The 55,366-nt window shown below is 70.2% G+C and carries 54 protein-coding genes, 1 tRNA gene and 1 pseudogene (1 of these 56 cut by a window edge); 23 read left to right on the top strand and 33 right to left on the bottom strand.

Translation table 11 applies throughout. From position 1 onward, the window contains the following. The 9 genes from FKV25_RS15355 to FKV25_RS15315 form a co-directional block, all read right to left on the bottom strand. A protein-coding gene (locus FKV25_RS15355; protein ID WP_141519659.1) for a haloacid dehalogenase-like hydrolase crosses the window boundary here: on the bottom strand, positions 1–260 show its start. 475 nt of this gene lie to the left of the window's left edge; only the first 260 of its 735 coding nucleotides appear in the window; the start codon lies at positions 258–260; its stop codon lies beyond the left edge, outside the window. Further along, complete coding sequence (trpC, locus tag FKV25_RS15350) at positions 257–1,048, bottom strand: indole-3-glycerol phosphate synthase TrpC (RefSeq protein ID WP_141519658.1); 792 nt, start codon at positions 1,046–1,048, stop codon at positions 257–259. Before trpC ends, FKV25_RS15355 begins: the two co-directional genes overlap by 4 nt. A gap of 60 nt (positions 1,049–1,108) precedes the next feature. After that, positions 1,109–2,152 (bottom strand): anthranilate phosphoribosyltransferase, encoded by a 1,044-nt coding sequence (gene trpD, locus FKV25_RS15345; RefSeq protein WP_141519657.1) that lies wholly within the window; start codon positions 2,150–2,152, stop codon positions 1,109–1,111. Positions 2,153–2,219: 67 nt separating this feature from the next. After that, complete coding sequence (locus tag FKV25_RS15340) at positions 2,220–2,810, bottom strand: anthranilate synthase component II (protein WP_141519656.1); 591 nt, start codon at positions 2,808–2,810, stop codon at positions 2,220–2,222. Positions 2,811–3,150: 340 nt separating this feature from the next. Next, positions 3,151–3,855: a hypothetical protein gene (locus FKV25_RS15335; protein ID WP_141519655.1), complete on the bottom strand. Its 705-nt coding sequence runs from the start codon at positions 3,853–3,855 to the stop codon at positions 3,151–3,153. 211 nt (positions 3,856–4,066) lie between these two features. Next, on the bottom strand, positions 4,067–5,581 hold the full coding sequence (gene trpE, locus FKV25_RS15330; protein ID WP_246072119.1) for an anthranilate synthase component I: 1,515 nt from the start codon (positions 5,579–5,581) through the stop codon (positions 4,067–4,069). Positions 5,582–5,742: 161 nt separating this feature from the next. Beyond that, positions 5,743–6,774: a lipid kinase YegS gene (gene yegS / locus FKV25_RS15325; protein ID WP_141519653.1), complete on the bottom strand. Its 1,032-nt coding sequence runs from the start codon at positions 6,772–6,774 to the stop codon at positions 5,743–5,745. A gap of 371 nt (positions 6,775–7,145) precedes the next feature. After that, on the bottom strand, positions 7,146–7,817 hold the full coding sequence (gene rpe / locus FKV25_RS15320) for a ribulose-phosphate 3-epimerase (protein ID WP_141519652.1): 672 nt from the start codon (positions 7,815–7,817) through the stop codon (positions 7,146–7,148). A 125-nt stretch (positions 7,818–7,942) separates the two neighbouring features. Next, the gene (locus FKV25_RS15315) at positions 7,943–8,278 is read right to left on the bottom strand and encodes a J domain-containing protein (protein ID WP_141519651.1); all 336 of its coding nucleotides are present in this window, start codon (positions 8,276–8,278) and stop codon (positions 7,943–7,945) included. A gap of 234 nt (positions 8,279–8,512) precedes the next feature. Between FKV25_RS15315 and FKV25_RS15310 the strand changes: the two genes are divergently transcribed. The 3 genes from FKV25_RS15310 to FKV25_RS15300 all read left to right on the top strand — a co-directional run bounded on the left by FKV25_RS15310 (position 8,513) and on the right by FKV25_RS15300 (position 11,247). Continuing rightward, the gene (locus FKV25_RS15310; protein ID WP_141519677.1) at positions 8,513–9,445 is read left to right on the top strand and encodes a phosphoribosylaminoimidazolesuccinocarboxamide synthase; all 933 of its coding nucleotides are present in this window, start codon (positions 8,513–8,515) and stop codon (positions 9,443–9,445) included. A gap of 118 nt (positions 9,446–9,563) precedes the next feature. Beyond that, positions 9,564–10,076 (top strand): Mpo1 family 2-hydroxy fatty acid dioxygenase, encoded by a 513-nt coding sequence (locus FKV25_RS15305; RefSeq protein WP_141519650.1) that lies wholly within the window; start codon positions 9,564–9,566, stop codon positions 10,074–10,076. Between the two features lie 256 nt (positions 10,077–10,332). Next, a complete protein-coding gene (locus tag FKV25_RS15300; protein WP_170218666.1) occupies positions 10,333–11,247 on the top strand; it encodes a DMT family transporter in 915 nt (304 codons plus the stop codon). Positions 11,248–11,251: 4 nt separating this feature from the next. On the opposite strand, the gene FKV25_RS15295 is transcribed toward FKV25_RS15300, so the two are convergent. Further along, entirely contained in the window at positions 11,252–12,139 is an 888-nt protein-coding gene (locus tag FKV25_RS15295) for an NAD-dependent epimerase/dehydratase family protein (protein WP_141519648.1), read from the bottom strand. Between the two features lie 337 nt (positions 12,140–12,476). On the opposite strand from FKV25_RS15295, the gene FKV25_RS15290 reads away from it, so the two are divergent. The 9 genes from FKV25_RS15290 (at position 12,477) to FKV25_RS15250 (ending at position 21,562) form a co-directional block, all read left to right on the top strand. Next, on the top strand, positions 12,477–15,269 hold the full coding sequence (locus FKV25_RS15290) for a monovalent cation/H+ antiporter subunit A (protein ID WP_141519647.1): 2,793 nt from the start codon (positions 12,477–12,479) through the stop codon (positions 15,267–15,269). Next, positions 15,269–15,616, top strand: a complete 348-nt coding sequence (locus tag FKV25_RS15285; RefSeq protein WP_141519646.1) for a Na+/H+ antiporter subunit C — start codon at positions 15,269–15,271, stop codon at positions 15,614–15,616. The genes FKV25_RS15290 and FKV25_RS15285 overlap by 1 nt, the downstream gene beginning before the upstream one ends. Next, positions 15,613–17,172 carry a monovalent cation/H+ antiporter subunit D gene (locus FKV25_RS15280; RefSeq protein ID WP_281286254.1) on the top strand — a complete coding sequence of 520 codons (1,560 nt, stop codon included), beginning with the start codon at positions 15,613–15,615 and terminating at the stop codon, positions 17,170–17,172. Before FKV25_RS15285 ends, FKV25_RS15280 begins: the two co-directional genes overlap by 4 nt. After that, positions 17,169–17,654, top strand: a complete 486-nt coding sequence (locus FKV25_RS15275) for a Na+/H+ antiporter subunit E (RefSeq protein WP_141519645.1) — start codon at positions 17,169–17,171, stop codon at positions 17,652–17,654. The genes FKV25_RS15280 and FKV25_RS15275 overlap by 4 nt, the downstream gene beginning before the upstream one ends. Then, on the top strand, positions 17,651–17,998 hold the full coding sequence (locus tag FKV25_RS15270) for a K+/H+ antiporter subunit F (RefSeq protein ID WP_425462643.1): 348 nt from the start codon (positions 17,651–17,653) through the stop codon (positions 17,996–17,998). The genes FKV25_RS15275 and FKV25_RS15270 overlap by 4 nt, the downstream gene beginning before the upstream one ends. Next, positions 17,995–18,336, top strand: coding sequence for a Na+/H+ antiporter subunit G (locus FKV25_RS15265; RefSeq protein WP_141519644.1), 342 nt, complete (start codon positions 17,995–17,997; stop codon positions 18,334–18,336). The genes FKV25_RS15270 and FKV25_RS15265 overlap by 4 nt, the downstream gene beginning before the upstream one ends. Positions 18,337–18,486: 150 nt before the next feature. Beyond that, positions 18,487–19,053, top strand: a complete 567-nt coding sequence (locus FKV25_RS15260) for an ATP-dependent zinc protease family protein (protein WP_141519643.1) — start codon at positions 18,487–18,489, stop codon at positions 19,051–19,053. Continuing rightward, positions 19,050–20,579 (top strand): inactive transglutaminase family protein, encoded by a 1,530-nt coding sequence (locus tag FKV25_RS15255; protein WP_141519642.1) that lies wholly within the window; start codon positions 19,050–19,052, stop codon positions 20,577–20,579. The genes FKV25_RS15260 and FKV25_RS15255 overlap by 4 nt, the downstream gene beginning before the upstream one ends. After that, on the top strand, positions 20,576–21,562 hold the full coding sequence (locus FKV25_RS15250; protein ID WP_141519641.1) for an alpha-L-glutamate ligase-like protein: 987 nt from the start codon (positions 20,576–20,578) through the stop codon (positions 21,560–21,562). The genes FKV25_RS15255 and FKV25_RS15250 overlap by 4 nt, the downstream gene beginning before the upstream one ends. Here FKV25_RS15250 and FKV25_RS15245 read toward each other — a convergent pair. Both FKV25_RS15245 and FKV25_RS15240 read right to left on the bottom strand, forming a co-directional pair. Continuing rightward, positions 21,553–22,506, bottom strand: coding sequence for a calcium/sodium antiporter (locus FKV25_RS15245; RefSeq protein WP_141519640.1), 954 nt, complete (start codon positions 22,504–22,506; stop codon positions 21,553–21,555). The two genes, FKV25_RS15250 and FKV25_RS15245, sit on opposite strands and share 10 nt — an antisense overlap. A gap of 54 nt (positions 22,507–22,560) precedes the next feature. Continuing rightward, positions 22,561–23,244 carry a lectin gene (locus tag FKV25_RS15240; protein WP_246072118.1) on the bottom strand — a complete coding sequence of 228 codons (684 nt, stop codon included), beginning with the start codon at positions 23,242–23,244 and terminating at the stop codon, positions 22,561–22,563. A gap of 205 nt (positions 23,245–23,449) precedes the next feature. On the opposite strand from FKV25_RS15240, the gene FKV25_RS15235 reads away from it, so the two are divergent. Beyond that, positions 23,450–24,049, top strand: coding sequence for a hypothetical protein (locus FKV25_RS15235; protein WP_141519639.1), 600 nt, complete (start codon positions 23,450–23,452; stop codon positions 24,047–24,049). Positions 24,050–24,065: 16 nt separating this feature from the next. On the opposite strand, the gene hmgA is transcribed toward FKV25_RS15235, so the two are convergent. From hmgA to hppD, 3 genes are all read right to left on the bottom strand, one after another. After that, the gene (gene hmgA / locus FKV25_RS15230) at positions 24,066–25,367 is read right to left on the bottom strand and encodes a homogentisate 1,2-dioxygenase (RefSeq protein ID WP_141519638.1); all 1,302 of its coding nucleotides are present in this window, start codon (positions 25,365–25,367) and stop codon (positions 24,066–24,068) included. 169 nt (positions 25,368–25,536) lie between these two features. After that, complete coding sequence (locus FKV25_RS15225) at positions 25,537–25,902, bottom strand: DUF559 domain-containing protein (RefSeq protein ID WP_141519637.1); 366 nt, start codon at positions 25,900–25,902, stop codon at positions 25,537–25,539. 66 nt (positions 25,903–25,968) lie between these two features. Further along, the gene (hppD, locus tag FKV25_RS15220) at positions 25,969–27,054 is read right to left on the bottom strand and encodes a 4-hydroxyphenylpyruvate dioxygenase (protein WP_141519636.1); all 1,086 of its coding nucleotides are present in this window, start codon (positions 27,052–27,054) and stop codon (positions 25,969–25,971) included. Between the two features lie 186 nt (positions 27,055–27,240). Here hppD and FKV25_RS15215 point away from each other — a divergent pair, with 186 nt between their 5' ends. Further along, positions 27,241–27,735 (top strand): MarR family winged helix-turn-helix transcriptional regulator, encoded by a 495-nt coding sequence (locus FKV25_RS15215; RefSeq protein ID WP_141519635.1) that lies wholly within the window; start codon positions 27,241–27,243, stop codon positions 27,733–27,735. Between the two features lie 136 nt (positions 27,736–27,871). Here FKV25_RS15215 and FKV25_RS15210 read toward each other — a convergent pair whose 3' ends face one another. The 3 genes from FKV25_RS15210 to FKV25_RS15200 all read right to left on the bottom strand — a co-directional run bounded on the left by FKV25_RS15210 (position 27,872) and on the right by FKV25_RS15200 (position 32,176). Then, positions 27,872–29,458, bottom strand: a complete 1,587-nt coding sequence (locus FKV25_RS15210; RefSeq protein ID WP_141519634.1) for a peptide MFS transporter — start codon at positions 29,456–29,458, stop codon at positions 27,872–27,874. A 170-nt stretch (positions 29,459–29,628) separates the two neighbouring features. Beyond that, positions 29,629–31,212, bottom strand: coding sequence for an AbgT family transporter (locus FKV25_RS15205; protein WP_211345462.1), 1,584 nt, complete (start codon positions 31,210–31,212; stop codon positions 29,629–29,631). A 79-nt stretch (positions 31,213–31,291) separates the two neighbouring features. Then, a complete protein-coding gene (locus tag FKV25_RS15200) occupies positions 31,292–32,176 on the bottom strand; it encodes a tryptophan 2,3-dioxygenase (RefSeq protein ID WP_141519633.1) in 885 nt (294 codons plus the stop codon). A gap of 187 nt (positions 32,177–32,363) precedes the next feature. Here FKV25_RS15200 and FKV25_RS15195 point away from each other — a divergent pair, with 187 nt between their 5' ends. The 6 genes from FKV25_RS15195 (at position 32,364) to FKV25_RS15170 (ending at position 41,108) form a co-directional block, all read left to right on the top strand. Further along, the gene (locus tag FKV25_RS15195; protein ID WP_170218665.1) at positions 32,364–35,612 is read left to right on the top strand and encodes a lamin tail domain-containing protein; all 3,249 of its coding nucleotides are present in this window, start codon (positions 32,364–32,366) and stop codon (positions 35,610–35,612) included. A gap of 126 nt (positions 35,613–35,738) precedes the next feature. Next, complete coding sequence (locus FKV25_RS15190; protein WP_211345461.1) at positions 35,739–36,863, top strand: saccharopine dehydrogenase family protein; 1,125 nt, start codon at positions 35,739–35,741, stop codon at positions 36,861–36,863. A gap of 154 nt (positions 36,864–37,017) precedes the next feature. Next, a complete protein-coding gene (gene pdhA / locus FKV25_RS15185; protein WP_141519630.1) occupies positions 37,018–38,106 on the top strand; it encodes a pyruvate dehydrogenase (acetyl-transferring) E1 component subunit alpha in 1,089 nt (362 codons plus the stop codon). Next, complete coding sequence (locus FKV25_RS15180) at positions 38,103–39,137, top strand: alpha-ketoacid dehydrogenase subunit beta (RefSeq protein ID WP_141519629.1); 1,035 nt, start codon at positions 38,103–38,105, stop codon at positions 39,135–39,137. The genes pdhA and FKV25_RS15180 overlap by 4 nt, the downstream gene beginning before the upstream one ends. Before the next feature lie 22 nt (positions 39,138–39,159). After that, positions 39,160–40,578, top strand: coding sequence for a dihydrolipoamide acetyltransferase family protein (locus FKV25_RS15175; protein ID WP_141519628.1), 1,419 nt, complete (start codon positions 39,160–39,162; stop codon positions 40,576–40,578). A 143-nt stretch (positions 40,579–40,721) separates the two neighbouring features. After that, positions 40,722–41,108, top strand: a complete 387-nt coding sequence (locus FKV25_RS15170) for a VOC family protein (RefSeq protein WP_141519627.1) — start codon at positions 40,722–40,724, stop codon at positions 41,106–41,108. A gap of 19 nt (positions 41,109–41,127) precedes the next feature. Here FKV25_RS15170 and FKV25_RS15165 read toward each other — a convergent pair whose 3' ends face one another. The 4 genes and pseudogenes from FKV25_RS15165 to FKV25_RS15150 all read right to left on the bottom strand — a co-directional run. Next, on the bottom strand, positions 41,128–42,273 hold the full coding sequence (locus FKV25_RS15165; RefSeq protein ID WP_141519626.1) for a GGDEF domain-containing protein: 1,146 nt from the start codon (positions 42,271–42,273) through the stop codon (positions 41,128–41,130). Between the two features lie 106 nt (positions 42,274–42,379). Then, a complete protein-coding gene (locus FKV25_RS15160; RefSeq protein ID WP_141519625.1) occupies positions 42,380–43,318 on the bottom strand; it encodes an MBL fold metallo-hydrolase in 939 nt (312 codons plus the stop codon). A gap of 90 nt (positions 43,319–43,408) precedes the next feature. Continuing rightward, positions 43,409–43,726 carry a hypothetical protein gene (locus FKV25_RS15155; protein WP_141519624.1) on the bottom strand — a complete coding sequence of 106 codons (318 nt, stop codon included), beginning with the start codon at positions 43,724–43,726 and terminating at the stop codon, positions 43,409–43,411. 134 nt (positions 43,727–43,860) lie between these two features. Next, positions 43,861–45,072 (bottom strand): annotated as a pseudogene (locus FKV25_RS15150) (tryptophan--tRNA ligase); the annotation flags it as partial. Positions 45,073–45,191: 119 nt separating this feature from the next. Here FKV25_RS15150 and FKV25_RS15145 point away from each other — a divergent pair. Beyond that, entirely contained in the window at positions 45,192–46,016 is an 825-nt protein-coding gene (locus FKV25_RS15145) for a hypothetical protein (protein WP_141519622.1), read from the top strand. Positions 46,017–46,162: 146 nt separating this feature from the next. On the opposite strand, the gene FKV25_RS15140 is transcribed toward FKV25_RS15145, so the two are convergent. From FKV25_RS15140 to birA, 8 genes are all read right to left on the bottom strand, one after another. Further along, complete coding sequence (locus FKV25_RS15140; protein WP_141519621.1) at positions 46,163–46,363, bottom strand: CsbD family protein; 201 nt, start codon at positions 46,361–46,363, stop codon at positions 46,163–46,165. A gap of 383 nt (positions 46,364–46,746) precedes the next feature. Further along, complete coding sequence (locus FKV25_RS16325) at positions 46,747–46,887, bottom strand: hypothetical protein (RefSeq protein WP_170218664.1); 141 nt, start codon at positions 46,885–46,887, stop codon at positions 46,747–46,749. A 387-nt stretch (positions 46,888–47,274) separates the two neighbouring features. After that, positions 47,275–47,427 carry an entericidin A/B family lipoprotein gene (locus tag FKV25_RS15130; protein WP_141519619.1) on the bottom strand — a complete coding sequence of 51 codons (153 nt, stop codon included), beginning with the start codon at positions 47,425–47,427 and terminating at the stop codon, positions 47,275–47,277. 141 nt (positions 47,428–47,568) lie between these two features. Next, entirely contained in the window at positions 47,569–48,492 is a 924-nt protein-coding gene (gene rocF / locus FKV25_RS15125; RefSeq protein WP_141519618.1) for an arginase, read from the bottom strand. Between the two features lie 34 nt (positions 48,493–48,526). After that, positions 48,527–48,602, bottom strand: a tRNA-Thr gene (locus tag FKV25_RS15120). Between the two features lie 68 nt (positions 48,603–48,670). Next, on the bottom strand, positions 48,671–49,330 hold the full coding sequence (locus FKV25_RS15115; RefSeq protein WP_141519617.1) for an SPOR domain-containing protein: 660 nt from the start codon (positions 49,328–49,330) through the stop codon (positions 48,671–48,673). Between the two features lie 9 nt (positions 49,331–49,339). Continuing rightward, positions 49,340–50,113 (bottom strand): type III pantothenate kinase, encoded by a 774-nt coding sequence (locus tag FKV25_RS15110; RefSeq protein ID WP_246072117.1) that lies wholly within the window; start codon positions 50,111–50,113, stop codon positions 49,340–49,342. Further along, on the bottom strand, positions 50,110–51,111 hold the full coding sequence (gene birA / locus FKV25_RS15105; protein ID WP_170218670.1) for a bifunctional biotin--[acetyl-CoA-carboxylase] ligase/biotin operon repressor BirA: 1,002 nt from the start codon (positions 51,109–51,111) through the stop codon (positions 50,110–50,112). The genes FKV25_RS15110 and birA overlap by 4 nt, the downstream gene beginning before the upstream one ends. Before the next feature lie 161 nt (positions 51,112–51,272). Between birA and FKV25_RS15100 the strand changes: the two genes are divergently transcribed. Together FKV25_RS15100 and FKV25_RS15095 are read left to right on the top strand one after the other, a co-directional pair. Further along, complete coding sequence (locus tag FKV25_RS15100) at positions 51,273–51,548, top strand: hypothetical protein (protein WP_141519615.1); 276 nt, start codon at positions 51,273–51,275, stop codon at positions 51,546–51,548. 15 nt (positions 51,549–51,563) lie between these two features. Further along, positions 51,564–52,322: a M90 family metallopeptidase gene (locus FKV25_RS15095; RefSeq protein ID WP_425462641.1), complete on the top strand. Its 759-nt coding sequence runs from the start codon at positions 51,564–51,566 to the stop codon at positions 52,320–52,322. A 441-nt stretch (positions 52,323–52,763) separates the two neighbouring features. Here the strand turns inward: FKV25_RS15095 and FKV25_RS15085 are convergent, their stop codons facing one another. From FKV25_RS15085 to FKV25_RS15075, 3 genes are all read right to left on the bottom strand, one after another. Continuing rightward, positions 52,764–54,158 carry an ATP-binding protein gene (locus tag FKV25_RS15085; RefSeq protein WP_141519613.1) on the bottom strand — a complete coding sequence of 465 codons (1,395 nt, stop codon included), beginning with the start codon at positions 54,156–54,158 and terminating at the stop codon, positions 52,764–52,766. Between the two features lie 177 nt (positions 54,159–54,335). Further along, positions 54,336–55,019 (bottom strand): response regulator transcription factor, encoded by a 684-nt coding sequence (locus FKV25_RS15080; protein WP_141519612.1) that lies wholly within the window; start codon positions 55,017–55,019, stop codon positions 54,336–54,338. A gap of 77 nt (positions 55,020–55,096) precedes the next feature. Next, positions 55,097–55,366: PepSY domain-containing protein (locus tag FKV25_RS15075; protein ID WP_246072116.1), on the bottom strand; the 270-nt coding region annotated here is incomplete at its 5' end.

The raw sequence follows: 55,366 nt of genomic DNA, 5'->3' as shown, positions 1-55,366 counted from the left end.
CCGCGCCCGTGCAGTCCGAACACCGAGCCCACCCAGACGAAGCCGGAGATGCCGAAGCGGCGGGTCGGCAGGAAGGCCACCAGCGGCCCGTACACCGGCGCGATCAGCAGGGCCAGGAGCACGCGCCACCAGGCGCGCCCGATCATCCAGCGGAACAGGTGGCTGCCGGAGTCGCCGTCGTACAGGGTGTGGTCGAAGTCGAACACCACCAGCGGCGCACCGGGCGCCGCCTGCGGGAAGCGCGGGCCGGCGACGCTCATGGCGCGAACAGGCGCTTGAGGGCGGCGCCCGGGTCCGGTTCGCGCATGAAGCTCTCCCCGACCAGGAAGGCGCCGATGCCGGCCTCGCGCATGCGGGCCACGTCGGCGGGCGTGGCGATGCCGCTCTCGGTGACCAGGGTGCGGTCCGGCGGCACGGCCTGCCTGAGCGCGAGGGTGGTCTCGAGCGACACTTCGAACGTGCGCAGGTTGCGGTTGTTGACCCCGATCAGTTCGCAGTCGGTCTGCAGCGCACGCTCGAGCTCGTCGATGTCGTGCACCTCGACCAGGACGTCCATGCCCAGCGAGTGCGCCAGGTGCGCCATCTCGATCATCGGTCCGTCCTCGAGCGCGGCGACGATCAGCAGGATCGCATCGGCGCCGATCATCCGCGCTTCGTAGACCTGGTAGGGGTCGACGGTGAAGTCCTTGCGCAGCACGGGCAGGCTGCAGGCGTCGCGCGCCTCGCCCAGGTACAGGTTGCTGCCCTGGAAGAAATCGACGTCGGTGAGCACCGACAGGCAGGCGGCGCCACCGGCTTCGTAACTGCGCGCGATGTCGGCCGGCCGGAAGTCGGGGCGGATCAGGCCCTTGGACGGGCTGGCCTTCTTGACCTCGGCGATCACCGCGGCCTCGCCCGCGTCGCGCTTGTGGTGGATGGCCTGCACGAAGCCACGCGCCGGCGGCATGGCCTCGGCACGGGCCCGGACCATCTCCAGCGGACGCATCCGGCTGCGCTGTTCGATCTCCACGGCCTTGCGCGCGAGGATGGTGTTGAGGATGTCGCTCATGAGTGCTGCTTGGCTTCCGTTGGGGCCGCCGGCCGCGTGGCCGGCGCGTGGACACAGGGGTCAGGCGGGCGGCAGGCCGCCCAGCGCGCGGGTGAGGGCAACGAATTCGTCCAGCTTCGCCCGCGCCGCGCCGGAGGCCATGGCCTCGCGCGCCCGGGCGATGCCGTCGGCGATGGAATCGGCCACGCCCGCCACGTAGAGCGCGGCGCCGGCGTTCATCGCGACGATCTCCAGCGGCAGGCCGGGGCCGCCCGACAGGACATCCAGGACGATCTGCCTGGACTCCAGCGCGTCGCCGACCTGCAGGTTGCGGGTCGCCGCCATGGCGATGCCGTAGTCCTCGGGATGGACCTCGTACTCGCGCACCTCGCCATCGCGCAGCTCGCCGACCAGGGTCGCCGCGCCCAGGGACAACTCGTCCAGGCCGTCGCGGCCCCAGACGACCAGCGCGCGCTTGGCGCCCAGCTTGCGCAGCACGCGCACCTGGATGCCGACGAGGTCGGGATGGAATACGCCCATCAGGATGCTCGGGGCGCCGGCCGGGTTGGTCAGCGGCCCAAGGATGTTGAACAGCGTGCGCACGCCCATCTCGCGGCGCACCGGCGCGACCACCTTCATCGCCGGGTGGTGGACCGGGGCGAACATGAAGCCGATGCCGCAGGTGTCGATGCACTGCGCGACCTGGGCGGGCTGCAGCTCGATGCAGGCGCCCAGGGCCTCGAGCACGTCGGCGCTGCCGGATTTCGACGACACGCTGCGGTTGCCGTGCTTGGCGACCCGCGCGCCGGCGGCGGCGACCACGAACATGCTGGCGGTGGAGATGTTGAAGGTGTGGGCGCCATCGCCGCCGGTGCCGACGATGTCGACCAGTTGCGAGCGGTCGCTCACTTCGACCGGCAGGGCGAACTCGCGCAGCACGGTGGCCGCGCCCGCGATCTCGCCGACGGTCTCCTTCTTCACCCGCAGGCCGGTCAGGATGGCCGCGGTCATCGTCGGGCTGATCTCGCCACGCATGATCTGCCGCATCAGCTCGACCATCTCGTCGTGGAAGATCTCGCGATGTTCGATGGTGCGTTGCAGGGCTTCCTGCGCATTGATCGGCATGGCCGACTCCTTGTTCGCGTGCGGATGGCGCTCGGCGCCGCGCGTAATGGTAGACGAGCGGCCCGGCTCAGGCCCGCCCCGGCTGCTCCAGGAAATTCTTGAGCATGGCGTGCCCGTGCTCGGTCAGGATCGACTCGGGATGGAACTGCACGCCCTCGACCGGGTGTTCGCGGTGGCGCAGGCCCATGATCTCGTCGAAACCGCCGGCCGCGTCCTCGGTCCACGCGGTGACTTCCAGGCAGTCGGGCAGGCTTTCGCGCCGGACCACCAGCGAGTGGTAGCGGGTGGCCTCGAAGGCGTCGGGCAGGCCGCCGAAGACGCCGCCACCGGCATGGCGGATCGGCGAGGTCTTGCCGTGCATGATCTGGCGCGCGCGGACCACTTCGCCGCCATAGGCCTGGCCCAGGCTCTGGTGGCCGAGGCAGACGCCGAAGATCGGCGTGGTGGCGCCCAGGCGTTCGATGACGGCCACCGACACCCCGGCCTCGTTCGGCGTGCAGGGACCGGGCGATATGACGATCCGCGAGGGCGCCAGGGCCTCGATGGCGGCCACGTCGAGCTCGTCGTTGCGCACCACCTTCACCTCGGCGCCCAGCGTCTGCAGGTACTGCACGAGGTTCCAGGTGAAGCTGTCGTAGTTGTCGATCATCAGCAGCATCGGCGCGCGCTCGTTGCGGGCCGGGCTCCGGCCCGGCTTTCGGGGAATGGAGGGACGATCGCCGCGGGGCGGCGGGATCCGGGGCAGGACCGGGAGAGCCCCGGCGGCGGGGCGGATCGGATCGATGGGGTCACGCGGGGAGTCTCGGGGGCGGTGGGTCGGGACGGTGGAGCGTCAGCGCCACCATCGCCAGGCCGTGCCACCCACGCGCGCGCCGCCCCCGGCCGGGGGGTGGGCGATGTATCGATGTGCGACGCGCGTGAGCATGGGCCCACTGTACCGGCTGCGCGGGCGCCGCGCGACCCCGGGCAATGGCTCCGGGGCACGCGGCCCGGTGGGCTCAGGCGGTGCCGGTGTTCCCGCGCCGCAGGGGCACGGGCGCGGTGGCGATGCGCTTCTTCAGCTCGTCCATCGATCCTGGCATGACCACCAGGTAGGCCATCAGCTGCTCGGCCAGTTCCAGCAGCAGGTCGGCACTGACCTTGTCGATCGCCGCCTCGTCCTCGAACTGGCGACCGAAGGTGCCACTGGAGTCGAGCAGGGGCGAGATGTCCTGGAGCGGTCGCTTCAGGTCGAGGTCGTCCGGCAGCGCTTCCAGTTGCCTTGCCAGCGGCAGGTCGCGGCGTTCCTCGCCCAGCAACTGCACGGCCAGGCCCGCCAGCAGGTGGCGGATCATGAGCGCCGAGGCGCCCCATTCGGCGTGGTTGTAGAGCTTGAGCGCCGAATCGTAGGTGCGTGCCAGCGGGCCGGACAGGTCCTGCAGGTAGGCCACGCCGGGCATCGGGTCGCGCCGGGCCGATCCGGGATGGCAGAACAGCCCGCCCTCGCGGATCGCGCCGTCCTCGTTCAGCAGTTGCACGAACAGCACGCGCTCCTCGCAGCGCGAGCACACCATCTCGCTGGCGGCGACCTGCTGGCCGTGCTCCTGCCAGCTGCGGGCCTCCAGCACCGACTGCTTGAAACAGTGCGGGCAGGTCAGCTCGACGGTGCGCGGAAACGTGTTGGAAAAGCGCGACTGGACATAACGATCTTCGACAGGCTGCATCGCATTCCCCTCCTGCTTCGTTTCCGGATATGGCGGGCGATCGTGCGCCCCGCGCGACCAATGAACACCGTCCCTCGTGAAGGCAACGTCTGGGATTGATAAACGCGGACACGCGGTCGGCGTGACGGCGGCAGCGGCACGAGCGGCGCCCCGCCACGACGTGCGTCGCAGCCGGCGCCGAGAAGCGCCCGGGCGTGCGGGCGGCAGGCGTTCAGAGGCCGCGCGCGGCCTCGTCGACGGCCCGGAACAGGGCACGTCCCTTGTTCATCGTCTCTTCCCACTCCTTCTGCGGATCGGAGTCGTGGACGATGCCCGCGCCGGCCTGCACGTGCAGGCGGCCGTCCTGGATGACCGCGGTGCGGATGGCGATGGCGGTGTCCGCGTCGCCATGCCAGCCGATGTAGCCCACCGCACCGGAATAGATGTTGCGCCTGATCGGCTCCATCTCGCGGATGATCTCCAGGGCGCGGATCTTGGGCGCGCCGCTGACCGTGCCCGCCGGGAACGTCGCGCGCAGCACATCGGCGTAGCTCATGCCCTGTTTCAGGGTGCCCGTGACTTCGCTGACGATGTGCATCACGTGGCTGTAGCGCTCGATGGTGAACTGCTCGCCCATCCGCACCGTGCCCGGCTCAGAGACACGGCCGGTGTCGTTGCGTCCCAGGTCGATCAGCATCAGGTGTTCGGCGCGCTCCTTGGGGTCGGCCAGCAGCTCGGCTTCCAGGGCGAGGTCGTGTTCGGGCGTGTCGCCACGCGGTCGCGTACCCGCGATCGGGCGCACGGTCACCTCGCCCCTGCCCTGCTCGTCGTGTTGCAGGCGCACGAGGATTTCCGGCGAGGACCCGACCACCTGCATGTCGCCGACGTCGAGGAAATACATGTAGGGCGACGGGTTCAAGGCCCGCAGCGCGCGATAGACGTCGACCGGTCGGGCCTTGAACGGCACCGACATGCGCTGGCTCAGCACGACCTGGAAGATGTCGCCGGCGCGGATGTAGGCCTTGGAGCGCTCGACCGCCTCGACGAAACCCTCGCGGGTGAAGCCGGACACGAAGTCCGCTTCATCCAGGCCATTGGGGTCGAGGGTCTCCGGGTAGCTGGTGCCGCCATGGCGCAGGCGGTGCACCAGCTGGTCCAGCCGTCGCGTGGCACGGGCGTGGGCCTGCGGCTCGCGCGGGTCGGCATGGACGATCAGGTAGAGGCGGCCGCGCAGGTTGTCGAAGACCGCGAGTTCCTCGCTGAGCATCAGCAGGATGTCGGGCGTGCCCAGTTCGTCGGGCTTGTCGCCGCCGGCCAGGCGCGGCTCGATGTAGGCGATGCACTCGAAACCGAACCAGCCGACCAGGCCGCCGGTGAAGCCCGGCAGGCCCTCGATGCGCGGTACCGAATGCTCCGTGCGCAGGCGCTCGACCTCGGCGAAGGGATCGTCGACGTGGCGGTGCTCGACCAGCTCGCCATGCTCGGTGACGTAGAGCGTATGGCCGGCGAAGGCGTACACGCGGCGCGCCGGGAGGCCGATGATCGAGTAACGGCCGAAACGTTCGCCGCCCTCGACCGACTCGAACAGGTAGGTATGCGGGCCGTCGGCGAGCTTGAGGTAGACCGACAACGGGGTGTCGAGGTCGGAGAAGACCTCGCGCACGACCGGGATCCGGGTATGGCCTTCAGCGGCGAGCTGCTGGAAGTGTTCGAGCGACTGGGCGGCGGTATGGGCTGGACGATTCACGCGGCGGTTCCTTGGGGTGCGGCAGGGCGAGGGCAACGGTGGGCGAGCTTGCGCTTGTCCACCATCGCCAACCCGTGTCGCCACGGCCGGCATTCGTGATCGCCCCGACAGTCATTGCCGCTACTTTAGCCGATCCGCGGCAGCCGCCGCCCGCGCACGGCTCAGGCCGGCAGCAGGCCGCCCGCCATCGGCGCTCCGGGCCCCGGGTCGGTCGCGGCGCCGGGGTTGCCGGGTACCCCGAGCAGGGGACAGCCTGGCGGCAGGTGCATGCGCAGGCGGCCGCCGACGCAATCGACCCTGAAGCGTCGCGATTCGACGGGCTCCCCATCCAGGTTGAGGACCAGGCGCGAATCGCTTTCCAGATGGACCCACGGCAGCCGCTCGCGCAGCGCGATGCGGTCGAGCGCGCCTTCGCGGCCCTCCGTCAGCAGGGTGGCGACGGTTTCGCCGACCTCGCCGTCGAGGGGCGGGATCAAGGTCAGGTCGAGGCGTCCGTCGTCGACCACGGCTTCGGGGCACAGCTGTTGCCCGCCGCCGGCCTGTCGCCCGTTGCCCAGGCCGAGCGCGATGAACTCGCCCTGCCACTGGAAGCCGGGCCCTTCGATGCGGGCGGCCACCGGTTCGATCCGCCCCAGGCGGGCAATGCCGGTGACCAGGTAGGCCAGCCCGCCGAGCACCTTCTTCAGGCCTTCGTCGGTTTCCACCGTCACCTGCGTGCCGAAACCGCCACTGGCAAGGTTGGCGCACCAGTGGACCGCCTCGTCGGATTCGATGCGCAGCAGGTCCATGGCCTGCGCGCGCGTGTCCAGGACCAGGCGCAGGGCCGCCTCGGGGGTGTCGGGGAGTCCGGCGGCGGTGGCGAAGTCGTTGGCGGTGCCCAGCGGTAGCAGGGCCAGGGCCGGCAACGCCTCGGCGGGACGCTCGTGCCGGGCCAGCGCGGCGGCGATGGCGCTGAGCGTACCGTCGCCGCCCCCGGCGACCACCACGTCGACACCATCGTGGAGCGCTTCGTCGACATAGCGCTCGGCATCGCCGCTTTCCCAGGTCACGCGCACGCCCAGGTCGACGCCGGCATCGCGCAGCGCCTGGACGGCTGCGCGCACGTCCTCGTCGCCGGCGGCCTTGCCATTGAGCACGAGGTGCCAGCGCGGCGCGGCGCGGGGCGATGCAGCGGGCGTTGGGATGGGGTCCATGCCGCGAGGCTAGCCAAGCGGCCCGCGCGTCGCCGTGAAGCCGCTGTCCCGGACATGAACGGAATGCTTGCGGGCCGCGGCCGACTTGCAGTCGCCACGCCCCTGTCATCACCCGGTCATCGACCGCGCGGAGCATGGGAGTCCATTCTCAAGGACGACGGGCGGAGGCAGGATCGCCTCCAAATCTTCAGTGCTGATGCACGAAAAACCCCGGGATCCGCACGGCGGATCCCGGGGTTCATGCTGCCTGCCAGGCACCACTCACCGTCAGCCCGGCGAACGCTGGGATCCAGCTGTCGTCCTTCACGTTGCCGTCGACATCCGCACCCGGAGTGGCCGGGATGGAAGGCGCCGGCGGTTGCGATGCCTGTTCAGCGCACGCCTGCCACCGCGGCCTTCATGCGACCGATGACGTCAGCGTAGTCGCCGGCGTTGAAGATCGCCGAGCCGGCGACGAAGGTGTCCGCGCCCGCCGCGGCGATCCCGGCGATGTTGTCGACCTTCACGCCGCCGTCGATCTCCAGTCGCACATGGGGCGCGCGCGCATCGATCATCGCGCGCACCGCGCGCAGCTTCTCCAGCGCGGAGGGGATGAACGATTGGCCGCCGAAGCCCGGATTGACCGACATCAGCAGCACCATGTCCAGGTCCTCGAGTACGTAGTCGAGCACTTCCACCGGGGTGGCCGGGTTCAGGACAAGGCCAGCCTGGCAACCCGCGCCCTTGATGAGCTGGATGCTGCGGTGGACGTGGCGGCTCGCCTCGGGATGGAAGCTGATCATGGACGCGCCGGCACTGGCGAAGTCGGGGATGATGCGGTCGACCGGCTCGACCATCAGGTGCACGTCGATCGGCGCGGTGACGCCGTGCTTGCGCAGGGCCTCGCAGACCAGCGGGCCGATGGTCAGGTTGGGGACGTAATGGTTGTCCATGACGTCGAAGTGCACCCAGTCGGCACCGGCCGCGAGCACGTTGTCGACCTCTTCGCCCAGGCGGGCGAAATTGGCGGACAGGATGGACGGGGCGATGACGGTCGACTGCATGCGGGGGCCATGAGGGAATGGAGGGACGCCCTGCACCGGCGGGCGCAGGGGCGGGGCCGACATTCTAATCCCTGGGCCCCCGCGGGACATCGCCCAGGGCTGCTGCACGATCGCCCCGCCCCGCGCTAGCGCTTCCTGCGCAGGGTCTTGATGCGGTCGTAGGCCGCGTTCAGCTCGCGGGCACGCGCTTCGGCGCGCTGGCGCAGTTCGGGCGCGGCGCCCTGCAGGCGATCGGGATGGTACTGGGCGATCAGGCGTCGATAGGCGCGGTCGACCTCGTCATCGCTGGCGTCCTCGCCCAGGTCGAAGACCGCATACGGATTGGCCCGGCGCGAGCGGAACCAGTCGGCATCGAAGGCATGCCCGACCAGCAGGCCGATCAGCGCCCCGAGCAAGGGGTTGAAGCGCAGCAACAAGGCCCCGGCGATGAATCCCAGCAGTTTTCCGTACCAGCGTTTCATGATGCTCCAGGACGGGGGAAGGGCCGTGCGGGCGGCGTCGGCGGCGCCAGCGGGGCGCCCCGCGTCCCATACCGGGACACCCGCCCCGGATCCGCGCGCGCAGTGTACCTGCACCTTGGCCCGGACCGGCGTACACTGGCCGGCCCTGTCGCGTCGGCGCGGGCTTTCCGGCCCCGCCCCGCAAGGGGATGCACGCAGCAGAATCGCACGATCGGGGAATACACGTTGTCCACCATATCGACCCAGAACGTCCTGTCCGAATCCGAACTGCCGGGGCTGCCCCTGCGCCACCGCGGCAAGGTCCGCGACGTATTCGACCTGCCCCGTGCCGCCCTCCCGGACGACGCGCCCGCCGGCGATTACCTGCTGATGGTCGCGACCGACCGGCTCAGCGCCTTTGACGTGGTCCTGCCCGACCCGATCCCCGGAAAGGGCGCGATGCTGTGCCAGATCAGCAACTTCTGGTTCGGCAAGACCGAACACATCGTCCGCAACCACCTCGCCGGCATCGACGTGGCCTCGGTGTTGCCGGCCGGCGTCGACCCGGCGCCCTACTTGCAGCGCGCGGTGGTGGCGCGCCGGCTCAAGCCCGTGCCGATCGAGTGCATCGCACGCGGCTACGTGATCGGCAGCGGCTGGAAGGACTACCAGCGCACCGGCCGCATCAGCGGCATCGCGCTGCCCGACGGCCTGCGCCAGGCCGAGAAACTGGCCGAGCCGATCTTCACCCCGTCCACCAAGGCCGCGGTGGGCGACCACGACGAGAACATCGATTTCGACACGGCGGTGAAGCTGTGCGGCGCCGACCTTGCCGAAGCCGTGCGCGACGCCACGCTGCGCCTGTACCGGTTCGCCGCCGAGCACGCGGCCGAACGCGGCATCCTGCTGGCCGACACCAAGTTCGAGTTCGGCACCGACGCCGACGGTCGCCTGTACGTGATGGACGAGATGCTGACCCCGGACTCGTCGCGCTACTGGCCGGCCGACGAGTACGAGGTAGGCACCAGCCCGCCCAGCTACGACAAACAGATCGTCCGCGACTACCTGGAGACGCTGGACTGGGACAAGACCGCGCCCGGCCCGCGACTGCCGCCTGAAGTGATCGAGCGTACCCGCGCCCGCTACGCCGAGGCGCTGCAGCGCCTGGCCGGACTCAGCGTCGACTGACACCGCTGCCCGCCCCGCGTCGGGGCGGCGACGCTGCACTGCCGCGGGCGTCCCGCGCGCATTGCCGCTATCCTCGGACGCGCCCGCCATACGCCAGCGCATCCCTGCCGGAGTCGCCATGAGTACCGCCCACGACACCCCGCACGACGCCACCGCGCCACGCCGACCGATCGACGTCTGGTTCGCCCACTATTCCGGCGACCACCAGAACACCGCCAACCAGGCGATCCACGTGCTGTGCGTGCCCGCGATCCTGTGGAGCGTGATCGCGCTGCTGTGGTGCATCCCCTCCCCGGGGTCCTGGTTCGGTCCGGGCTTCTGGGCGGGCGCGGCGATGTTCGCCGCCTGGGCGTTCTACTACCGCGCCTCGCGCCCGCTCGGCTTCGGCATGCTGGCGGTGTTCGTGCTGATGGGCTGGCTGACGCGCTGGCTGCACGGCGCCCTGGGCACGACCCAGTTGCTGTACCTGGCCATCGCCGTGTTCGTGGTCGCCTGGATCGGCCAGTTCATCGGCCACAGCAAGCTGTTCGAGGGCAAGCGGCCGAGCTTCCTCACCGACCTGCGCTACCTCCTGATCGGGCCGGTGTGGGTGCTGTCGAAGCTGTACCGCAAGCTGGGATGGTCGTACTGACGCCCTGACCGCGGCGCGCGAGCCGGACGACGCATCGCGCGCCGCGACCTTGCCGGGCATGGCCACTGGCCGGCTCCCGGCCACCGCGCGCTGTCGACCGTCGCCCGCGCATGTTCTACTGGCCGCTCGCGCCACCTCCCGGGCGACGGCAGGACCCGGACGTCGGCCGCCCCACCCCGCATCCCGGATCCGGTCGGGACGGCCCGTGCCGTCCTCCACCGGACCGGCTGCCTCGCCCGCTGCCATCGGACGCCCCATGCCGACCCGCGACCTGTTCCTCGTACTGCTCATCGTCCTGGCCTGGGCGTTCAATTTCCTGACCTCGGCGCTGGCGATGCGCGAGATCCCGCCCTTCCTGTTCACCGCGCTGCGCTTCGCCCTGCTCGCGCTGCCGCTGGTGTTCTTCCTCAAGCGACCCGCCCCCGGCCAGTGGCCACGCCTGGTGGCGACCTGCCTGTGCGTGGGCGTGCTGCATTTCGGGCTGAGCTTCAGCGCGCTCAAGCTCGCTGGCGACCTGTCGTCCACCGCGATCGTCATGCAGAGCTACGTGCCGATGACGGCACTGCTGGCCTGGGCGGTCCTGGGCGAGCGTTTCGGCTGGCGCACCGGCGTGGCGATCGCAATCAGCTTCGGCGGCGTGCTGGTGCTGGGCTTCGACCCGCTGGTGCTCGACCGGCCGATGGCCCTGGCGCTGATGCTGGTCGCGGCCTTCTTCCTGGCGGCCGGTACCGTGCTGATGAAGCCGCTCAAGCAGCTCAATGCCTACAGCATGCAGGGGTGGACGGCGGTGTTCAGCGTGGTGCCGCTGCTGGCGATCAGCCTGTGGCTTGAACCGGGCGCGCTGGCACGATTGCCGGACGCGGGCGCGGTGGCCTGGTTCGGTGCGTTCTATGCCGCCTTCATCTCTTCGCTGCTTGGCCACGGCCTTTACTACGTGCTGGTGCAGCGCTATCCGGTCGCGCAGGTGACCCCGTGGCTGCTGCTGGTCCCGGTGCTGGCGGTCGGCCTGGGCATCGCCTTCTGGGGCGACCGGCCCGGGCCCAAGCTGTGGATCGGCGGTGCGATGGTGCTGGGCGGCGTTCTGGTCATCGCCCTGCGGGTGCTGCAGAAGAGCCGCGCGCCGCGCGACGCGGCCGGCCCGCACGAGATTCCGCCGACGGATACGATCTGAGCCGCTAGGGGGCGGGCGGACGCACGGGCTCGAACATCGCGGCGGTGGGCGCGAAACGGCGTGGCGCGTAGCCGAAGTCCCGCGTCGCCGGCGTCGCGTCGAACACCAGGTCCTCGCGCATCCGCGGCACCGCCGCGCCGAGCCCCCGCGCCATGCCGGCGAGGCGGGCGCCGCCCAGCAGGAGCCCGAACAGGGGCCCGGGCAACTCGATGCATCGCGCCGGCGGCGCCAGGCTGGCCAGCACGCGTGCGACCATCTCGCGATAGGTCACGGTCTCGCCGCCGGGCAGGTCGTAGGCCTGGCCGGCGCACGCGGCCACGTCGCAGCAGGCGACCGCGGCGGCGGCCAGGTCCTCGACATGCACCGGCTGGCGCAGGCCGCGGGCGCCGCTCGGCAAGGGGAACCAGCCCCGTGGACGGGCCAGCGCGGCGATCCGGCTCAGGGTGGCGTCGCGCCCGGCGCCGTAGACCAGGGTGGGCCGCAGGAGGGTCGCCGCGGCACCCCGTTCGCGGGCGCGGGCCAGGACCGTGGCCTCGGCCTCGCGCAGGCGGCGGGCGACGTCGCGCTCGGCGGGCTGGGTGGAGGCGTGCTTGGTCGCCACGCTGGTCGAACCGAAAGCCACGATCCGCGGTATGCGGACGTCGTTGCCCGCGTACCAGCGCGCGAAGGCATCCAGCGGGCCGGCACTGAAGATCGCGTCCAGGCGCTCGGGTTCGAAGCCGGCCGGCAGCGCGGGCATGGCGTCGAGCTCGCCCCGGACCCACGCCACGCCGGCCGGAGCGGCCCGGGGCTCTCGCGACACCGCGACCAGCGCCCAGCCGTCCGCGCGCAACCGGGCCAGCAAGGGCTCGCCGACCTGGCCGCTGCCGCCGAGGATCAGCGCGCGCCGCACGCAGCCCTCCGAAGGTGATCGGCAGCTGAACCGCGAGCGTGCGGCGCGGGGTCTCCGCGCCGCACGCGGGGCCGCCTGCGACGCCCGATCGCAGCGGCGCATATAAGCACGTTCGCGCGCGCGCGAGGCGGGCGCGCAGGCAGGCGAGCGAAGGAGCGCGGGCACGTCATCGCGACAGCATACCGGGGCACCCGGACGCAGCGGTCGCGCCATTGGCTTCGGGTAGAATGGCCAGTCGCGAGCACGGCAGGCCGGCCTCCGGTCCAGCCTGCCCGCCGCCACCTCCCCCACTGCCCACGCGCGGCCCGGTGCCGCGCCGCACCGACACTGGAGCGAGATGCTGCAACTGCTGCTAGCCCTGCCTTTCGTGGCCGCCCTCGGGGTGATGCTCTACCGTTCGGCGTCGCGCAGGACCACCGCATGGCTGGCCGGGCTCGCGCCCCTCGCGGGACTGGGCATCCTCGCCTCGCTGACCCCACGGGTCCTGTCCGGCGAGGTGCCGCAGGCGACCCACCCGTGGATCCCGCAGATCGGGTTGGCCTTCTCGTTGCGGATGGACGGCCTGGCCTGGATGTTCGCCCTGATGGTGCTGGCGATCGGCGCGCTGGTGGTGATGTACGCGCGCTACTACCTGGGCCGGCGCGAGGACGCGCCCAGGTTCTTCGGCTACCTGCTGCTGTTCATGGGCTCGATGCTGGGCATGGTGCTGGCCGGCAACCTGCTGCTGCTGGCGGTGTTCTGGGAGCTGACCTCGATCACCTCCTTCCTGCTGATCGGCTACTGGTCGCACAAGAACGAGGCCCGCGAAGGCGCGCGAATGGCGCTGACGATCACCGGCGCCGGCGGGCTGGCACTGCTCGGCGGCGTGATCCTGATCGGCCAGGTCGTGGGGAGCTTCGAGCTCGACGCGGTGCTTGCCGCCGGCGACGCGATCCGCGCGAGCACCCTCTACCCGGCCATCCTCGGGCTGGTGCTGCTGGGCATCTTCACCAAGAGCGCGCAGTTCCCGTTCCACTTCTGGCTGCCGCACGCGATGGCCGCCCCGACGCCGGTCTCGGCCTACCTGCACTCGGCGACGATGGTGAAGGCCGGCGTGTTCCTGCTGGCCCGGCTGTACCCGGTGCTGTCGGGCACCGACCTGTTCTTCTACGTGGTCAGCGCGGTGGGCGCGGCGACGCTGCTGATCGGCGCGTGGAACGCGATCTTCCAGCACGACCTCAAGGGCCTGCTCGCGTACTCGACGATCTCGCACCTGGGCCTGATCACCCTGCTGTTCGGCCTCTCCACGCCGTTCGCGGTGGTGGCCGGGCTGTTCCACATCCTCAACCACGCGACCTTCAAGGCCTCGCTGTTCATGGCGGCCGGCATCATCGACCACGAGACCGGCACCCGCGACATGCGGCGCCTGGGCAACCTGCGCCGTTACCTGCCGTACACCAGCGCGCTGGCGGTCATCGCGGCGCTGGCGATGGCCGGCATTCCCCTGCTCAACGGGTTCCTGTCGAAGGAAATGTTCTTCGCCCAGGCGCTGGAGCTGGAAACCGGCGGCGCGACGATGCGCATCGCGGTGGCGATAGTGGCCTTCCTCGCCGGCGCGTTCGGCGTGGCCTACAGCCTGCGCTTCGTGCACGACACCTTCTTCGGCGACGGCCCGCGGGCGGTCGAGCGCGAGATCCACGAGCCGCCGCGGTTCATGCGCATCCCGGTTGGCATCCTCGCGATCCTGTGCCTGATGGTGGGCATCGTGCCGGCATGGACGGTGGCGCCGGTGCTGGCGACCGCGGCGCGCGGCGTGCTCGGCGACGCGGTGCCGGCGTACAGCCTGGCGATCTGGCACGGCTTCAACCACCCGCTGATGTTGAGCATCGGCGGCATGATCGCCGGTGGCCTGCTCTACCTGGGCCTGCGCCGCCTGATGGACCTGCACGCCGTGGCCCGCCACGCGATGGGCCGCCACCTGTTCCGCGTCAACACGCGCGCGCTGCTGCTGGGCGCACGCCGGCTGACGTTCCGCATCACCCAGGGCAGCCTGCAGCGCTCGCTGTGGTGGGTGCTCGTGGCGGTGCTGGCGCTGGCCGGGCCGGCGACCTGGCAAGCCCTGGCCGAAGGCGTCGGCCCCAGCCAGCCGATGCCGCCGACCGGCTGGGTGCTGTGGGCGATCCTGATGGCGGCCACGGTTGCCACGGTCGTGCTGCACCGGCAGCGCCTGGTCGCCCTGCTGGTGGTGGGCGCGGTCGGCCTCGCCGTCAGCCTGGTGTTCGTGCTGTTCTCCGCGCCCGACCTCGCCCTGACCCAGTTGCTGGTGGAAATGGTGACCATCGCGCTGATGCTGCTGGCGCTGAACTACCTGCCGCAGGCGTCCGAGCGCAGCAACCATCCGGCCCGCCGCTGGCGTGACGTCGCGATCGCGCTGGTGGTCGGCATCGGCATCGGCGGCCTCGCCTACGCAATGATGACGCGACCGCTGGACACCATCGCCAGCGAACTGCTCGCGCGGTCGCTGCCCGAAGGCTATGGGCGCAACGTGGTCAACGTGATCCTGGTGGACTTCCGCGGCTTCGATACCTTCGGCGAGATCACGGTCTTCGGCATCGCCGGCCTGGTCGTGCATGCCTTGCTGCGGCGGGCGCGCATCGCCCCCGACCGCGTCATGCCGGGGGCGCCGGGTGCGTTGCCGATGCCGTCCAACCTCAGCCACCTGCTCTTCCCACTGGCACTGGCGGTGTCGGCCTACATGTTCCTGCGCGGCCACAACGCGCCCGGCGGCGGCTTCATCGCCGGGCTGGTGCTCGCGGTGCCCCTGCTGCTGCAGTACGTCCTGCTGGGCTCGCAGTACGTCGAGTCGCGCCTGGGCTTCAACTACGTGGCGTGCATCGGCGCCGGCCTGCTGGTCGCCGCCTTCAGCGGCCTGGCCTCGATGCTGCTGGGCTATCCATTCCTCACCAGTGGCCACGTCGAACCCCACCTGCCCCTGCTCGGCCCGATGCCGCTGGCCAGCGCGATGGCCTTCGACACCGGCGTCTACCTGGTCGTGTTCGGCGGCGCGATGCTGATCCTGTCGATGATGGGCACCATCCGGCCGCCGAAGGCCCCCGCGACCCCGCCCCGGAACCCACAGGAGGCCCGCTGATGGAGTTCGCCCTGGCCAGCATGATCGGCCTGCTCACCGCCGGAGGCGTCTACCTGATGCTGCGCGCGCGCAGTTTCGACGTGATCCTCGGACTGACCCTGCTGTCGTACGCGACCAACCTGCTGATCTTTTCGGCCGGCCGCCTGGTCGTGGGCAAGCCCCCGGTCCTGCGCGAAGGCGTCGCGCCGACCCTGGCGCACTACACCGACCCCTTGCCGCAGGCGCTGGTGCTGACCGCCATCGTCATCGCCTTCGCGATGACCGCGGTGACCATCGTGATCGCGATGCGCAGCCGCGCCGACAACGGCAGCGACCATGTCGACGCCGGCGACGAGGGCATGCCGTGATCGACGCCCTGCACGTCCACCTGCCCGTCCTGCCCATCCTGGTGCCGCTGCTGTTCGCCGCGGCCATGCTGCTGTCCGAGCGCCGCGGCATCCTCGTGCAGCGCGCGCTGTCGGCGGCTGGCCTGGCCTGCCTGCTGGCGATCTCGGTCGCACTGGTCGCGGTGGCCGACGAGGGCCGCATCACCGCCTACCTGCTCGGCGACTGGCCGGCGCGCCTGGGCATCGCGCTGGTGGTCGACCGCCTCAACGCCCTGATGGTGCTGACGACCACGCTGCTGGGCGCGGCCTGCCTGCTCCACGCCTGCGGCGGCTGGGATCGGCGCGCGATCCACTTCCACGCACTGTTCCAGTTGCAGCTGGCCGGCCTCAACGGCGCTTTCCTGACCGGCGACCTGTTCAACCTCTTCGTGTTCTTCGAGGTGATGCTGATCGCCTCCTACGGCCTGCTGCTCAGCGGCGGCCGCGGGCCGCGGATGCGGGCCGGCCTGCACTACGTGGTGTTCAACATCACCGCCTCGACGCTGTTCCTGATCGCCCTGGGCCTGCTCTACGGCCTGCTGGGCACGCTCAACATGGCCGAAATGGGCCAGCGCGTGGCCCAGGCCGATCCGGCCAACCTCGCGCTCATCCGTGCGGCGTCCGGGATCCTGTTGGTGGTGTTCTGCGCCAAGGCCGCGCTGGCACCGCTCTACCTGTGGCTGCCCAACGCCTACGCCCGCGCGCCGGCCGCGGTGGCCGCGCTGTTCGCGGTGATGACCAAGGTCGGCATCTACGCGGTGCTGCGCGTCTACACCCTGGTATTCGGTGGCCTGGCCGGGGATACGCCCGCGGCGATGCTGGCCGACTGGGCCTGGGCCTGGCTGCTGCCGGCCGGCGCGGTCACCCTGGTGCTCGCGACCCTCGGCGTGCTGGCCAGTTCCTCGCTGCGGATGCTGGTCGCCTTCCTGGTGATCGCATCGGCGGCGACGCTGTTCATCGCCTTCTCGCTGGGGACCACCGCCACCCTCGCCGCCGGGCTCTACTACCTGGTGCACAGCACCTTCGTCGCCGCGGCCCTGTTCCTGGTCGCGGACCTGATCCGGCGCCAGCGGGGTGCCGCCGGCGACAACCTGGACCGCAATGGCCCGCTGCGTCACAACGCCCTGCTCGGCCTGCTCTTCGCCATCGGGGCGGTGTCGGTCTCCGGCATGCCGCCGCTGTCGGGTTTCATCGGCAAGACGTTGCTGCTCGATGCCGTGCCCGCCGCGTCGATGGCCTGGGTCTGGTCGGTGATCCTGCTGACCGGCCTCTTGACCGTGGTCGCGCTTGCGCGGACCGCCAGCCAGGTGTTCTGGCGCGCCGAGCCCTGGCCGGACACCACACCGGTGCCCGCGCCCCCGGGGCGCGCGCACGTCGCCGCCGCCGTGGTGCTGCTGGGCTACGGCCTCGCGATGACGGTGTGGGCCGCCCCGGTACTGGACTACGCCGAGGCGGCCGCGCGCCAGTTGCAGTCGCCGGCGGACTACGTCGAAGCGGCACGCTCGACACGCCCGCAGCTGCGGGAGCCCTCGCCATGAAGCGGCTGATGCCTTCGATCCCGCTGAGCCTGGCGGTGCTGGTGCTGTGGCTCCTGCTGGTGGCGGACTTCTCCCCCGGCCAGGTCGCGATCGGCGCCATCCTCGGCCTGCTGCTGCCCTGGCTGGCGGGCATGCTGGAGCCCGAGCGCGCGAACTTCGGCCGCACCATCGCGATCCTGCAGCTCACCCGCCGGGTGCTGTGGGACATGCTGCTGTCCAACATCGAGGTCGCGCGCCGCATCCTCGGCCCCGAACGCGCCCTGACCCCGGGCTTCGTCTGGGTCCCGCTGGAGCTGACCAACATCCACGGCATCACCGCGCTGGCCAGCATCATCACCCTGACCCCGGGCACGGTGTCGGCTGAGCTGGCCGCGGATCGCCGCCACCTGCTGGTGCATTGCTTCAACCTCAAGGACCCCGAGGCGCAGGTCGCCGAGATCAAGGCGCGTTACGAGACCCTGCTCAAGGAGATCTTCCCATGATCCTCGAAGCGGCCACGTCGCTCGCAAGCCCGCCGCCGATGGCGCTGGCCTCCACGCTGCTGCCCGGCGACACCCTCGTGGACAAGGCGGTCACGGTGTCGCTGTACATGGTCGGCATCGCGCTGCTGCTGAGCCTCTACCGCCTGCTGCGCGGGCCCAGCGTGCCCGACCGCATCCTCGCGCTCGACACGCTCTACGTGAACACCATCGCCGCGCTGATCCTGTTCGGCATGCAGTTGCACAGCGCGGTCTACTTCGAGGCCGCCCTGGTCATTGCCATGCTCGGCTTCGTCGGCACGGTGATGCTCAGCAAGTACGTGTTGCGCCGGGACATCGTCGAATGAGCATGGCACTGGAAATCCTGCTGTCGGTCCTGCTGCTGGTCGGCAGCGGCTTCGTGCTCGTCGGCTCCTTCGGCCTGGTCAAGCTTTCGGACTTCTTCAAGCGCCTGCACGGCCCGACCAAGGCGACCACCCTGGGGGTGGGCTGCATCCTGCTGGGGTCCATCGGCTACCACGCCTGGGCCGGGGACGGCCTGGGCCTGCGCGAGGTCCTGATCACCCTGTTCCTGTTCATCACCGCGCCGATCAGCGCACACCTGATGTCCCTGGCCGCGCTCAAGCTCGAGCCCGGCCAGCGGCCGCGGGCGCCGGCGCCCACGGCGGACGGCGAGGACGACTGAGCGGAGCGGCCGGGTCCGCAGTTTCGCCGTCCCGGCACCGACCGGATGCACATTTCGGGTAGATTGCACCCCGTGCCGGGCCGAAATCCGGCCTTCGGCGCAGTAGCATTGCGCGTTTGACCCGCCACACCCATCCCGCACGGAGTGCCGATGATCCACCGAGCCCTGTTGAGCCTCTGCGCCGCCTGCCTGCTGGCGACATCGCCCGTGGCCGCGGCCGAAGACACCGCGACCCGCAAGGACATCCTTGGCTGGATCGAGTGGGTCGACGTTGGACGCGGTCCGCTGCGCCTGAAGGCGAAGCTGGACACCGGCGCGACGACGTCCTCGCTCACCGCCGAGGACATCGAGGAATTCAAGAAGGACGGCAAGCGCCACGTGCGCTTCGTGGTCCGCGACGAGGACCACGACGTCGAGGAAACCTTCGAGGCGCGCCTGGTCCGCCACGTCCGCATCCGCCGTCACGACGGTTCCACCCAGCGCCGCCCGGTGGTGGAGATGCGCATGTGCGTGGGCCACGTGAACCGCAAGGAAGAGTTCACCCTCGTCGACCGCAGTTCGTTCGTCTACCCGGTGCTGGTGGGACGCAACTACATGGAGGGCGTGATCCTCGTCGATCCGGGCGAGACCTTCATCCAGCGCCCCACCTGCAACCGGCAGGGCGCGCGCGACCCCGGGACCGACGGGCGTGACGCCAGGGCGACGGCGCGCGCATGAAACGCTGGCACCTGAGGATCCTCGCCGCGTTGCTGGCGATCACCGCGATCGGCCTGATCGGGTACAAGGCGCGCGTGCTCGGCTATCCGTTGAGTCCGTCCGACCAGGTCGAGAGCTGGGTGATCGAGGCCCGGCTCGGCTTCGAGCCCGAGAACAGCGCGATCAAGGCCGAACTCGCCATCCCGGCCGAGCCGGAGGGCTTCATCGTCCTGGACGAGAACTTCGTCTCGCGCGGATACGGCGTGCAGACCGAAACCCGCGGTGACAATCGCCTGGCATTGTGGAGCATCCGCCGCGCGAGCGGACAGCAGGCGCTGTATTACCGGGCCACGGTGGCGCGGCACTCGCGCGAAGTCGAGCCCGAGGCCGTGCCCGCGCTCGAGGAGACGCCCGAGTACGAGGGGCTGGAAAGCGAAGCGGTGCAGGCGATCCTCGACGAGGTGCGCAGCAAGTCGGCCGACATCGCGACGTTCTCATCGCTGCTGGTCAAGATGCTCGCCAGTCCGTCGCCCGACGAGAACGTGCAGTTGCTGCTCCCGCAGCCCGCCTCGCGCGAGGCCGTGACGCGCGCGGCGATCCACATCCTCGCCGGCGCGCACATCCCGGCGCGGATGGTATGGGGCCTGCGCCTGTCCGAGGGCGTGCGCGACCCCGTGCCCGAGCCCTGGCTGGAGGTCAACAACGGCGAGCGCTGGATCCCGATCAACCCGGCCGATGCCTCGCACGGCTACCCGCCGGACCTGCTGGTGTGGTGGCACGGCGACGCGCCCTTGTTTTCGGTCGAGAACGCCCGCCACGCCGAGCTGCAGTTCTCCACCAGCCGCAAGCTCGAACCGGCGCTGGACATGGTCGGCCGCAAGGGCGAGCTGATCGACTCGCCGATCATGAGCTATTCGCTGTCCACCCTGCCCGTGCACGTGCAGAACGTATACGCGTCGCTGCTGCTCGTGCCGATCGGCATCCTCCTGATCGTGATCCTGCGCAACGTCATCGGCGTGCGCACCTTCGGCACGTTCATGCCGGTGCTCATCTCACTGGCCTTCCGCGAGACCGACCTGGCCTCCGGCGTGCTGCTGTTCTCGGTGATCGTGACGATGGGCCTGGCGGTGCGCTTCTACCTGGAGCACCTCAAGCTGCTGCTGGTACCGCGGCTGGCGGTGGTGGTGATCGTGGTGATCCTGCTGATGCTGCTGGTCAGCATGCTGTCCTACCGGCTGGAGTTCGACATCGGCCTGTCGGTGGCGCTGTTCCCCATGGTGATCATGGCGATGACCATCGAGCGCATCTCCATCGTCTGGGAGGAGCATGGCCCGGCCGACGCGATCACCCAGGCGGTGGGCAGCCTCGTGGTCGCGATCGCCTGCTACCTGGCGATGTACAACGAGCGCGTGGAGTACTTCGTCTTCGTGTTCCCGGAAGTGCTGCTGCTGGTGCTCGCCTTCACCCTGATGATGGGCCGCTACACCGGTTACCGGCTCAGCGAGCTGCTGCGCTTCCGCGCGCTGGCGGCGGGCAAGCCGCGATGAGGTGGTTCGCGCTGCCCAGCGAACTGCGCCGCGCCGGCGTGCTGAGCATGAACGCGCGCAACGCGCTCTACATCGCGCGGCGCAACCCTCGCCGCCTGTATCCGCGCGTCGACGACAAGCTGCTGACCAAGCAGCTGGCACTGGACGCCGGGCTGGCGGTGCCCGAGCTCTATGGCGTGGTCTCCAGCTACCACGACGCCCGCGGCTTCGAGCGCATGCTCGATGGCCGCGAGGATTTCGTGATCAAGCCGGCCTGCGGCGCCGGCGGCGACGGCATCGTGGTGGTGTCCGGCCGCCTCGGCGACGGCTACCTGAAGATCAACGGCACGCGCATGACGCGCGAGGACATCGTCTACCACCTGGGCAACATCCTCTCGGGCATGTACAGCTTCGGCGGCCGGCCCGATCGCGCGATGATCGAGTACCGGGTCAAGCCCGATGCCGTGTTCAACACGATCTCGCACCTGGGCGTGCCGGATGTCCGGGTGATCGTCCATCGTGGCTTCCCGGTGCTGGCGATGCTGCGCCTGCCCACCCGCAACTCGGGCGGCAAGGCCAACCTGCACCAGGGGGCGGTGGGCACCGGGATCGACATCGCCAGCGGCCGGACCACGCACGGCGTCTGGCACGGGCAGCCGGTCGACCGCCACCCCGATTCGATGGAGCCGTTGGAGGGCGTCGCCATCCCCGGCTGGGACCGCATCCTGGAGCTGTCGGCCGGGGGCTTCGAGTTGACCGGACTGGGCTACCTGGGCGTCGACATCGTCATCGACCGCGATCGTGGCCCCTTGATCCTGGAACTCAACGCGAGGCCGGGCCTTGCGATCCAGGTCGCCAACCGGCGCGGCCTTCGCGAGCGCCTGGAAATCGTCGATCGCGACGCCGACATGGCGCTGGGGGCCATCGAACGCGCCGCTTACGTACGCACCGCATTCGCCCAGGCGGCCTCGCCGGAACCCGATCCGGCCGGCCCTCAGGCGTAGAGCGACACCAGCTCCATCGCGATCCAGCCCAGCAGGCCCAGCATCAGGATGCCGCCCTCGGCCCGGCTGATGCGCAGGTCGCCGCGAAGCATCGGCACCAGCATCAGCGCGAACAGCAGCGCCGCCGGCAGTTCGAAGTGGACGAACGAGGCCGCCATCGGCACGGGTTGCCAGACCGCCATCGCGCCGAGCACGACCAGCAGGTTGAACAGGCTGGAGCCGATCACATGGCCGGCGACCATGTCGCCCTGCCCGCGCCGCGCCGCGGCGATGGCGGCGGCCATTTCCGGCAATGCGGTCGCGATCGCCACCGGCAGCAGGCCGGTCAGCAGCGGCGTCATCCCCATCGCCGCGCCGATGGGCGCGGCGTTCTGGACGACGAGACGCGCGCCGAAGTAGAGCAGGACCGCGGCCACCGCGAAACGGATGAGGTTCAGGCCCAGGCCGGTCTGGGTGCGCGCGTAGGCGGATATGGCGTCCTGCACCTCCGGTGCCTCCCGCCGGGTCCGCACCAGGGCGAACGCGACCACGGCGACGAAGGCGACCAGCATGCCGGCGCCCTCCAGGCGCCCGAGCGCACCGTCCAGGCTGAAGGCGATCACCAGCAGCGTGCCCAGCAACAGGAGCAGCAGCATCGGCGACAGCGCGCGCCATCGCACCAGCAGGGGCGCGGCGAGGGCGGCCGCGCCCAGCGTGAGGCCGAAATTGACGATGTTGCTGCCGATCGCATTGCCCAGCGCCAGCGCCTGCTCGCCGGCCAGCACGGCCTGCAGGTTGACGGCGAGTTCGGGCAGGGAGGTACCGAAGGCGACCAGCAGCAGGCCCGCCACGAAAGGCGACAGGCCCAGGCGCTGGGCCAGGCCGGAGGCACCCTTGACGATCGAGTCGCCCCCGAGCGCGAGCAGGGCCAGGCCCAGGGCGAACATCACGATGGCGGTGGTCATGCGCGGCTCCCCAGGAGGACGATCGGGTAATCCTGCACGAGGATACCCGCGGAATCAGGAACAGCCTTCGACATAGTCGACCTGCGGCGCCTGGCCGACGTGCCAGCCGGTCACGCGGCCATCGGCATCGACGACGAACACGAGCACGCCCGGCTGGCCCGATACGCCGGTGACGCGCAGGTACTCGCCGCCCTCGACGTACTTGTGCGGGCGCGACTCGACCTTGCCGGCATGGCGCTGGCGGATGTCGTCGGCGGTGTCGCCGATGTGGCCGCCGCCGGGTGCCTCCAGTGTCTCGCTGCGCGCGTCGTAGCGGACGAACGTGTCGTTCTCGATCATGAACGCAACGGGCGCCCGGGCCGCATCGGTGCCCGGGAACAGGTAGTAGCACGCACCACCGGTGGGCGCGCCGGCGCCGCCCAGCGGCGTGTCCTCGTCCCAGGCGGCCTCGACCTCCTCGGCCGTCATGCCCACGCGAAGGGGTCCGTAGCCGTCCAGTCGCGCGATGCCGCCTTGCCGCGGCGGCGGCGGCAGCAGGGCCGATGCGGTGGCCGGCGGCACGTCTTCGCTGGGCTGGTCGTCGAGCGTGGGCGCCGCCGCATCGGGCGCCTCGTCGGCCGGCGACGCGGTCGATGCGCCCTCCCCCGCGCCCGGAGCGTCGGTGGTCTCGGGAGCATTGCAGGCCGCCAGTGCAAGCACCGCCAGGAGGGAGAGAACGATCGTGGCCCAGGACTTCATCGGATACCTCGTGGATCGCGGGACCGCCCCGGGCACCGGCAGGCAGCCGGGGCGGATATCGACGCACAGCCTACCCCGAACGCTTGTGCAGCCGGCGTGGAGCCGCCACGCCGGCGTGCGCAAACGCGTCGAAGAGCCCGTGTCATCGCGATTTCACCGCGCGCGTGTAAGGTCCGGACGCGCCAACAGGGGGATCGCCGCTTTGATGCTCAACAAGACGCCGAGGGCGCACGCAGCGCTGTCCGACCGCTCCGATGCGCTCACTGCCTTCGAGCGCCGGGTCCTCATCATCTGCGACGGCAACCGCACGCTCGACCAGGTGCGGGGGCTGCTCGGCATCGAGGCAACGGCGGCCGTGCGCCGCCTGCTGGCGGAGGAGTACCTGAGCGGTGTCGCGCCCCCCCGGGGCGTGCTGGGCCAGGCGCTGACGGCGCTCCGCGGGGAACGCAGGCCGTCCCAGGCGAGCGTGCCATCCACGCCCGACCCGGGCGGCGGGCGGCATCCGCCCGGGGCGGACGCGGGGTTGGCGCGCCGGCGGTCGGTGGTCGCTGCGAAGATGTACGTGATCGGCCTGCTGCAGTTGCAGCGCAACCCGGAGGCGGTGGCGCAGGCTGCGCTGTTGCAGACGTGTCGGGAATCGGAGGCGATCATGGACGCGATCGCGGAGTCGCTCGATTGCATCGCCGCCACCTGCAACCCGTCCTACACCCAGCGGGTGGTCGAGCGCCTGCGGGAGATCACTCCCGAGGCGCTGCTGGCACGCCTGCCGCATGCCCCCGGCGCGGCGATGGCCGCCGACGCCTGACGCCGCCGGTGCCGCGTCAGGCCGGGGGCGCGAAGTGCTTGCCCAGGCCGGCCCAGCACGCCTGGTAGTCGCGCTGCCGGTGTGCGGCCTCCAGCGCCTGCGCGGTGGGACGGATCACCGCCCGCGACTCGAACATGAAGGCCATCGTGCCCTCGATCACATCGGGCCTGGACAGATCCGCGGCGCTCGCCTTCTCGAAGGTCGCTGCGTCGGGCCCATGCCCGGTCATCGAGTTGTGAAGCGACGCGCCGCCGGGCGAGAAGCCATCGGCCTTGGCGTCGTAGACGCCGTGGATCAGGCCCATGAACTCGCTGGCGATGTTGCGATGGAACCACGGCGGCCGGAACGTGTCCTGGGCCACCAGCCAGCGCGGTGGGAAGATCACGAAGTCCAGGTTGCTCGTCCCCGGCGTATCGCTGGGCGAATGCAGTACCAGGAAGATGCTCGGGTCGGGGTGGTCGTAGCTGATCGAGCCGATCGTGTTGAACCGGCGCAGGTCGTACTTGTACGGCGTGTAGTTGCCGTGCCAGGCGACCACGTCCAACGGCGAGTGGCCGATGGCGGCGCGCCACAGATGGCCCTGGAACTTGGCGACGAGCTCGAAATCGCCCTCGCGGTCCTCGAACGCCGCGTTCGGGGCGAGGAAGTCGCGCGGATTGGCCAGGCCGTTGCTGCCGATCGGACCCAGGTCGGGCAGTTTGAGCGATGCGCCGAAGTTCTCGCAGACATAGCCTCGGGCCTGCCCGTCGGGCAGGGCCACGCTGAAGCGCACGCCGCGCGGGATCACTGCGATCTCCTGCGGCTCGACCTCGAGCACGCCCATCTCGGTGGCGATGCGCAGGCGGCCTTCCTGCGGCAGGACCAGCAGCTCGCCGTCGGCGTCGTAGAAGTAGCGTCCGTCCATGTCGCGGTTCGCGGCGTATACGTGCACGCCGATCCCGTGCTGGGCGGCGGGCGAGCCGTTGCCGGCCATGGTGAACAGGCCGTCGAGGAAGTCCGTCGCCGCCTCGGGCATGGGCATGGGATTCCAGCGAAGCTGGTCCGGCGTCACCGGCCCGTCGCCGAAGCGGCTGTGCAGGCGCGGCTGCTGGATCAGCTCGAAGCGACCGTGCATCGCCGCCGGCCGGATCCGATAGAGCCAGCTCCTGCGGTTCTCGCTGCGGGGGGCGGTGAAGGCGGTGCCGGACAACTGTTCGGCATACAGGCCGTGCGCGACCCGCTGCGGCGAGTTGCGCCCGACCGGCAGGGTGCCGGGCAGGGCTTCGGTGGCGAACTCGTTGCCGAAGCCGGACTGGTAACCGTTGCTCTTGACGGACATGGCCAAAGTCTCGCTCGTGTTACCCCTCTCCGGCCGGGAGAGGGGAAGGGGTGAGGGGCCGGCGGCCGAGGGTGTTGAACGTCGCCGCGACCACGCTTTCAGGCTGATACAGGGTCTCGTTGTTCCAGGAATGCAGCATGAGGACATCTCGCTGGAGTCAGCCCTCTCCCTACTGGAGAGGGGAGGGGGTGAGGGTTCGCCGGCCGGCGAAGCGCAAGGTTGCCTCGATCACCGCTTCCGGTTGCGCAAGCGCCTCGCTTTCCCAGAACCCCATGACGGTGAGTCCCTTCGATTCCAGGTCGCGAGTTCGCCCCGCATCCATCCCAGCGTCATGCCGGGATCCCTCCAACTCCACTACAAGCTTCAACGCTTCGCAATAGAACTCGACGATGCAGGGTGGAACGGGATGCTGACGGCGTAACCTGAGTCCACTGAGCTGGCCTGCGCGAAGCCGACGCCATGGCGCCCGCTCCGGATCCGTCTGCTGGCCCCTCGCGGACGACCGTGTCCTCGTCGGCAATGGCGGGTTGCTCATCCCTGGGCACCGCACGCTCGACCCAACCCCTCTCGCGTGGGGAGAGGGGCCAAGGACGTCATGCCGTCAAAGCACGCCGCGCTTCATCTGGTCGCGCTCGATGCTCTCGAACAGCGCCTGGAAGTTGCCTTCGCCGAAGCCTTCGTTGCCCTTGCGCTGGATGATCTCGAAGAAGATCGGGCCGAATGCGTTCTGGGTGAAGATCTGCAGCAGTTTGCGCTGCTTGGTCTCCGGGTCGGCGTCGATCAGGATCTTGTTTCGCGCCAGCCGCGGCACGTCCTCGCCGTGACCGGGCACGCGCTGCTCGATCACGTCGAAGTACGTGTCGGGCGTGTCGAGGAACTCGATGCCGCGCTCGCGCATCTTCTCGACCGAGGCATAGATGTCATCGGTGAACAGGGCGATGTGCTGGATGCCCTCGCCCTTGTAGTCGCGCAGGTACTCGTTGATCTGGCTCTTCTCGTCGCTGGACTCGTTGAGGGGAATGCGCACGATGCCGTCCGGCGCGGTCATCGCCTTCGACAGCAGGCCGGTCTTGGCGCCCTTGATGTCGAAGTAGCGGATCTCGCGGAAGTTGAACAGCTTCTCGTAGTAGTCCGACCACTTCTGCATGTTGCCCAGGAACAGGTTGTGGGTCAGGTGGTCGATGAAGGTGAGCCCGAAACCGGCCGGGTGCTGGTCCACGCCGGGCAGCGGCTCGTAGTCCGCGTACAGGTCGCCCTGGGCGTCGTCGACGAGGTACAGCATGCAATCGCCGATGCCCTTGATCGCCCGCGCGTCGACCGCGCCGGTCTCGGGCTTGAAGTCGATCTTCTCGCCGCCGTTGGCCAGCACGTGCTCGAGCACCTCGGCGGTCGGCTTGCGGAAGCGGATCGCGAAGCCGCAGGCGGACGGGCCGTGCTTGCCGGCGAAGTCGGACGCGAAGGAGTCGGCCGACTCGTTGAGCAGGAAGTTGATCGTGCCCTGGCGGAACAGCGTGATGTCGCGCGAGGTGTGCCGGGCGACCGCGGTGAAGCCCAGGTTCTCGAGGTAGGCGCGCATGCGCGCGCCCTCGCCCGCCGGCGCGGCGAATTCGACGAACTCGAAGCCGTTGATCCCCATCGGGTTCTCGAAGGTGGTGACTTCCATGCCGAGGTTGGGCTGGGCGCTCATGGCGAACTCCTGGAGTAAAGGCGAAAAAAGGCGACCGAAGTGCCACGCGCCCCGGCGGGGCCCGGCACGAATGGACGGGTTGTATGCTCGGGGCCGCCCCCGGATGATCGGGGTCGCGGCGGGCCGGGCCTGCCCCTCCTTTATAGTTACAAATGAAACCATGCGCAAGGTGCGATAGTCCCGAACATGAACAACACGCGGCCCCCACACGCCCCGCACGGGCATGCCCAGCTCGACCTGGAACAGTTCCTGCCCTACCGCCTCTCCGTGCTGTCGAACCGCGTCAGCAGCGCGATCGCGCAGGTGTATTCGGACCGCTTCGCGCTCAGCATCACCGAGTGGCGGGTCATGGCCGTGCTCGGTCGCTATCGCGACCTGTCGGCCAACGAGGTCGCCCAACGCACCGCGATGGACAAGGTCGCGGTCAGCCGCGCGGTCTCGCGCCTGGTCGAGTCCGGCCGCCTGGTGCGGGAAATGCATGACGACGACCGCCGCCGCTCGGTGCTGCGCCTGAGCGAGGACGGGTACCGGATCTACGATGAGGTCGCGCCGCTGGCGCTGGATTTCGAGCGTCGCCTGCTCGGCGGCATCGACGCCGCCGAACGCGAGTTGCTGTTCGCCCTGCTCGACCGGCTCGACGAACTCGAACTGCAGGCCGAGGCCGAGGCGGCGGGCGGTTGAACCGACGGCATCGGCCCTGCCCGGCCGATGCCGCTGCCACTGGCAGGACGCAAAAGAAAAGCGCCCCGAGGGGCGCTTTCTGCTTCCCTGGGCAGGGCCCGGCGGGCGGGCCCTGCGTGCAGGCGTCGCGCCTTGCCTATTCCTTGCGTGCCTCTTCGACGCTCATGCCGGCCGCGGCAGGCTCGCCGAGTTCGCGCGCGCCTGCAGGGGCACCGCCGTCGTCGGAGAGGGTATCGAGGTGCATCAGGCGGCGCACCAGCGGCGACAGGGCCACCATCACCACGCCGACCACCACGGCGGTCCAGCCGACCGTCGAGTACACCTCGGTCACCTGCTCGGGACCCGCACCCTCGGCACCGGTCGCCGCGGCGATCAGGCCGGCGGCGAAGTTGCCGGTCGCCGACGCGAAGAACCAGGTGCCCATGATCAGGCTGGCCATGTGGGCCGGGGCCAGGCGGTTCATCGCCGACAGGCCCACCGGCGACAGGCACAGCTCACCCATCGTGTGCAGCAGGTAGATCAGGAAGATGAACAGCACCGGCGTGGCATTTCCCGTGCCGGCCGCGGCGGCGCCGGCGACGAGCACCAGGAAGCCCAGGCCCAGCTGCACGACGCCCAGGCCGAACTTGGCCGGCGCGGATGGCTCCAGCTTGTGCCGGGCCAGCCACATCCAGAGCATCGCGAAGACGGGACCCAGCATCACGATGTAGATCGCGTTGAGCGACTGGAACATCGACGCCGGCACTTCCCAGCCGAAGATGTGGCGGTCCACCGAGCGGTCGGTGTAGAGATTCAGCGAAGAACCGGCCTGCTCGAACAGCGCCCAGAACAGGATCGAACCCAGGATCAGGTACATCGCGGCCAGGATCCGGTCGCGATCGTGCTTGGGCAGTTTGAACACCGCCGTGAACAGCACGTAGCCGACGAGGATGAGGCCGGCGACGCCCAGCAACCAGCCCACCGCGTCCTGGTGCTGGATCAGGAACCACACCACGCCCACCGAGAGCACGCTCAGCAGGTACAGCATCCACTCGAAGCTGAGACCCGCCACGCGCTGCTTGAGGCGCTCGGGATTGCTCGACTCGCCACGCCCCAGGAGCAGCGGCTTGCCCCAGACGAACACCACCAGGCCCAGCAGCATGCCGACGCCCGCGGCACCGAAACCGTAGGCCCAGCCGTAGGTCTGGCCCAGGTAACCGGCGACCAGCGAACCCAGCGCCGCACCCAGGTTGATGCCCATGTAGAAGATCGTATAGGCCGGGTCGCGGCGAATGTCGGTGCGCGGATAGAGCTGCCCGACGATCACCGAGATGTTCGCCTTCAGGAAGCCCGAGCCCACGATGATGAATGCCAGCGCCAGCCAGAAGATGTTGAGCGCCGCGCTGCCCTGCCCGCCATCGCCCTCGAAGGCCATCAGGAAGTGGCCGAAGGTCAGCAGGACCGCGCCGAACAGCACGGCCTTGCGCTGGCCCAGGTAGCGGTCGGCGAGATAGCCGCCGATCACCGGCGTGATGTAGACCAGCGCGGTGTAGGCGCCGTAGATCACCGAGGCTTCGCTGTCGCTGAACAGCCAGTGCTGCACGAGGTAGAAGATCAGCAGCGCGCGCATGCCGTAGTAGGAGAAGCGCTCCCACATCTCGGCGAAGAACAGTACGAACAGGCCACGCGGATGGCCGAGGAAGGTCTTGCCCTCTTCGAGGGAAGGCGTCGGGTTGGAACTCATGGACTACGGACTCCTGCTGGCATCGTTCGATGCGGCCTGAATGGGATCAGGTCATGCCAACGGGCTCCCCCGGACCGGCACAACAGCGGCAAGGTGTAACCGCTAGGCGATGTTGGCGTCAAACCCGCCGCGATGCTTGCTGCAGTGCAGCAAGACGCCGCGAACGACGATCATGCCGCCGGATAGGCGTGGCTGGCCCCTATGCCCAACGGGATCCCCAGCGCCCAGAAGCCCAGCAGGAACGCGGTCCACAGCGCCAGCAATGCGATCGAGAACGGCAGCATGAGCGCGATCAGGGTGCCGATCCCGCTGGACTTCACGTATTTCTGGCAGAACACCACGATCAACGGGAAATACGGCATCAGCGGCGTGATGATGTTGGTGCTCGAATCGCCCACGCGGTAGGCCGCCTGGGTCAGGTCCGGGGATACGCCGAGCTGCATCAGCATCGGCACCATCACCGCGCCGATCAGCGCCCATTTGGCCGACGCCGAGCCGACCAGCAGGTTGACGAAGCCCGACAGCAGCACGATCCCGACCAGGGTCACCCCCATCGGCAGGTTCATGGCCTGGAGCCAGCCAGCCCCTTCGATGGCGAGCAGCGCGCCCAGGTTGGACTGGGCGAAGGCGTAGATGAACTGGGCGCAGAAGAAGGCCATCACGATGTAATAGCCCATCCCGCTCATCGCCTTGCTCATGCCCTTGATGACGTCGCGATGCGAGGTGACGGTGCCCGCCAGGCAGCCGTAGACGACGCCCGGCACCAGGAAGAACACGAAGATCAGCGCCACGATCGAGCGCATCAGGGGCGCGGCGGCGGTCAACAGCGGGTTCATGCCGGGCAGCACGTCGTCGCCGGACGCCGCCCAGGGCGTACCCGGCACCAGCAGGGTCGCCACGAACGCCAGGATCGTCACCACGATCGCCACCCCCGACCAGAGCAGGGCGCGGGATTCGGCGGGCTGCAGCGCGTCCATCGTCGGCATCGCGGCAGGATCGCCATCGACCTCGGTGGCCTTCAGGCGCGGCTCGATCACCCGGTCGGTGAGGAACCAGCCCACCGCCACCACCAGCACCACCGATGCCGTGGTGAAGAAGTAGTTGTTCAGCGGATTCACCACTACGCCCGGGTCGGTGATGTGGGCCGCTGCCTGGGTCAGCCCCGCCAGCAGCGGGTCCAGGCTGGAAGGCACGCCCATGGTCGCGGAGAAGCCGCCGGACACGCCCGCGAAGGCCGCCGCGATGCCCGCCAGGGGATGCCTGCCGGCGGCATAGAAGATCACCGCGCCCAGGGGGATCACCAGCACGTAGCCTGCATCGACCGCGACGTGGCTGAGGATGCCGACGCCGATCAGCACCGGGGTCAGCAGCAGCCGGGGAGTGACCGCCAGGATCGCCCGCAGCATCGCGTTGATGAAGCCGGTGTGCTCGGCCACGCCCAGCCCGAGCATCGCCACCAGCACCACGCCCAGCGGCGGGAAGTTGACGAAGGTCGGCACCATCTGCGCCATGAATTCGACCAGCGCACTGCCGCTGAGCATGTTGCGGATGCGGATCGCCTCGCCGCTGCGCGGATCGATGGCCTCGAAGCTCACGTTCGACAGCATCGCCGACACCACCCAGACCAGGAGCATGAGCAGCAGGAACAGCATCGCCGGGTCCGGCAGGCGGTTGCCGACGCGCTCCACGGCGTCCAGGAAACGGGTGACGTAGCCGCGCGCAGGCAGGGCGGGGGCAGGCGGATTCGAGGACACGGAAACTCCTTTGAGCGGCGCCCGGGCAGATGGTGGCTGCGGGAATCCTAGCAGCCCCGGGGCGCCCGACCCATCCTGGCTATTCCGTCGCGGACGCGCCGTAGCCGCTCGCGGGCCCGATCGAGGTGCGCACGTCGAACAGCTCCGGGAAGAAGGTCAGCTCGAGCGCCTGCTTCAGGAAGCCCACCCCGCTGGAGCCGCCGGTGCCGCGCTTGAAGCCGATGATCCGCATCACCGTGCGCATGTGCCGGAACCGCCACAGCTGGAACTGGCTCTCGAGGTCGACCAGGTCTTCGCACAGGGAGTATTCGCGCCAGAAGCGGTCGGTGTCCTCGTAGATGCGCTCGAACACCTCGACCAGGGCCGGATCATGGACGTGGGTATGCCGCCAGTCGCGCTCCAGGTGGCGGGCCGGCACCGCATGGCCGAAACGCGCCAGGTAGCGCAGGAACTCGTCGTACAGGCTGGGCGCGTCCAGCACCCCGGCCAGGCCGGCCTGGAGATCCGGGTCGTAGGCGAACACCTTGAGCATGGACTCGTTCTTGTTGCCCAGCAGGAACTCGATGGTGCGGTACTGCAGCGACTGGAAGCCCGAGGACGGGCCGAGGGTGTCGCGGAAGCCCATGTATTCAGAGGGCGTGAGGGTCTCCAGCACCGACCACTGTTCGGTCAATTGCCGCAGCACCTGCTTGCAGCGCGCGAAGATCTTGCGGCACTGCCAGACCTCGTCGCGCTGCAGGTGCCCGAGGGCGGCCTTGAGCTCGTGGATCATGAGCTTCATCCACAGCTCCGAGGTCTGGTGCTGGATGATGAACAGCAACTCGTCGTGGTGCGCGGGATCGGACAGGGGCGCCTGCGCCGACAGCAGCCGGTCCAGGTGCAGGTAGCCGCCATAGCTCATCCGGCCCGACAGGTCGGTGTGGATGCCGGATTCCAGCTCGCGTTCGTTCTTCTTGACGGTCATTTCGATTCCCTGTGCAGGCGCGCAAGGGTACCGCAAGGCAGCCGCCTGACCGCAGCATCCCCCCGTAGCGGCGCCGCCATCACGCGCCTGTAACTTCCCGCAGTCAACCTGTCCGGCCAGCGCCATACGGAACCGGGGCCGGTTCCGCCCAGGGGGTATGGCGTTCGCGACCACAGGGAAGAGAGCAATGCGCGATCCATACCGCCGATCGACGGCGATACTGTTGTTACTGGCCACGCTCGGACTGGCCACCCATGCCAACGCCCAGGTCGTCGTCAGCCAGGTCTATGGCGGCGGCGGCAACTCCGGTTCGACCTGGCGCAACGACTTCATCGAGCTGCGCAACAACGGCCCGACGGCCGTCGACCTGACCGGCTGGTCGGTCCAGTACGCCTCCTCCAGCGGCAGCAGCTGGCAGGCCACCGCGCTGGCCGGCAGCATCGCGCCGGGCGGCTTCTACCTGGTCCAGCAGGCGCAGGGCGCCGGCGGCAGCGCCGACCTGCCCACCCCGGACGCGATCGGCACGATCACGCTCTCGTCGAGCAACGGCAAGGTGGCCCTGGTCAACGGCGGCGGCGCGCTCTCGGGCAGCTGCCCGCTGGGCGGCGCCACGGTCGTGGATTTCGTCGGTTTCGGCAGCGCCAACTGCTTCGAGGGCAGCGCGGCGACGCCGGCGCTGAACAACACGTCCGCGGCGCTGCGCAATGGCGACGGCAGCGTGGACACCGACGACAACGGCAGCGACTTCGCCCGTGGCACGCCGGACCCGCGCAACAGCGGCGCCGAGCCGCCGGATCCGCCGGAACCGCCGGTCGCGCTGAGCATCGCGCAGATCCAGGGCAGCGGCCTGGCTTCGCCTTACGCGGACCGCGACGTCGTCACCGAGGGCGTGGTCACCGCGCTCAAGTTCAACGACGGCTTCTTCATCCAGAGCGCCAGCGACGACGGCGACCCGGCCACCTCCGATGCGATCTTCGTCTACACCGCCAGCGCTCCCGGCGCGATCGTCGCGGTGGGCGACCGGGTGAAGGTGACCGCCACGGTCTCCGAGTTCACCCCGTCCTCGAAGCCCAACCAGCTGGCGATCACCGAGCTCGTCAGCCCGGTCGTGGACGTGCTGGCCAGCGGCCTCCCCCTGCCCGCGGCGATCGAACTGGGCGCCGGGGTCCTCGGACCCTCGGCCTCACCGGCCAGCCTCGAGCCGCTGGAAGGCATGCGGGTCAGCGTCGCCGAGGCGGTCGTCATCGCCCCGTCGGGCGGCAGCATCGACGAGAACGACGCCAGCGCGTCGTCCAATGGCGTGTTCCACGTGACCTTGCCCGGCCTCGAGCGGCCGTTCCGCGAACCCGGCATCGGCGTGCTCGACGCGATCTCGATCCCGGCCGGCAAGGACCCGCCGCGCTTCGACACCAACCCCGAGCGCCTGATGGTGCGCAGTTGGGGCCAGGTGGGCGCCACGCCGCTCTCGGTGGACACCGACGCCCAGGTCGCGGGCCTGCTGGGCGTGCTCGACTACTACGACGGCACCTGGGCCCTGCTGCCCGACGCCGCCACGCCGCCGACGGTCGCGGGCGGCCGCCTGCCCGAGGCGGTGAACGACGCTGCCTACGACGAAGTGACCGTCGGCAGCTTCAACCTGCTGCGCCTGTTCGACGAAGTCGCCGATGGCAACGGCGCGACCACGCTGACCCCGGAGGCACTGGACAAGCGCCTGGCCAAGGCCGCGGCGACGATCTGCGACTACCTCAAGACGCCCGACGTGCTGGGCGTGATGGAAGTCGAGAACGCCCGCGTGCTGCAGCTGCTGTCCGATCGCGTTGACGCCACCTGCGCCTCCACGCCCGGCTACGTGCCCTACCTGGAGCCGGGCAACGACGTGGGCGGCATCAACGTCGGCTTCCTCGTCAGCACGCGCCCGGTGGATGGCGGCGCGGCGCGCGTCGAGGTCCTGGAGGTCGCCCAGTTCGGCAAGGACGCGACGCTCGCCAACCCCGATGGCAGCACCAGTCTGCTCAACGACCGCCCGCCGCTGCGACTGCGCGCGCGCATCCACCAGGATGGCGCCGACAGCTATCCGCTGACGGTCATCGTCAACCACCTGCGCTCGCTCAACGGCATCGACGACGTCGGCTCGGGCAGCGCGGGCTGGGCGACCGGCGGCGATCGCGTACGCGCCAAGCGCGGGGCCCAGGCCGCGTACCTGGCCGGGCTCGTCGAACAGATGCAGCAGGCCGATCCGGGCGAGCGCATCGTCCTGGTCGGCGACTTCAACGCCTTCGAGGTCAACGACGGCTACGTCGACGTGATGGGCATCGTCCGCGGCGACGCCGCGCCGGCCGACCAGGTCCTGGCCTGGGTGCCGAGCCCGCTGACGACGCCGCTGGTGGACGGTTCGCAACTGATCGCCGACCCGCAGGAACGCTACTCGTACGTGTTCGCCGGCAACGCTCAGACGCTCGACCACGTGCTGGTCAACGAGGCGCTGGCGATGGACGCGGGCATGCTGCGGGTCGACCATCCGCGGGTCAATGCCGACTTCGGCGTCGACAACTTCGACGATGCCTCGATCGCGGTGCGCTCGTCCGACCACGATCCGGTGCGCCTGAGCATCGCCGTGCCGGCCTTCGCCCGCGCCGACCTGTCGATCCAGGCCAGCGCCGACGCGTCCACGGCCCGGGTCGGCGACACCGTCCGCTTCGAGGCCACCGCCGCCAACAGCGGACCCGGCGTGGCCGGCTCGGCGGCCGTGGCGTTCGTGTTCGACGCCCTGCTGGTGCCGGCACCGGCGACGGTGCCGGCGGGCTGGACCTGCGGCGCGCCCGAGCAGGACGCTGATACGACGACGCTGACCTGCACCACGGCCGCATTCGAGGTGGGCGCCCAGGCCCGGTTCGCCATCGACGCGATCGTGCCGGTCGCCAGCGCTGGCGATGCCCTGCGCTTCGGCGCCGCCGTGCGCTCGCAGCAGCGCGATCCGGCCAACGGCGACAACCAGGCCGGCCTCGCGATCCCGGTCGCGGCGCAGGGCTCGGCAGACCTGTCGGTCCGCCTGCTGGGCGCGGCCCATGCGACCCGCGGCAATGCCATCGCCACGTTCCTGGTACCGGTGCGCAACGCCGGCCCCGACGACGCCGAGGGCACCACGCTCGTCGTCGAGGGCAACACCTCGGCCCGTCGCGCCGCCATCGCCGCTCCGCGTGGCTGGACCTGCGCGCCGCTCGCCGACACCGCGACGGGCTTCCGCGCCGAGTGCCGCCATCCGGGCGCGCTGCCGCGGCGCATCCAGTGGCTGGCCTTCGCAGTGGTGGTCGCCGGCACGTCGCCGCCCGGCCAGGTGCTCCACTTCAGCGCCGAAGTGGATGCCGACACCCCGGACCCCGATCGCGGCAATAACCGCGACACCCTGGACGTGCGGATCGGCCACCGCGGTCGCTGATCCCGCCGTCACATGCGACACCCCGAAGGCCGCGGCGATCCCGCGGCCTTCTTCGCATGGGGCCACGCGTTGCGACACGCGGCGATAATGGCGACCTTCCGGGAAAGTCAGGCACGCAGGGGCACCTTGGCAGGCAAGGCATTCGGCGTCGTGGTGCTGGGCGGGTACGGGCACTTCGGACGCCTCATCGTCGAACGCATCGCGCGGATCGAGGGCTGCGAGGCCTGGGTCGCAGGGCGCGACCCTGACCGCGCCGCGGCGCTCGCAGCGCGTTGCGGTGCGCGCGTCCTGCACGTCGACCTGCGCGAACCCGGCCTGGCCGAGCGGCTGCGTTCGACCGGCGCCGCCCTGGTCATCCATGCCGCGGGCCCGTTCCAGCACCTGGACCTGGGCGTCGCCGAGGCCGCCCTCGACGCCGGCATGCACTACATCGATCTCGCCGACGGCCGTGCGCACGTGCTGGGCATCGATACGCTTGATGCGCGCGCCCGCGCCCTCGACCGCCTGGCCTGCAGCGGCGCCAGCTCGGTGCCGGCACTCAGCGGGGCGGTGGTCGACGCCCTGCGCCCGCGTTTCGCGCGACTGCAAAGCGTCCACGTGGGCATCACCGCGTCCGCGCAGGCGCCCGGCCGTGCCACCCTCGCCTCGGTGCTGTCGTGGTGCGGCCGTCCCCTCCCGCGAAGCGGCCCCGGCGTCGGCGTGGCGCATGGGCTGCAGGGCCCGGTCCGCCACGTGTTCCCCGCGCCCCTGGGCGCCCGCTGGCTGCTCGACTGCGACGTGCCCGACCTGGCGCTGCTGCCGCGACGGCATCCGGACCTCACCACCGTGCGCTTCTCCGCCGGGCTGGGCCTGGACGTCTACCAACTGGGCGGCTGGCTGCTGTCGTGGCCGGTGCGCCTGGGCCTGCTCCCGGACCCCGTGCCGCTGGCCGGGCCGATGCAAGCGATCGCACGACGCCTGGCGCCGCTCGGGGACGGCTGCAGCGGCATGTTCGTGTCGCTGTCGGGCAGCGACCACGATGGGCGGCCGCTTTCGCTGTGCTGGGAACTCGTCGCCGAACACGAACACGGCCTGTACGTGCCCTGCGCGGCGTCGATCGCGCTCGCCCGCCGGCTGGCGTCCGGACAGCTGCAGGCGCGCGGCGCGATGCCCTGCGTTGGCCTGCTCGGGCTCGACGATGTGCTCGATGAGCTCGCCGGCCTGTCCGTGCGTGCCGCCCTGCGCGAGGACACCGGCGCAACGACGCGCTGAACCGCAGCGACCGCACCGCGCGGGCCGCACCATACCGCCCCGTCCGGCCTTTGCGTAGCGGTTTTCGCGCCGGCTTGCATGCGGCAGCGCGCAACGGGGAATCCACGCCCCTTGGGTATGATCGAAAGATCGTGTTGCACAGGAATCCCCCGCGATGACCATCGCTGCAAGGTTCGAGATCGAGTACCTGCAATACCTCGATGCCGACGGCCAACCGGTCGGCGACATGCCCCCTGCCTTCAAGGACCCGGAAGCCCTGCTGCCGCTGTTCAGGCAGATGCTGTTCGTGCGCACGTTCGATACCAAGGCGATCGCCTTGCAGCGCACCGGCAAGCTGGGCACCTACGCGTCCTGCCTCGGCCACGAGGCGACCCACGTCGGCATCGGCGCGTCGATGGAGAAGGACGACGTGTTCGCCCCCAGCTACCGCGAGTACGGCGCGCAGTTCATGCGCGGCGTGCAGGCGCGCGAGATCCTGCTCTACTGGGGCGGCGACGAGCGCGGCAACGACTTCGAAGGCCCGCGCAACGACTTCAGCTGGTCGGTGCCGATCTCCACCCAGTGCCTGCACGCGGCCGGCGCCGCGCTGGCGTTCAAGCTGCGCAAGCAGAAGCAGCTCGCGGTGGCGTGCTGCGGCGACGGCGGCTCGTCGAAGACCGACTTCTACGCCGCGCTCAATTCCGCCGGCGCGTACGAGCTGCCGTTGATCCTGTGCGTGGTCAACAACGGCTGGGCCATCTCGGTGCCGCGCTCGGCCCAGACCGGCGCCCGGACCCTGGCGCAGAAGGGCCTGGCCGGCGGCCTGCACTGCCTGCAGGTCGACGGCAACGACCTGGTCGCCGTGCTCGAGGGCATGCGCCGCTGCGCCGAACGCGCGCGCAATGGCGAGGGTGGCAGCGTCATCGAGTTCCTCACCTACCGCCTGCACGACCACACCACCGCCGACGATGCGCGCCGCTACCGCGACGACGCCGAGGTCAAGGACGCCTGGACGCGCGACCCGATGACCCGCCTGCGCACCTACCTCACCGCCCAGGGCCTGTGGAGCGAGGACGAGGAAAAGGCCTGGATCGAGGAATGCGGACGCAAGGTCGACGTCGAAATCAACGCCTACCTGGAAACCCCGGTGCAGCCGGTCGAGGCGATGTTCGACTTCCTGTACGCCGATCCGCCGCCGGACCTGCTGGAGCAGCGCGAGGCCGCCATTGCACTGGATCGCAAGGCGAAGGAGGCACGCGCATGAACGACACCGTCGCCACCCGCAAGCCCGCCGCCGCGAACACGGCCGACACCCCCGCGGCGATCACCCTGATCGAGGCCATCACCCAGGCCCTGGCCCATGAGATGCGCGTCGACGACAGCGTGCTCGTGCTGGGCGAGGACGTCGGCGTCAACGGCGGCGTGTTCCGCGCGACCGCCGGGCTGCAGCAGCAGTTCGGGCCCGAGCGCGTGCTGGACACGCCCCTGGACGAGACCACCATCGCCGGCCTCACCGTCGGCCTGGCCAGCCAGGGCATGAAGCCGGTCGCCGAGTCCCAGTTCGACGGCTTCATGTACCCCATGGTCGACCACATCGTCTGCCATGCCGCGCGCTTCCGCTACCGCACCCGCGGCCGCCTGACCTGCCCGATGGTCCTGCGCGTGCCCTGGGGCGGCGGCATCCGCGCGCCGGAGCACCACAGCGAGGCGAACGAGGCGATCTTCACCAACGTGCCGGGCCTGCGGGTGGTCATGCCGTCCTCGCCGGCGCGCGCCTACGGTCTGCTGCTGGCGGCGATCCGCGAGCCCGACCCGGTGATCTTCTTCGAACCCAAGCGCATCTACCGCCAGTACAAGGAAGTGGTGCCCGACGACGGCGAGGCCCTGCCGCTGGACGTGTGCTACGTGCTCCGCGACGGCAGCGACGTGACCCTGGTGACCTGGGGCGCGCAGGTGAAGGAGACCCTGGAGGCGGCCGAGAAACTGGCCGGCGAGGGCATCAGCGCCGAAGTCATCGACGTCGCCACGCTGCGTCCGCTCGACTTCGCCACGATCGCCGAGTCGGTGTCGCGCACCGGCCGCTGCGTGATCGTGCACGAGGCGCCCAAGACCGCGGGGTTCGGTGCCGAGATCGCCGCGCGCCTGGCCGAGGAATCGATGTACGACCTGCTCGCGCCGGTCGAGCGCGTCACCGGTTACGACACCCACATCCCGCTGTTCCGCCTCGAGATGAAGTACCTGCCCGGCGTCGATCGCATCGTCGCCGCGGCCAGGCGCGCCCTCGCCCACGGCTGACCGACGACTTCCAGGGAACCCCATGAGCCAAAAGAAAACCTTCCACCTGCCCGACCTCGGCGAAGGCCTGCCCGACGCGACCATCGTCGAGTGGTTCGTCAAGGAGGGCGACACGATCCGCCTGGACGACAACCTGGTGTCGATGGAGACCGCCAAGGCCGTCGTCGAGGTGCCCTCGCCGGTGTCGGGCAAGGTGCTCAAGCTCGCCGGCGAAGCGGGCGACGTGATCGTCACCGGGCGCATGCTCGCCGAGTTCGAGGTCGATCCCTCGATGCCGCAGCGCGCGGAAGGCCAGGACACCGGGCACCACCACGGCGGCGGCGACCACGACAGCGTCGGCAGCCAGGATCCGGCGCCGGACGACAAGGTCGTGGCCTCCGACGAGGGCGGTGCGATCAGCGACGCCGGCACGCCGGCCGCGAAGTCCAACGCCGAACGGGCCGACAGCGGTACCGTCGTCGGCGCCATGCAGTCATCCGACGCCGTGCACAGCGAACAGGCCAGCAGCGTGGGCGGCGTCAAGGCCATGCCGGCGGTGCGGGCGATGGCCCGCAAGCTCAAGGTCGACCTGGCGCGGGTCAGGGCGACCGGCGCCGACGGCGTCGTCACGATGGCCGACGTGAAGCAGGCCTCGGCGGATCCCGCCCTCCTGCTCCCCTCTCCCGGCACGACGGGGGGCGCGGGTGGGGGGGCGTCCGCCCCCAGGACCGCTTCTCCCGAGGGGAGAAGGGAAGAGCCGCAGCGCTCGACGCTGTCGCAGGCCGGTCGCCCCATGCGCACGCGCCCGCCAGGCGCCGTCGCCAGCGGCCAGCCCGAACAGCTCAAGGGCGTGCGCCGGAACATGGCGCGGGTGATGGCCGATGCGCACAGCAAGGTCGTGCCGACGACGCTGTCGGACGACGCCGACATCCACGCCTGGGCCCCCGGGAACGACATCACCGGCCGCCTGGTGCGCGCGATCGTCGCCGCCTGCAAGGCGGTGCCGGCACTCAACGCGTGGTTCGATGGCGACCAGCTCACGCGCACGCTCCACCCGCATGTCGACATCGGCATCGCGGTGGACACCGAGGACGGGCTGTTCGTGCCGGCACTGCGCAACGCCGACGTGCTCGACGCGCGTGGCGTGCGCGAGGCGGTCAACCGCCTGCGCACCCAGGTCGAGGATCGCAGCATCCCGGCGTCGGAGCTGACCGGCTACACGATCTCGCTGTCCAACTTCGGCATGTTCGCCGGACGCTATGCCACGCCGGTCGTCGTCCCGCCCTGCGTGGCGATCATCGCCGCCGGCCGTGGCCGCCACCAGATGACCCCGGTCATGGGTGGCGTGGAGGCGCACAAGGTCATTCCGCTGTCGGTGACCTTCGACCACCGCGCCTGCACCGGCGGCGAGGCGGCGCGCTTCCTGCGCGCGATGATCGACGACCTGGCCCTGCCGAACTAGGGCCGGACCGGGGTGGCGGTGGCCGCCAGGCCGTCGTGCGCCGGATGCCCTGCTGACAGCCTGCTGTCAGCAGGCCGGGCGGCGCGACGGCGCGACCCGCGCGGCAGGCGTAGGATCGGTGGCAACCCACGAGGAGCACGCCGATGTCCCACCGCAGCCGCCTGGCCGGATTCATCATCGACTGCCGCACCGACGACCTCGATGCCGCGGCGGATTTCTGGAGCCAGGCGCTGGGCGTGCGCATCGCCGACCGCGACGCGGGCGACGACAGCGCGGAGTACCAGCAGTTCGGCGACACCCCGGGCGACCTCCACATCGAAGTGCAGAAGGTCGACCACGACTCGCGCGTGCACCTGGACATCGAATCCGACGACGTCGACGCCGAGGCCGCGCGGCTGGAAGCGCTGGGGGCGCGCAGGATCGCCTTCGTCAAACGCTGGTGGGTGATGGAAGCCCCCACCGGCCAGCGCTTCTGCGTGGTCCGGATGAAGCATCCCGAACGCGGCGCGCCACCCACCGAGTGGGACTGAGTCCCGCCCGGGGCGAGCCCTACCCCAGCAGCGGCGTGTCGTCGACGACGACGCAGTTGCGGCCGCTCGACTTCGCCCGGTAGAGCGCCTGGTCGGCGCGGTCGAAGACCTGTTCGGCCAGGGCCGTCCCCGGCTCGCCCGCGGCCACGCCGATCGACACCGTCAGCGCGAACGGCAGGGCCGCCTGGGTGACCCGCACGCGAAGGCGCTCGGCGACTTCGGCGGCATCGGCCAGGCGCGTGCTCGGCAGCACCACCAGGATCTCCTCGCCGCCATAGCGCACCGCGACGTCGCCGCTGCGGATCGAACGTTCCACCGCGTCGGCCACGGCCTGCAGCGCGCGGTCGCCCAGCAGGTGGCCGTGGCGATCGTTGACCTGCTTGAAGTGGTCGACGTCGATCAGCATCAGGCTGTACGGCTCGCGGGTGAGGCGCGACATTGCCTCGGCGTTGTCGCGCAACTGGGCCAGGCCGACGCGGTTCATGAGGCCGGTCAGCTGGTCGTGGTGCGCGCTGTGCTGCAGCTGTTCGTTGCGGCGCTGCAGGTCGGCCCGGGCTTCCTCCAGCCCCTGCGCGACGGCCTCGCGCTCGGCCAGCAGGCGCCGTTGCTGGTGGGCGTAGCGGCGCAGCTCCAGCAGATGCTGGGTCTGCCGCGCGAGCACCTCCAGGCCTTCGCGCTGCTTGGCGTCCAGGTCACGCGGGACGGTATCGAGCACGCACACCGTACCCAGCGCATGGCCATCCGGACTGCGCAGCGGCATGCCGGCATAGAAGCGCATCGGCTTGCCCGCCAGGTGGAGGTCGATGTGCGCGAAGCGCGCATCGGCCCGGGTGTCACGCACCACCATCAGTCGGTCGGGCGTGCGGATCGCGTGGTCGCAGATCGCGTGGCTGCGCGGGGTCTGTTCGACGTCGACGCCCAGGCGTGCCTTGAACCATTGCCGTTCGTGGTCGAGAAGCGAAATCAGCGCACCCGGGGTGGCGCATATCGTCACCGCCAGGCGGACGATGTCGTCGTAGGCCTCTTCCGGCCGCGTATCGAGGACGTGGTAGGCCTCGAGCGCGGCCTGCCGCCGCGCTTCGCGCACCGGATCGAGCATGAATCCCGTCCGGCGCGTGTCCGGCTGGAGGGTGGTGGTCGGCGATCGATGGCGCAGGTTGACCATGGGCGGGGCAGGCGTCCGTTCGGTACAGCGTATCCTCCGCCCCGGCGACGCCCCGTGATGGGCGCCCCAGACCCGGGGCTCGCTTCCATTCGCACGGGCCTGCCGTTCAGGCAGGCGCCGTACGCGCCCACCATACCAGCAAGCCCTGTGCGTTGAGTTCGATGTCGACGCCCAGCACCTCCAGGATGTCCTCGGTGGGCAAGACGACACCGTGGGCCCGCAAGTGCCGCAGGTACAAGGCACGCAGGGCCTCGACCAGGCGCGCGTGCACGTCGCCGCCCTCGCCCGCGGCGACGCGGACGGCGTCGACCATCTCGTCGACCAGCCCGAAGAGGCCCGCGGCGAGGCGTTCGACCCCTTCGACCCGCCCGTAGTGGGTGGGATACATCGCCTGGGGCGAGGTATCGAGCAGGCGGCGGATGGAGGCCTTCAGCGGTTCGGGTTCGAACTGCACCGGCGAGCTGGTCGGAATGGCGATCGCTCCGCGTTCGGTGTCGAACTCGCGATAGGACAGGCCGAAGGTATCCCCGGTGAACCAGCTGCGGCTGCGCGCGTCCCACAGGCACAGGTGATGGCGCGCGTGGCCCGGGGTGTCGATGCAGCGCAACGGACGACCGGCCAGCGCGAATTCATGGCCGTCGGGCGCCTCGACCACGCGCTCGACGGCGATCGGCAGGATCGTGCCGTAGCTGCGCGCCATTTCCGCCTCGCCGTACACCGCGGTGGCGCCGGCGATGAGCCTGGACGGGTCGATCATGTGGGGTGCACCGCGCGGGTGCACCAGCAATTTCGCGCGCGGCAGTTCGCGCATCAGCGCGCCCGCGCCGCCGGCGTGGTCAAGGTGGACGTGGGTGAGCACCAGCCAGTCGACGTCGTCCGCGGCCAGGCCCTGGGCGGACAAGGCCGCCAGCATGCGCGGCACGCTGTGGTTGGTGCCGCAGTCGATGAACGCGGCCCGCCCTGCTTCGACCATCAGGTAGGCCGCGTCGAAGCGCGGCCGATGGAAGCCGGTGTCGATGGTGTGGATGCCGTACTCGGCGCTCATGCGTCTCCTCGTGGTGCCTGCGCGGCACGGGAACATCCCGCCCCGGGGGTCCGAGGATGCGTTGGATCGCCCCTGGCGATCAAGCCACGCTCAGTGCGGGGCGAGGCGGCGCAACCAAGCGCGGCGAACGAAGAACGCCACCGTCATCACCGCCAGGAAGATGCCGTAGCCCAGCGCGGTGGCCAGCACCTGCGCCCACATCCGACCGTACCCGGGGTCCGCGTTGGCATGGGCCCAGTGGATGCCCATGAGGAAGGCCACCACGGCGACGACCAGCGTCGCGGTGTCGAACAGCCAGCGCGCCGGCGGTCGCGGCTGGCGCGGGAACAGCCAGTACAGCGCGCCGAGGATCAGGAACCACGGCAGGAACAGGATCAGCGCCAGGTTGAGCTGGATCGTCTCGCCCATCACGGTCAGTCCTCCCCGGCGAACAGGCCGAGCGCGTCGAGCAGTTCCTTGAGCGTCACGCCGTCGCCCAGGCGGCCCACCGGGCGGTCGCCCAGCTGGACGCCGGCATCGGGACCGTGTTGCACGCCATCGCCGCTGCTTTGCTTGAGCGCCGCCACCAGCTGCCCGGCGTCACGCGGCGACGCATGGCCTTCGCTCTGCAGCAGCACGCGGTCGCCATGGGCGAGCTTGAAATAGAAGCGGCCGTCGCTTTCGCGATACTGCTTGAACACCGGCATCGCCGCCTTCGCGACCGCCTCGCCGCTGCCCTCGACGCGGGCGGACAGGTCGCGCAGGCCCACGGCTTCGCGCAGGCGTGCCAGCAGCGGCACCGCGTAGGTCGTGCGCAGGCGCGCGGCACCGTCGCGCAGGACCTGTTCGATGCGGGCGGGGTCTGCGACCAGCGCCTCGTAGCGCTCGCGCAGGGGTGCGATCTCCTGGTCGATGCGCTCGAACAGCTGCTGCTTGGCGTCGCCCCAGCCGATGCCCGCCTCGAATGCCTCGCGCATGGCCGCGGTCTCGGCGTCGCTGGCGAAGGCCTGGTAGAGCTGGAACAGCGCCGACCCCTCGGTGGCCTTGGGTTCGCCCGGCGGGGTGGAATCGGTGACGATCGAGAAGATGAGCTTCCGCAGCTGCTCGCGCGGCGCGAACAACGGGATGGTGTTGTCGTAGCTCTTGCTCATCTTGCGGCCGTCCAGGCCCGGCAGGGTCGCCACGTTCTCCTCGATCGCGGCTTCCGGCAGCGCGAAGTGCTCGCCGTAGAGATGGTTGAAGCGCTGGCCGAAGTCGCGCGCCATCTCGATGTGCTGGATCTGGTCGCGTCCCACCGGCACCTTGTCGGCGTTGAAGATCAGGATGTCGGCCGCCATCAGCACCGGGTACATGAAGAGGCCGGCGGTGATGCCGGCATCGTCGTCCTCGCCGGCCTCGCGGTTCTTGTCGACCGCTGCCTTGTAGGCATGGGCGCGGTTGAGGATGCCCTTGCCGGCCACGCAGGTCAGCAGCCAGGTCAGCTCCTGCACCTCCGGCACGTCGCTCTGGCGGTAGAACCACACCTTGTCCGGATCCAGGCCGCAGGCCAGCCAGCTCGCGGCGATCTCCAGGGTGGAGCGCTGGACGCGGGCGGGGTCCTGGACCTTGATCAGGGCATGGTAGTCGGCGAGGAAATAGAAGCTCTCCACGCCCTGGCCGCGGCTGGCGGCCACGGCGGGGCGGATCGCGCCCACGTAGTTGCCCAGGTGGGGCGTGCCCGAGGTGGTGATGCCGGTCAGGACACGGATGGGGCGCGAGGGGGACGAGGCTTGCATGGGACGGTGGCACCTGCGAAACGACGTTGCAGTTTACCGGAGCGCAACGCCCGCCGCGTTGCCAACCCCGTTGCCGCCGGCCACGCGTTGGATGCCATACGCCCCGTCGGAGAACGACCATGCAACGCTCGCCCCTGCCCGCCCTCCAGGCCGCCGCCCTGGTGCTCGCCACCGCCCTGCTTGCCCACGCACCGGCGCACGCCGGCCACCGCGGCATCGCCTATCCGCCGGGCCATCCGGTACAGCTGTCGATCGTCGACGAGGATGCCGGCGACAGCATCCTCCAGGCGTGGCCGGACGGCCGCCGGCAGTGGGTCGCCGGTACGCCGGGGCATCGTTACGCAGTGCGCATGACCAATACGTCCAGCCGTCGCGTGCTGGTGGTCCTCTCGGTCGACGGCGTGAACGCGGTCAGCGGCGAGACCGCGCATCCGTCGCAGGCCGGCTATGTGATCGGGCCATGGCAGACGGTCCGCATCGACGGCTGGCGCAAGTCCATGTCGGACGTCGCCCGTTTCGTGTTCACCGACCATGCCGATGCGTATGCCTCGCGCACCGGTCGTCCGGGCAACGTCGGCGTCATCGGCATCGCGGTGTTCGACGAGGCCCGGCCTCGCCATGAGGCCCGTCCGGCGATCGGCCACGCCGACACGTCATCGCGCGCGGCACCGGCCGCGGACGCCGCAAGCGCGTCGCGCGCCATCGCCACCGAGGAGGCCGAGGCGCAGACGCTCGGCACCGGCCATGGCGAGCGCGCCTGGTCGCCGGTGTCGCAGACCCACTTCACGCGCGCGTCTTCCCGGCCCACGCAGGTCACCGAACTGCGCTACGACGCGCGCGAACGCTTGATCGCGATGGGGATCATGCCGAATCACCGCCGCCCGACGTCCGAACCGCGAGCGTTCCCGAGCGGCTTCGTCGCCGATCCACCCGATTGGCGTTGAGGGAGGCAAGGCCACGCCCCGTGATGCCATGGGTGACAAGGACACCACGGTGGCAAGATCGCCCACCAACGAAACGGGCCGGCGCAAGGCCGGCCCGTCGCTTGGAGAACCATGGCCGCGACCCCAACGGGTCGCGCGGCCCGGAATCAGTGCAGGCTCTTCTCGAACTCGCTCACTTCGCGCTCGGCGCGCTCGCGCTCCCAGCCGTACTGCTCCTGCAGCTTGCCCGCGAGGTATTCGGAGTTGCCTTCGGCGACATCGAATACGTCGTCGGTCAGGTCGCCCCATTTCGCCTGGGCCTGGCCTTTGATCTGCGTCCACTTGCCGGCAATGATGTCCTTGTTCATATGATGGTTCCTCTTCTTTGTTTGTCTGCGTGGGGGAGCGGTCCTCGTCGTCGACCGCAGGGACAGCATCGCAAGCGCGCCGTTCGGATCGAATCATGATTCGGTTACGCACCGCTTGACCTCGGTGAATCCCCGGCAACGGTTCAGTCGCGACTTCACCGCCTGCCGACACGCGTCGTGCGCCATGTCGTGTGCACCGTTTTCGCGGCGCGCCCGGGGAGCGGGTCTTGCTTCGAGCGACCTGGCCGCGACGTCTGCCGTTTACGTCGTATCGCGGCCGCAGAACCGTAGGATGGGTAGAGCCGAAGGCGAAACCCATCGTCCCCGCCTGGAACCGACAAGATGGGTTTTGCTTCGCGCTACCCATCCTACGAAACTGCCACTTACGTCGTATCGCGGCCCCGGATGCCAAGCGGCGTGTGGTCGTTGCCGTTGCCGTTGCCGTTGCCGTTGCCGTTGCCGTTGCCGTTGCCGTTGCCCATGATCTTGATCTTGATCTTCGCGACTTCGAGGCCGCCGAACACCGCAGGGCGTGTCGGCCGAAGAGGCGCCCTTGTCCGGGCGAAGCGAGTTTGGGCGCCGTGCCGCCACGGCCGAGGCGCGCAGGGGACCGGTGCGGCGAAGCCGTACCGGCGGCCGATGGAGCCGGCGGTTTTGGTTCCTTTTGACAAGACAAAAGGGACCCGCCCAAAGGGCGAACGCCTTTGACCTTGCCCTCCACATTTCGAAGCAAACCCCATGATTGCGTCGTGGCCGGACGCCTGGGTGGGTATCGCCTTCGGCTCGACCCACCCTACGGCCTGGCCGGACGAAGGAGCACCCGGGCATGAAAAAGGCCGGGCAAGCCCGGCCTCTTCCATCGCCTCCGTCACCCCTGGGGGACAGACGTCAGCGGCATGCAGCGCTCGGTATCAGCACTTGCCGTCCTTGCAATCCTCGGCCTTCTCTTCGACCTTCTCGCCGACGTCCTGGACGTCCTTGCCGGCGCCCGCCATCGTGTTGCAGGCGCTCAGGAAGGCCACCGCATACAGGGCCACCAGCATCAGTGCGGTCAAACGTTTCATGTCGCGACTCCTCGTGGATAGTGTCTTGCCCGCATGCGACTGCATGCTTGGCCGCTATCCCACGACACCGGCCATCGCGACGATGTGAAAACACGTCGCCGGGCGGCCGATCGGTTCAGGTTCGCGCCACCGCATGCGCCCTCAGTCGCGCATCAGGGTGGACTTGCCGAACAGGCTCTCCACCAGGTCGACCGACAGCTCGCCGGTGACGTTGCGCGTATCGATGACCGGATTGAGTTCGACGATGTCCAGCGACGCCAGCCGCCCGCTGTCGGCGATCATCTCCATCACCAGCTGCGCCTCGCGGTAGTTGGGGCCGCCGGGCACGGTGGTGCCGACGCCGGGCGCGATGCTCGGATCGAGGAAGTCGACGTCGAAACTGACGTGCAGGTGGGTGTCCTCGTCCATGTCGGCCAGCGCGGCCTCCATGGTGCGCTTCATGCCGACCTCGTCGATGTAGCGCATGTCGTAGACCTCCAGCCCGTGCTCCTTGACCAGGCGCTTCTCGCCCTGGTCGACCGAACGGATGCCGATCTGCCGCACCACGTCGGGGGTGATCGCCGGGCCGTCGCCGCCCAGGTGGGTCAGCTCGCGGGGGCCGATGCCGCACAGGCAGGCCACCGGCATGCCATGGATGTTGCCCGACGGTGTCACCTGGCTGGTGTTGAAGTCGGCGTGCGCGTCGAGCCACAGCACGCGCAGCTTGCGACCGTTCTCGCGGCAATGGCGGGCCACGCCGGTGATCGAGCCCAGGCCCAGGCAGTGGTCGCCGCCGAGCAGGATCGGCATGCGCCCGCCCTTCAGTTCGGCGTAGACGGCGTCCATGACCAGCCGGTTCCAGGCCACCACCTCGTTGATGTGGCGGTAGCCGTCGTGCGGCGGCTGCCAGGGGTTGCGCGGGCCGTCGAGGTTGCCGCGGTCGAGCACGTCGACGCCGCGCGCGACCAGCGCCTCGCCCAGGCCGGCAATGCGCAGGGCTTCGGGGCCCAGCCGCGCGCCCCGGTCTCCGGCACCGACGTCGGTCGGTGCGCCAATGAGTGATACGGGGGGATAAACACGGCTCATGCGCGGCTCCTGTGCGAGGGGGTGTCTCCAAGACTGGTGCCGGCTGTCAGAGTCGAACTGACGACCTACCGCTTACAAGGCGGTTGCTCTACCAACTGAGCTAAGCCGGCACGGCGGGCCATTCTAACCGATCACTCCGGCCAACCCGAGGCGCGGGCCGGGCCGGGTCAGCGCCGGCTCAGGGCGTCGGCGGGCAGTCCAGCATGACGTGGCCGGGCGCCCGCGCATCGGCCTGGGCGAGCTCGACGTCGAATGCCGCGTTGGCCTCCACGTCCAGCCACACGCGCGCCGCCCCGCTGCCGATCGGCATCGCCCGCGCGGCGATGCCTTTCTCGGCGAGTTCGGACACGCGGCGTTGCGCCGCGGCCTCGCTGCCGTAGCGACCGAGCGCCAGCGAATTGGCCTCGATGCCATCGCGGACGATGAAGTAATCGCTGAAGCCCGCCTCCGATACCCGGCCGGCGGCGGCCTCGACGGCCTCCACGCTGTCGAACGGGGGGAGGTAGACGCGCCAGCCGCGGGTGGCGCCTTCTTCCTGGCGGCGAGGCACCAGGCGCAGCACGCGCGGTTCGAGCACGTTGCGTGCCGCGACGAGTTCGTCCTCGGTGAACGGACCGAACCCGGCGCATTGGGCGACGCGGCTGTCGTCGGCCGGCGAAGCGTCGACCGGCCCGGGAGCGGCAGGGGCGGTGGCGGCCTCGGCGGCCAACTGCAGGCGGGCGACGCCCAGCGGCAAGGCCGGCTCGGGCGCGGCCGGGGGCGGTGCGTGGAAGATCCACCAGGCGGAGACGCCCAGGTTCAGCACCACCAGGAAGACGATCAGGGAACGGATCAGCATGCGGGGATTCTAGGACACCGGCGGCCCGGGACGCTCGAGCTCGGCCGCCGCCCAGCGCGCGAGGCCTTCGAGCACCAGGCCGGGCGCGGGCAGCGCGCCCGGCAGGCGTCCCAGCAGGTCCTCCGCGCCTCCGCCGTGCAGGTAAAGGCGCGGCGTTTCGCCCAGGCGCCGGCGGGCCTCGGCCAGGCTGTGCTCGACCAGGGCCAGGGCGGCGCCGTCGCAGCCCGACGCCAGTGCGTCCTCGGTGTCGGCGGCGAAGACCGCATAGGCGCCCCCGTGCGGCGCCAACTGCCGGGCGCGGCCGTGCAGGGACTCGCGCATCAACGTGGGCGACGGTGCGATGCGCCCGCCATGGTGGCGCCCGCCGCCGTCGACGAGATCCAGGGTGAGCGCCGTGCCGATCCCGCAGACGAGGGCGGCACCGCCGCGTGCATGCGCCGCGAGCAGGGCGAGGAAGCGATCCACGCCGAGTTTTTCCGGCCGCGCGTAGGCGATCGTCACCCCGTCGAACGTGGACTGGGTGCGCGCGCGCGAAATCCGCCGGCAGCGGGTGGACAAGGCATCGAGCACGCCGACGGTGACGTCCGGGGAGGCCACCGAGGCCAGGTACGCGACCTCGATCCGCGCCGGCAGCGCGCGCGCCATCGCGCTGCCCAGGTCGAGCTCCGCACCGTGGTGCTCCAGCGCCACCGCCTCGCCCACGGAGCCGTCCGCGTGCAGGGGCGCGCACTTGAGGCGGGTGTTGCCCAGGTCGAACAGCCAGTGCATGGGCGCCGCGCTCATGCCGGCGACTCCAGTCGGCGCACGCTGACCTCGCCCGAATGCACGTCACAGCACTCGCCGGAGTCGAGCCTGACCCGCAGCGCACCGTCCGCGGCCAGGCCCAGGGCGGTGCCGGTTCGCACCGCCACGCCCTCGCCATGCAGGCGGACCGCGCGACCGGCGAGCACGTCCAGCGCCGCGTGACGCGCCATGAAGGGTGCCAGGCCCTCGGCGTCGAAGGCATCGAGCGCCGGCAACAGGTGCGACAGCAGGGTCGCCGCGACCCGGTTACGGTCCACGCCCGGACCGGCCAGGGCCTCCAGGTCGCACCAGGGCTGGTCGATCGCGGCCGCCTCGGCCGGGGGCATGCGAACGTTGAGGCCGATGCCGATCACCGCGCGCACCGGGCCGGCATGCTCGCCGCCGCCCTCGACCAGCACGCCGCCCAGCTTGCGCAGCCCATCGGCGGCCTCGACGACGATGTCGTTGGGCCACTTCAGGCGTGCCGCGTCGACACCGAAGGCGTGCAGGGCCTCCGCCACGGCGATGCCGGCCACCAGGCTGAGCCCGCCCAGCCGGGCCAGGCCGCCTTCGAAACCGCGCGCGAGGGAGAGGTACAGGTGTGCGGCCAGGGGGGATGCCCAGTGCCGGCCACGGCGGCCACGACCACCGGTCTGGCGTTCGGCCATCAACACCTCCACCCGCCCCGGCGCCACCGGCGGCGCCCGCCGCAACAGGGCGCTGTTGGTGGAATCCAGGCTCCATTCGACCTCGAGGCCATGCACGCTGGCCGCGGTAGCGGGGTCCAGGGCCCCGAGGATCGCCGCCGGCGAGAGCAGGTCCATGGGCTGTTCCAGGCGGTAGCCGCGTCCGGCCTGGGCCTGGATCGGCACGCCGGCATCGCGCAGGGCCTGGATGCGCTTCCAGACGGCGGCGCGACTCAGGCCACTCGCGCGCGCCAGCGCGTCGCCCGACACCGGGCCGGCCATCAGGCGTTCCAGCAGTTCGCGTTCTTCGATCACGGCCCCGCCCAGGTTCAACGACCCGCGCATTATGCGCGAGGGCCGGGCAGCGACCGCCCCTGACGAGCGGTCCGGCAAAGGTGTGAAAACGTGATGAAAACCTGATATGGTCGGGAAAGAACTGGGACTCCGCCCAGCCCTTGCAGCAAGGACCTGTCATGCGCCGGATCTGCCTTTGCCTGGTGATCGCCCTCGTGGCCGCGCCCGCCGTGGCGCGCGAGGTCAAGCTCAGCAGCCCCAACGGTGGAGGCTGTTCGGATTCGGCATCGTCCGTGACCGAGTCCAAGCAGGCCGCCGCCCCGCCGCGCGCCTCGCGCAGCAAGCCCGCGCCCAACGAAACCCGCGCCAAGCCCAGCGTGCACGGCGACGCGGCCCCCAGTGGCCGCCTGCAGTCGCCGCGCTGGCACAGCTTCCTGCCCGGCATGGTGCGCTGAACCGGCGCTTCGGGTTTGTTCGGATGGCTTGGACGACTGGGCGCACGCCCGGAGCCCCTGGCGGCCCCTGAGTGGCGCGCCGTGCGCGCGGCCGTCCCCTGGATCGATGCCCTCGACGAGGCGCGTTCGCAACGTCTTGCCGGGCTGACCGCCCGCTTCCTTCATGAGAAAACCGTGACGCCAGTGCACGGCCTCGCGCTGGATGCCGCCCAGCGCGCGCAGCTGGCGGCGATGTGCTGCCTGCCACTGCTCGAGTTCGGCGAAGAGGGCCTGCACGGCTGGTCCCAGCTGATCGTCTATCCGGAGGCCTTCCGCGTCCGCCGGCACCACGTCGATGTCGCCGGCGTGGTCCACGAAGGCGACGACACCCTGATCGGGGAATCCTGGGACGCGGGGCCGCTGGTCCTGTCCTGGGGCGACGTGCAGTCGGATTGCGAAACCCCGCGCGAAGGCTTCTGCGTGGCCGTACACGAGATGGCCCACAAGCTCGACGCGCTCGACGGCGAGATGGACGGCACCCCGCCCCTGCCCCGCCCGTGGCAACGCGAATGGGCGCGCGACTTCCAGGCCGCGTTCGATGCATTCAACGAGAAGCTCGACGCCAGCGGCGAGGACGACGCGGCCGACATCGACCCTTACGCAGCCGAATCCCCCGAAGAGTTCTTCGCCGTGACCAGCGAATACCACTTCAGCGATCCCGCGCGCCTGGCGCGCACGATGCCCGCCGTCGCCACCCACCTCACCCGCCTCTACGGCCCCTCGCCGTTTGCTTGAGTGGGGGATTGGGGATTGGGGATTGGGGATTGGGGATTGGGGATTGGGGATTGGGGATTGGGGAAACGATAGTCCCGTAGGATGGGTATAGCCGAAGGCGAAACCCATCGGTCGTAGCCCCAAACCCCAGCGACGGGTTCGGCTTCGCGCGACCCATCCTACGGCGATTGAAGCCCCTCTTCGATTGACTGCCATCACGCGCAGCGGCGCGTTGGAAGCCAAGCCTGCTCAAAGCGTCACCTTGCGCGGTGCAATAAGCGAAGCGCATTGCACCAAGCCGGCGCCGGCTGCCGCACACGCGCCCGGACCCGGACCCACACGATGGGTTTTGCTTCGCGAATCCCCTCCTGCGAAGCGGGCGGACTGCCCGGGTGCGAAGGAAACATCACCGATCCGCGGTCCCATCACGAATCACGAATAACCAATCCCCAATCCCCCACCCTACAGACCCGGCGGGAAGCGGACCTCGAAGGAGGCGCCGCCGAGCTCCTGCGAGCGCCCGACCTCGAGCGAACCTCGATAGCTGCGCACCACGTCCTGCACCGTGGCCAGGCCGATGCCGTGGCCCTGCACGCGTTCGTCGCCGCGCACGCCCCGTTGCAGCAGGGTGGCTACTTTCTCCTCCGGGATACCCGGACCGTCGTCCTCGACGCACAGCATCAGGCCGGGCCGGCGATTGGGCGCGCCTTCGCTCGGGCGGATGGTCAGCAACACGCGCGTGCGCGCCCACTTGAAGGCGTTCTCGAGCAGGTTGCCCAGCACTTCCTGCAGGTCGCCCGGCTCGCCGTGGAAGGCAATGCCGGGGTCGATCTCGAACTCGCACAGCACGCCCTTGCCGGCGTAGATCTTCTCCAGGCTGCGCACGATCTGGTCGGCGTAGGGTTCGATCTCCACCGGCGCGGCGAACAGCGCATGGCCCGAACGGGCGGCGCGCCCCAGCTGGTAGGACACCAGGTCGGTCATCCGCCGCACCTGCGTGTCGACCTCCTCGCGCAGTTCCTCCACCGGCACGTCGTCGCCGCTGCGCGCGCGCAGCACCGCCAGCGGCGTCTTCAGGCTGTGCGCGAGGTCGGCCATGGTGTTGCGCTGCCGCTCCAGGTTCTCGCGCTCGCTTTCGATGAAGGCGTTGATGCTCTCGGTCAGCGGCTCGAGCTCGCGCGGGTGGCGACCGCTCATGCGCGAGAGCAGGCCGCGCTGCACGCGCTTGAGCTCGTCGATCACGCGCCGCATCGGGCGCAGGCTCCAGCGCAGGATCAGGCCCTGCAGCAGCAGCAGGATCAGGCCGGCGCCGCCGAGGTAGCGCCACAGCGCTTCGCGGAACACCGCGACCTGGCGGCTGAGCTGGGTCGTGTTCTCGAGGATGTAGATCGTGTACGGCAGGCCCTCCTCGCTCTCCCCGGTGTCGTGGACCACGCCGTAGCCGTAGCGGTAGGCCTCGCCCTGGCTGCCATCGAGTTCGATGATCGACATGGGGCCCTCGAAACGCTCCTGGCCGGGCTCGAGCATGGTGCCCGGGGGCAGCTCCGGACCGACGGCCGACGCCGAATCCCAGTGCGAGTCGGCCATGACGATCTCGGCGTACAGGCCGCTGCCCGGCCGGTCGAAACGCGGGTCCACGGCGTCGTAGGGCGGGATGTACTCGCCACTGCGGGCGAACTCGCCCTGCCCGGTGTAGGCCAGGGCGTAACTCTTCAGGCGCTGGTGCAGGTTGCTTTCCGCGGTCTCGATGAAGGCGCGGTCGAGCGCGTAGCCGGCCAGCGCGAGGAAGGCCAGCAGGCCCAGGCTGGCCGCCAGCAACTGTCGTGCCTGCAGGGAACGGGGCTGGCCCCAGCTCATGGGCGCATCGCGACGGGGCCGCGGGTGGTGGATGACATCGTCAATCCTTGCATGACTTCGGCTCGATCGCACGGACCACGCCGGCGGCATTCGCGGGGCCGGACACGACACCGCCCCGCCATGGGGACGGGGCGGCGGGGGCACGCGATGCGTCCCGCGCGGCGTGCGCCGCGGGGATTACTCGCCGCTGCGGGGGATCGCGAAGCGGTAGCCGCGACCGCGCACGGTCTCGATCGGCTTGAGGCTGCCTTCCGGATCGAGCTTCTTGCGCAGGCGGCCGATGAAGACCTCCAGCACGTTCGAGTCGCGGTCGAAATCCTGCTGGTAGATGTGCTCGGTGAGGTCGGCCTTCGAGACCAGCTCGCCGGCGTGCATCATCAGGTACTCGAGCACCTTGTATTCGTAGCTGGTCAGGTCGACGTTCTGGCCCTCGACGCTCACCGTCTGCGCCGCCAGGTCGAGCATGACCGGACCGCACTCCAGGGTCGGCTTGCTCCAGCCGGCGGCGCGGCGCACCAGCGCGTTGATGCGCGCCAGCAGCTCCTCGACGTGGAACGGCTTGACCAGGTAGTCGTCGGCGCCCTGCTTCAGGCCCTCGACCTTGTCCTGCCAGCTCGAGCGGGCGGTGAGGATCAGCACCGGGAACTTCTTGCCTTCCTCGCGCAGGGCCTTGATCAGCTCCATGCCCGACATCTTGGGCAGGCCGAGGTCGATGATGCCGAGGTCGAACGGGACCTCGCGGCCCATGTACAGGCCTTCTTCGCCATCCTGCGCGGCATCGACCGCGTAGCCTTCGCGCTTGAGGCGCGCGGCCAGGGTCTCGCGCAAGGGGGCTTCGTCTTCTACAAGCAAAATTCGCATGGGAACTCCGTTCGGGGGAACTCCGTGGAGGGAAGGCCGCGCTGTTCAGGCGCCGCCGATACGTACACCTTGGAGCTTCAGTCGTCGTCGCCGCGTGTACGCCGATCGCGCTGCGGGACCGGCTGGCCACGCATCGGACGCGCGGAGGTCGGGTCGTCCATGTAGACGCGCACGCGGCCCCGGGAATCGACCACCTTGATGCGGTTGACGTTGCGTCCGTCGAAGGGAACGCGCTCGGCGCTGAGCACCTGCCCACCGGTACGCCGCTCGACCCGGCGCACGGCCTCGCTGAGGGCGCGCTGGTCGCTGCCGCGGGCGTGCGGACGCGAGGGCGGCTGCGGTGCGTG

It is taken from the genome of Marilutibacter aestuarii, from assembly GCF_006546775.1.
In the GTDB taxonomy this organism is placed as follows: domain Bacteria; phylum Pseudomonadota; class Gammaproteobacteria; order Xanthomonadales; family Xanthomonadaceae; genus Marilutibacter; species Marilutibacter aestuarii.
This window is presented reverse-complemented; position numbering and strand designations above follow the sequence as displayed.

Coding starts and splice junctions, on each gene's coding strand:
- FKV25_RS15265 (WP_141519644.1), top strand. CDS start 17,995: ATGAGCATGGCACTGGAAATCCTGCTGTCGGTCCTGCTGCTGGTCGGC.
- FKV25_RS15080 (WP_141519612.1), bottom strand. CDS start 55,019: ATGCGAATTTTGCTTGTAGAAGACGAAGCCCCCTTGCGCGAGACCCTG.
- FKV25_RS15170 (WP_141519627.1), top strand. CDS start 40,722: ATGTCCCACCGCAGCCGCCTGGCCGGATTCATCATCGACTGCCGCACC.
- FKV25_RS15195 (WP_170218665.1), top strand. CDS start 32,364: ATGCGCGATCCATACCGCCGATCGACGGCGATACTGTTGTTACTGGCC.
- FKV25_RS15215 (WP_141519635.1), top strand. CDS start 27,241: ATGAACAACACGCGGCCCCCACACGCCCCGCACGGGCATGCCCAGCTC.
- hmgA (WP_141519638.1), bottom strand. CDS start 25,367: ATGTCCGTCAAGAGCAACGGTTACCAGTCCGGCTTCGGCAACGAGTTC.
- FKV25_RS15235 (WP_141519639.1), top strand. CDS start 23,450: ATGCTCAACAAGACGCCGAGGGCGCACGCAGCGCTGTCCGACCGCTCC.
- FKV25_RS15140 (WP_141519621.1), bottom strand. CDS start 46,363: ATGAACAAGGACATCATTGCCGGCAAGTGGACGCAGATCAAAGGCCAG.
- FKV25_RS15315 (WP_141519651.1), bottom strand. CDS start 8,278: ATGAAACGCTGGTACGGAAAACTGCTGGGATTCATCGCCGGGGCCTTG.
- FKV25_RS15305 (WP_141519650.1), top strand. CDS start 9,564: ATGAGTACCGCCCACGACACCCCGCACGACGCCACCGCGCCACGCCGA.
- FKV25_RS15210 (WP_141519634.1), bottom strand. CDS start 29,458: ATGAGTTCCAACCCGACGCCTTCCCTCGAAGAGGGCAAGACCTTCCTC.
- FKV25_RS15110 (WP_246072117.1), bottom strand. CDS start 50,113: ATGAGCGCGGCGCCCATGCACTGGCTGTTCGACCTGGGCAACACCCGC.
- FKV25_RS15160 (WP_141519625.1), bottom strand. CDS start 43,318: ATGAGCGCCGAGTACGGCATCCACACCATCGACACCGGCTTCCATCGG.
- FKV25_RS15200 (WP_141519633.1), bottom strand. CDS start 32,176: ATGACCGTCAAGAAGAACGAACGCGAGCTGGAATCCGGCATCCACACC.
- FKV25_RS15240 (WP_246072118.1), bottom strand. CDS start 23,244: ATGAAGTCCTGGGCCACGATCGTTCTCTCCCTCCTGGCGGTGCTTGCA.
- FKV25_RS15335 (WP_141519655.1), bottom strand. CDS start 3,855: ATGCAGCCTGTCGAAGATCGTTATGTCCAGTCGCGCTTTTCCAACACG.
- pdhA (WP_141519630.1), top strand. CDS start 37,018: ATGACCATCGCTGCAAGGTTCGAGATCGAGTACCTGCAATACCTCGAT.
- FKV25_RS15340 (WP_141519656.1), bottom strand. CDS start 2,810: ATGCTGCTGATGATCGACAACTACGACAGCTTCACCTGGAACCTCGTG.
- FKV25_RS15275 (WP_141519645.1), top strand. CDS start 17,169: ATGAAGCGGCTGATGCCTTCGATCCCGCTGAGCCTGGCGGTGCTGGTG.
- hppD (WP_141519636.1), bottom strand. CDS start 27,054: ATGAGCGCCCAGCCCAACCTCGGCATGGAAGTCACCACCTTCGAGAAC.
- FKV25_RS15180 (WP_141519629.1), top strand. CDS start 38,103: ATGAACGACACCGTCGCCACCCGCAAGCCCGCCGCCGCGAACACGGCC.
- FKV25_RS15255 (WP_141519642.1), top strand. CDS start 19,050: ATGAAACGCTGGCACCTGAGGATCCTCGCCGCGTTGCTGGCGATCACC.
- FKV25_RS15245 (WP_141519640.1), bottom strand. CDS start 22,506: ATGACCACCGCCATCGTGATGTTCGCCCTGGGCCTGGCCCTGCTCGCG.
- trpC (WP_141519658.1), bottom strand. CDS start 1,048: ATGAGCGACATCCTCAACACCATCCTCGCGCGCAAGGCCGTGGAGATC.
- FKV25_RS15270 (WP_425462643.1), top strand. CDS start 17,651: ATGATCCTCGAAGCGGCCACGTCGCTCGCAAGCCCGCCGCCGATGGCG.
- FKV25_RS15155 (WP_141519624.1), bottom strand. CDS start 43,726: ATGGGCGAGACGATCCAGCTCAACCTGGCGCTGATCCTGTTCCTGCCG.
- FKV25_RS15250 (WP_141519641.1), top strand. CDS start 20,576: ATGAGGTGGTTCGCGCTGCCCAGCGAACTGCGCCGCGCCGGCGTGCTG.
- FKV25_RS15285 (WP_141519646.1), top strand. CDS start 15,269: ATGGAGTTCGCCCTGGCCAGCATGATCGGCCTGCTCACCGCCGGAGGC.
- FKV25_RS15145 (WP_141519622.1), top strand. CDS start 45,192: ATGCAACGCTCGCCCCTGCCCGCCCTCCAGGCCGCCGCCCTGGTGCTC.
- yegS (WP_141519653.1), bottom strand. CDS start 6,774: ATGGACCCCATCCCAACGCCCGCTGCATCGCCCCGCGCCGCGCCGCGC.
- FKV25_RS15175 (WP_141519628.1), top strand. CDS start 39,160: ATGAGCCAAAAGAAAACCTTCCACCTGCCCGACCTCGGCGAAGGCCTG.
- FKV25_RS15165 (WP_141519626.1), bottom strand. CDS start 42,273: ATGGTCAACCTGCGCCATCGATCGCCGACCACCACCCTCCAGCCGGAC.
- FKV25_RS15290 (WP_141519647.1), top strand. CDS start 12,477: ATGCTGCAACTGCTGCTAGCCCTGCCTTTCGTGGCCGCCCTCGGGGTG.
- trpD (WP_141519657.1), bottom strand. CDS start 2,152: ATGCCGATCAATGCGCAGGAAGCCCTGCAACGCACCATCGAACATCGC.
- FKV25_RS15260 (WP_141519643.1), top strand. CDS start 18,487: ATGATCCACCGAGCCCTGTTGAGCCTCTGCGCCGCCTGCCTGCTGGCG.
- FKV25_RS15085 (WP_141519613.1), bottom strand. CDS start 54,158: ATGAGCTGGGGCCAGCCCCGTTCCCTGCAGGCACGACAGTTGCTGGCG.
- rpe (WP_141519652.1), bottom strand. CDS start 7,817: ATGCAGTCGACCGTCATCGCCCCGTCCATCCTGTCCGCCAATTTCGCC.
- FKV25_RS15100 (WP_141519615.1), top strand. CDS start 51,273: ATGCGCCGGATCTGCCTTTGCCTGGTGATCGCCCTCGTGGCCGCGCCC.
- rocF (WP_141519618.1), bottom strand. CDS start 48,492: ATGAGCCGTGTTTATCCCCCCGTATCACTCATTGGCGCACCGACCGAC.
- FKV25_RS15130 (WP_141519619.1), bottom strand. CDS start 47,427: ATGAAACGTTTGACCGCACTGATGCTGGTGGCCCTGTATGCGGTGGCC.
- FKV25_RS15300 (WP_170218666.1), top strand. CDS start 10,333: ATGCCGACCCGCGACCTGTTCCTCGTACTGCTCATCGTCCTGGCCTGG.
- FKV25_RS15115 (WP_141519617.1), bottom strand. CDS start 49,330: ATGCTGATCCGTTCCCTGATCGTCTTCCTGGTGGTGCTGAACCTGGGC.
- FKV25_RS15225 (WP_141519637.1), bottom strand. CDS start 25,902: ATGAGCAACCCGCCATTGCCGACGAGGACACGGTCGTCCGCGAGGGGC.